Annotated in this window: 55 protein-coding genes and 1 pseudogene (1 of these 56 only partly in view); 28 read left to right on the forward strand and 28 right to left on the reverse strand. The window is 62.3% G+C overall.

Going from position 1 to position 55380, the window contains the following annotated elements; translation table 11 throughout:
• On the reverse strand, positions 1-1090 hold a 1090-nt coding region (locus AC3WLP_RS06455; protein ID WP_103340161.1), incomplete at its 3' end, for an MFS transporter.
• Positions 1091-1200: 110 nt separating this feature from the next.
• The gene (locus AC3WLP_RS06460; protein ID WP_003253510.1) at positions 1201-2694 is read right to left on the reverse strand and encodes an aldehyde dehydrogenase; all 1494 of its coding nucleotides are present in this window, start codon (positions 2692-2694) and stop codon (positions 1201-1203) included.
• Positions 2695-2890: 196 nt separating this feature from the next.
• On the opposite strand from AC3WLP_RS06460, the gene AC3WLP_RS06465 reads away from it, so the two are divergent.
• Together AC3WLP_RS06465 and AC3WLP_RS06470 are read left to right on the forward strand one after the other, a co-directional pair.
• Positions 2891-3250, forward strand: coding sequence for a cupin domain-containing protein (locus AC3WLP_RS06465; protein WP_088512615.1), 360 nt, complete (start codon positions 2891-2893; stop codon positions 3248-3250).
• Positions 3251-3333: 83 nt separating this feature from the next.
• Positions 3334-3537 carry a hypothetical protein gene (locus tag AC3WLP_RS06470; RefSeq protein WP_004575219.1) on the forward strand — a complete coding sequence of 68 codons (204 nt, stop codon included), beginning with the start codon at positions 3334-3336 and terminating at the stop codon, positions 3535-3537.
• Positions 3538-3604: 67 nt separating this feature from the next.
• On the opposite strand, the gene rpmG is transcribed toward AC3WLP_RS06470, so the two are convergent.
• Together rpmG and rpmB are read right to left on the reverse strand one after the other, a co-directional pair.
• A complete protein-coding gene (gene rpmG, locus AC3WLP_RS06475; protein ID WP_003253507.1) occupies positions 3605-3760 on the reverse strand; it encodes a 50S ribosomal protein L33 in 156 nt (51 codons plus the stop codon).
• A gap of 11 nt (positions 3761-3771) precedes the next feature.
• Entirely contained in the window at positions 3772-4008 is a 237-nt protein-coding gene (gene rpmB, locus AC3WLP_RS06480) for a 50S ribosomal protein L28 (protein WP_003253504.1), read from the reverse strand.
• Between the two features lie 361 nt (positions 4009-4369).
• On the opposite strand from rpmB, the gene AC3WLP_RS06485 reads away from it, so the two are divergent.
• Positions 4370-5959, forward strand: coding sequence for an ABC transporter substrate-binding protein (locus AC3WLP_RS06485; protein WP_088512616.1), 1590 nt, complete (start codon positions 4370-4372; stop codon positions 5957-5959).
• Positions 5960-6032: 73 nt separating this feature from the next.
• On the opposite strand, the gene radC is transcribed toward AC3WLP_RS06485, so the two are convergent.
• Positions 6033-6713 (reverse strand): RadC family protein, encoded by a 681-nt coding sequence (radC, locus tag AC3WLP_RS06490; protein WP_088512617.1) that lies wholly within the window; start codon positions 6711-6713, stop codon positions 6033-6035.
• A gap of 126 nt (positions 6714-6839) precedes the next feature.
• On the opposite strand from radC, the gene coaBC reads away from it, so the two are divergent.
• From coaBC to argB, 4 genes and pseudogenes are all read left to right on the forward strand, one after another.
• Entirely contained in the window at positions 6840-8051 is a 1212-nt protein-coding gene (coaBC, locus tag AC3WLP_RS06495; RefSeq protein WP_003253409.1) for a bifunctional phosphopantothenoylcysteine decarboxylase/phosphopantothenate--cysteine ligase CoaBC, read from the forward strand.
• Positions 8052-8056: 5 nt separating this feature from the next.
• Positions 8057-8512 carry a dUTP diphosphatase gene (gene dut / locus AC3WLP_RS06500; protein ID WP_003253408.1) on the forward strand — a complete coding sequence of 152 codons (456 nt, stop codon included), beginning with the start codon at positions 8057-8059 and terminating at the stop codon, positions 8510-8512.
• 144 nt (positions 8513-8656) lie between these two features.
• A pseudogene (locus AC3WLP_RS06505) lies at positions 8657-10024 on the forward strand (phosphomannomutase/phosphoglucomutase); the annotation flags it as partial.
• A gap of 30 nt (positions 10025-10054) precedes the next feature.
• Entirely contained in the window at positions 10055-10960 is a 906-nt protein-coding gene (argB, locus tag AC3WLP_RS06510) for an acetylglutamate kinase (RefSeq protein ID WP_004575216.1), read from the forward strand.
• Between the two features lie 159 nt (positions 10961-11119).
• On the opposite strand, the gene pyrE is transcribed toward argB, so the two are convergent.
• Positions 11120-11761 (reverse strand): orotate phosphoribosyltransferase, encoded by a 642-nt coding sequence (pyrE, locus tag AC3WLP_RS06515; RefSeq protein ID WP_003253405.1) that lies wholly within the window; start codon positions 11759-11761, stop codon positions 11120-11122.
• A gap of 80 nt (positions 11762-11841) precedes the next feature.
• Between pyrE and crc the strand changes: the two genes are divergently transcribed.
• Entirely contained in the window at positions 11842-12621 is a 780-nt protein-coding gene (crc, locus tag AC3WLP_RS06520) for a catabolite repression control protein Crc (RefSeq protein WP_003253401.1), read from the forward strand.
• Between the two features lie 33 nt (positions 12622-12654).
• Here the strand turns inward: crc and AC3WLP_RS06525 are convergent, their stop codons facing one another.
• Complete coding sequence (locus AC3WLP_RS06525) at positions 12655-13023, reverse strand: DUF4870 domain-containing protein (protein ID WP_003253399.1); 369 nt, start codon at positions 13021-13023, stop codon at positions 12655-12657.
• 23 nt (positions 13024-13046) lie between these two features.
• Positions 13047-13769, reverse strand: a complete 723-nt coding sequence (gene rph / locus AC3WLP_RS06530) for a ribonuclease PH (RefSeq protein WP_003253397.1) — start codon at positions 13767-13769, stop codon at positions 13047-13049.
• Between the two features lie 228 nt (positions 13770-13997).
• Here rph and AC3WLP_RS06535 point away from each other — a divergent pair, with 228 nt between their 5' ends.
• Entirely contained in the window at positions 13998-14861 is an 864-nt protein-coding gene (locus AC3WLP_RS06535; protein ID WP_003253395.1) for a YicC/YloC family endoribonuclease, read from the forward strand.
• Positions 14862-14874: 13 nt separating this feature from the next.
• The gene (gene gmk / locus AC3WLP_RS06540) at positions 14875-15495 is read left to right on the forward strand and encodes a guanylate kinase (RefSeq protein ID WP_004575215.1); all 621 of its coding nucleotides are present in this window, start codon (positions 14875-14877) and stop codon (positions 15493-15495) included.
• A gap of 528 nt (positions 15496-16023) precedes the next feature.
• On the opposite strand, the gene AC3WLP_RS06545 is transcribed toward gmk, so the two are convergent.
• From AC3WLP_RS06545 to AC3WLP_RS06555, 3 genes are all read right to left on the reverse strand, one after another.
• On the reverse strand, positions 16024-17565 hold the full coding sequence (locus AC3WLP_RS06545) for an APC family permease (protein ID WP_003253391.1): 1542 nt from the start codon (positions 17563-17565) through the stop codon (positions 16024-16026).
• Positions 17566-17684: 119 nt separating this feature from the next.
• Positions 17685-18452, reverse strand: coding sequence for a gamma-glutamyl-gamma-aminobutyrate hydrolase family protein (locus tag AC3WLP_RS06550; protein WP_012054103.1), 768 nt, complete (start codon positions 18450-18452; stop codon positions 17685-17687).
• 4 nt (positions 18453-18456) lie between these two features.
• Positions 18457-19839: a glutamine synthetase family protein gene (locus AC3WLP_RS06555; RefSeq protein WP_003253387.1), complete on the reverse strand. Its 1383-nt coding sequence runs from the start codon at positions 19837-19839 to the stop codon at positions 18457-18459.
• A 205-nt stretch (positions 19840-20044) separates the two neighbouring features.
• On the opposite strand from AC3WLP_RS06555, the gene AC3WLP_RS06560 reads away from it, so the two are divergent.
• From AC3WLP_RS06560 to AC3WLP_RS06580, 5 genes are all read left to right on the forward strand, one after another.
• Positions 20045-20917 (forward strand): LysR family transcriptional regulator, encoded by an 873-nt coding sequence (locus AC3WLP_RS06560; protein WP_003253385.1) that lies wholly within the window; start codon positions 20045-20047, stop codon positions 20915-20917.
• Positions 20918-21157: 240 nt separating this feature from the next.
• Positions 21158-21421 carry a DNA-directed RNA polymerase subunit omega gene (gene rpoZ / locus AC3WLP_RS06565; RefSeq protein ID WP_003253383.1) on the forward strand — a complete coding sequence of 88 codons (264 nt, stop codon included), beginning with the start codon at positions 21158-21160 and terminating at the stop codon, positions 21419-21421.
• Positions 21422-21480: 59 nt separating this feature from the next.
• The gene (gene spoT / locus AC3WLP_RS06570) at positions 21481-23589 is read left to right on the forward strand and encodes a bifunctional GTP diphosphokinase/guanosine-3',5'-bis pyrophosphate 3'-pyrophosphohydrolase (RefSeq protein WP_003253381.1); all 2109 of its coding nucleotides are present in this window, start codon (positions 21481-21483) and stop codon (positions 23587-23589) included.
• Positions 23590-23612: 23 nt separating this feature from the next.
• Entirely contained in the window at positions 23613-23993 is a 381-nt protein-coding gene (locus AC3WLP_RS06575; RefSeq protein ID WP_009684531.1) for a RidA family protein, read from the forward strand.
• A gap of 56 nt (positions 23994-24049) precedes the next feature.
• The gene (locus AC3WLP_RS06580; RefSeq protein WP_012054105.1) at positions 24050-24781 is read left to right on the forward strand and encodes a hypothetical protein; all 732 of its coding nucleotides are present in this window, start codon (positions 24050-24052) and stop codon (positions 24779-24781) included.
• 169 nt (positions 24782-24950) lie between these two features.
• On the opposite strand, the gene AC3WLP_RS06585 is transcribed toward AC3WLP_RS06580, so the two are convergent.
• Positions 24951-25808, reverse strand: a complete 858-nt coding sequence (locus AC3WLP_RS06585; RefSeq protein WP_019752798.1) for an SDR family oxidoreductase — start codon at positions 25806-25808, stop codon at positions 24951-24953.
• 189 nt (positions 25809-25997) lie between these two features.
• Between AC3WLP_RS06585 and exbB the strand changes: the two genes are divergently transcribed.
• The 6 genes from exbB (at position 25998) to AC3WLP_RS06615 (ending at position 32705) form a co-directional block, all read left to right on the forward strand.
• Complete coding sequence (gene exbB / locus AC3WLP_RS06590; protein ID WP_003253369.1) at positions 25998-26960, forward strand: tonB-system energizer ExbB; 963 nt, start codon at positions 25998-26000, stop codon at positions 26958-26960.
• A gap of 3 nt (positions 26961-26963) precedes the next feature.
• Entirely contained in the window at positions 26964-27392 is a 429-nt protein-coding gene (exbD, locus tag AC3WLP_RS06595; RefSeq protein ID WP_003253367.1) for a TonB system transport protein ExbD, read from the forward strand.
• Positions 27389-28120 carry an energy transducer TonB gene (locus AC3WLP_RS06600; RefSeq protein WP_010955804.1) on the forward strand — a complete coding sequence of 244 codons (732 nt, stop codon included), beginning with the start codon at positions 27389-27391 and terminating at the stop codon, positions 28118-28120. Before exbD ends, AC3WLP_RS06600 begins: the two co-directional genes overlap by 4 nt.
• Positions 28121-28214: 94 nt before the next feature.
• Positions 28215-29141 carry a hydrogen peroxide-inducible genes activator gene (locus AC3WLP_RS06605; protein ID WP_003253362.1) on the forward strand — a complete coding sequence of 309 codons (927 nt, stop codon included), beginning with the start codon at positions 28215-28217 and terminating at the stop codon, positions 29139-29141.
• Positions 29142-29144: 3 nt separating this feature from the next.
• A complete protein-coding gene (gene recG / locus AC3WLP_RS06610) occupies positions 29145-31223 on the forward strand; it encodes an ATP-dependent DNA helicase RecG (protein WP_014861179.1) in 2079 nt (692 codons plus the stop codon).
• 78 nt (positions 31224-31301) lie between these two features.
• Positions 31302-32705: an aminoacyl-tRNA deacylase and HDOD domain-containing protein gene (locus tag AC3WLP_RS06615; protein WP_003253359.1), complete on the forward strand. Its 1404-nt coding sequence runs from the start codon at positions 31302-31304 to the stop codon at positions 32703-32705.
• A 180-nt stretch (positions 32706-32885) separates the two neighbouring features.
• On the opposite strand, the gene AC3WLP_RS06620 is transcribed toward AC3WLP_RS06615, so the two are convergent.
• From AC3WLP_RS06620 to AC3WLP_RS06635, 4 genes are all read right to left on the reverse strand, one after another.
• Positions 32886-33260, reverse strand: a complete 375-nt coding sequence (locus AC3WLP_RS06620) for a helicase (protein WP_014861178.1) — start codon at positions 33258-33260, stop codon at positions 32886-32888.
• Between the two features lie 148 nt (positions 33261-33408).
• On the reverse strand, positions 33409-33708 hold the full coding sequence (locus AC3WLP_RS06625; RefSeq protein ID WP_003253355.1) for an HU family DNA-binding protein: 300 nt from the start codon (positions 33706-33708) through the stop codon (positions 33409-33411).
• 187 nt (positions 33709-33895) lie between these two features.
• Positions 33896-35044, reverse strand: a complete 1149-nt coding sequence (locus AC3WLP_RS06630) for an NAD(P)/FAD-dependent oxidoreductase (RefSeq protein WP_088512619.1) — start codon at positions 35042-35044, stop codon at positions 33896-33898.
• Positions 35045-35060: 16 nt separating this feature from the next.
• A complete protein-coding gene (locus tag AC3WLP_RS06635) occupies positions 35061-35228 on the reverse strand; it encodes a rubredoxin (RefSeq protein ID WP_003253349.1) in 168 nt (55 codons plus the stop codon).
• Between the two features lie 225 nt (positions 35229-35453).
• Between AC3WLP_RS06635 and AC3WLP_RS06640 the strand changes: the two genes are divergently transcribed.
• Both AC3WLP_RS06640 and ubiA read left to right on the forward strand, forming a co-directional pair.
• The gene (locus tag AC3WLP_RS06640) at positions 35454-36011 is read left to right on the forward strand and encodes a chorismate--pyruvate lyase family protein (RefSeq protein ID WP_012054112.1); all 558 of its coding nucleotides are present in this window, start codon (positions 35454-35456) and stop codon (positions 36009-36011) included.
• Positions 36011-36901 (forward strand): 4-hydroxybenzoate octaprenyltransferase, encoded by an 891-nt coding sequence (gene ubiA, locus AC3WLP_RS06645; protein ID WP_004575206.1) that lies wholly within the window; start codon positions 36011-36013, stop codon positions 36899-36901. Before AC3WLP_RS06640 ends, ubiA begins: the two co-directional genes overlap by 1 nt.
• Positions 36902-37019: 118 nt before the next feature.
• Here ubiA and AC3WLP_RS06650 read toward each other — a convergent pair whose 3' ends face one another.
• Positions 37020-37391 carry a COG4315 family predicted lipoprotein gene (locus tag AC3WLP_RS06650; RefSeq protein ID WP_012054113.1) on the reverse strand — a complete coding sequence of 124 codons (372 nt, stop codon included), beginning with the start codon at positions 37389-37391 and terminating at the stop codon, positions 37020-37022.
• 173 nt (positions 37392-37564) lie between these two features.
• Here AC3WLP_RS06650 and phoB point away from each other — a divergent pair, with 173 nt between their 5' ends.
• The 3 genes from phoB to AC3WLP_RS06665 all read left to right on the forward strand — a co-directional run bounded on the left by phoB (position 37565) and on the right by AC3WLP_RS06665 (position 41124).
• The gene (gene phoB, locus AC3WLP_RS06655; protein WP_003253341.1) at positions 37565-38254 is read left to right on the forward strand and encodes a phosphate regulon transcriptional regulator PhoB; all 690 of its coding nucleotides are present in this window, start codon (positions 37565-37567) and stop codon (positions 38252-38254) included.
• Between the two features lie 48 nt (positions 38255-38302).
• Positions 38303-39610, forward strand: coding sequence for a phosphate regulon sensor histidine kinase PhoR (phoR, locus tag AC3WLP_RS06660; RefSeq protein ID WP_003253338.1), 1308 nt, complete (start codon positions 38303-38305; stop codon positions 39608-39610).
• Between the two features lie 173 nt (positions 39611-39783).
• Positions 39784-41124, forward strand: coding sequence for a hemolysin family protein (locus tag AC3WLP_RS06665; protein ID WP_003253336.1), 1341 nt, complete (start codon positions 39784-39786; stop codon positions 41122-41124).
• A 120-nt stretch (positions 41125-41244) separates the two neighbouring features.
• Here AC3WLP_RS06665 and AC3WLP_RS06670 read toward each other — a convergent pair whose 3' ends face one another.
• The 8 genes from AC3WLP_RS06670 to AC3WLP_RS06705 all read right to left on the reverse strand — a co-directional run bounded on the left by AC3WLP_RS06670 (position 41245) and on the right by AC3WLP_RS06705 (position 51753).
• Positions 41245-42141 (reverse strand): peptidoglycan DD-metalloendopeptidase family protein, encoded by an 897-nt coding sequence (locus AC3WLP_RS06670; RefSeq protein ID WP_012054114.1) that lies wholly within the window; start codon positions 42139-42141, stop codon positions 41245-41247.
• A gap of 146 nt (positions 42142-42287) precedes the next feature.
• Positions 42288-43172 carry a response regulator gene (locus AC3WLP_RS06675; protein ID WP_012054115.1) on the reverse strand — a complete coding sequence of 295 codons (885 nt, stop codon included), beginning with the start codon at positions 43170-43172 and terminating at the stop codon, positions 42288-42290.
• A 163-nt stretch (positions 43173-43335) separates the two neighbouring features.
• Positions 43336-44106 carry a phosphate signaling complex protein PhoU gene (phoU, locus tag AC3WLP_RS06680; RefSeq protein WP_003253329.1) on the reverse strand — a complete coding sequence of 257 codons (771 nt, stop codon included), beginning with the start codon at positions 44104-44106 and terminating at the stop codon, positions 43336-43338.
• Positions 44107-44207: 101 nt separating this feature from the next.
• The gene (pstB, locus tag AC3WLP_RS06685; protein WP_003253327.1) at positions 44208-45041 is read right to left on the reverse strand and encodes a phosphate ABC transporter ATP-binding protein PstB; all 834 of its coding nucleotides are present in this window, start codon (positions 45039-45041) and stop codon (positions 44208-44210) included.
• Between the two features lie 72 nt (positions 45042-45113).
• Positions 45114-46730 (reverse strand): phosphate ABC transporter permease PstA, encoded by a 1617-nt coding sequence (gene pstA, locus AC3WLP_RS06690; protein WP_178085893.1) that lies wholly within the window; start codon positions 46728-46730, stop codon positions 45114-45116.
• Positions 46731-46801: 71 nt separating this feature from the next.
• Positions 46802-49090 (reverse strand): ABC transporter permease subunit, encoded by a 2289-nt coding sequence (locus AC3WLP_RS06695; RefSeq protein WP_088512621.1) that lies wholly within the window; start codon positions 49088-49090, stop codon positions 46802-46804.
• A 138-nt stretch (positions 49091-49228) separates the two neighbouring features.
• Complete coding sequence (locus AC3WLP_RS06700) at positions 49229-50227, reverse strand: phosphate ABC transporter substrate-binding protein PstS (RefSeq protein WP_012054118.1); 999 nt, start codon at positions 50225-50227, stop codon at positions 49229-49231.
• 236 nt (positions 50228-50463) lie between these two features.
• The gene (locus tag AC3WLP_RS06705) at positions 50464-51753 is read right to left on the reverse strand and encodes an MFS transporter (protein ID WP_003253318.1); all 1290 of its coding nucleotides are present in this window, start codon (positions 51751-51753) and stop codon (positions 50464-50466) included.
• A gap of 361 nt (positions 51754-52114) precedes the next feature.
• Here AC3WLP_RS06705 and AC3WLP_RS06710 point away from each other — a divergent pair, with 361 nt between their 5' ends.
• Both AC3WLP_RS06710 and AC3WLP_RS06715 read left to right on the forward strand, forming a co-directional pair.
• Positions 52115-52513 carry an acyl-CoA thioesterase gene (locus AC3WLP_RS06710; RefSeq protein ID WP_003253317.1) on the forward strand — a complete coding sequence of 133 codons (399 nt, stop codon included), beginning with the start codon at positions 52115-52117 and terminating at the stop codon, positions 52511-52513.
• A 71-nt stretch (positions 52514-52584) separates the two neighbouring features.
• On the forward strand, positions 52585-53481 hold the full coding sequence (locus AC3WLP_RS06715) for a D-hexose-6-phosphate mutarotase (protein WP_088512622.1): 897 nt from the start codon (positions 52585-52587) through the stop codon (positions 53479-53481).
• Positions 53482-53603: 122 nt separating this feature from the next.
• Here the strand turns inward: AC3WLP_RS06715 and AC3WLP_RS06720 are convergent, their stop codons facing one another.
• The 3 genes from AC3WLP_RS06720 to AC3WLP_RS06730 all read right to left on the reverse strand — a co-directional run.
• Entirely contained in the window at positions 53604-54137 is a 534-nt protein-coding gene (locus tag AC3WLP_RS06720; RefSeq protein WP_012054120.1) for a DUF3299 domain-containing protein, read from the reverse strand.
• Positions 54138-54185: 48 nt separating this feature from the next.
• On the reverse strand, positions 54186-54431 hold the full coding sequence (locus tag AC3WLP_RS06725) for a GlsB/YeaQ/YmgE family stress response membrane protein (protein WP_003253308.1): 246 nt from the start codon (positions 54429-54431) through the stop codon (positions 54186-54188).
• A 108-nt stretch (positions 54432-54539) separates the two neighbouring features.
• Positions 54540-55380 carry the 3' portion of a 5-(carboxyamino)imidazole ribonucleotide synthase gene (locus AC3WLP_RS06730; protein WP_010955825.1) on the reverse strand. Its footprint extends 242 nt past the window's final position, so 841 of the gene's 1083 nt are visible here — the last part of the coding sequence; its start codon lies off the right edge, out of view; its stop codon occupies positions 54540-54542.

The raw sequence follows: 55380 nt of genomic DNA on the forward strand, positions 1-55380 counted from the left end.
ACCCCGCAGCCCCGGCCGCCATCAGGAACAGCAACGCATGCCCGCTGATCCACTGGCTCCCCGCCCCCGCCAACAATGGCCCGAGCAAACAGCCAATACCCCACAGCTGAGCCACGTGGGCATTGGCCCGTACCAACTCATCATCGCGGTAGCGCTCACCGATCAGCACCAGCGACAAGGTGAACAGGCCGCCGGCACTGGCGCCGAACAACACCCACAATGGCCAGATAACCGGTGTGTGCAACAGCAGCGGGATCGCCAGGCTGGACACCAGCAGGGTCACCGCACAGCCAGTAAACAAGGTACGTCGCGACATATGGTCGGCCAGCGCGCCGATGGGCAACTGCAGCACCGCATCACCCACCACCACGGTACTCACCATGAACAAGGCGATTTCGGTGCTGAAACCCTGCTGCAGGCAATACACCGGCAGCAACGTGAGGATCATCGCCTCGAACGAGGCGAACAGGGCAATGGCCCAGGCAATTACCGGTAAGCGTCGGCAGAAGGCGAACAGGTCGCCAAAGGTGACACTGCAGGCTTCCGTGCTCGGCGCCCCACCACGCCCCAGCAGAACCAGCGGCGCGGCCAGCAGCAGACCGGTCGCCGCCCAGAAGCCGAAGTCGTCATCAGAGCCGAGGAAACCCAGCACCAACGGCCCGGCCAACTGGCTCAGGGCGTAGCTGCTGCCATACAGCGCCACCAACCGGCCACGCCACTGTTCGACCACCAGTTGGTTGATCCAGCTTTCGCCGAGGATGAACACCACGGTCAGGGACATGCCGATCATCAGCCGCAGCAGCAGCCATAACGGGTAACTAGGCAGCAACGCGAGCAGGCCAATCGACAGCGCCCCGCCCCACAGGCACAGGCGCATCGCCGACGGTACGCCAACCCACCCTGCCAGGCGGCTGGCCAGGCTGGCGCCGGCCAGTACGCCCAACGCCGGCATTGCCGCCATCACGCCGATGGCGAAGCTGCCGTAGCCCCAAGCCTCCAGGCGCAAGGACACCAGCGGCATGCTCACGCCGAGCGCCAGCCCGACACTGAGCACCGATGCCAGTACGGCGAAGTAGGTACCCCAACGCATTGCAGCCTCCCAGCCAATATTTCCAGGGGCCCATTTGCGGGCAAGCCCGCTCCTGCATCGGTCGCGAAGACCTGCAGGAGCGGGCTTGCCCGCGAAAAGGACCTACCGGGTTACAGCTTGATCCAGGTCGCCTTCAGCTCGGTGTACTTCTCCAGTGCGTGCAGCGACTTGTCACGGCCGTTGCCCGACTGTTTGAAGCCACCGAACGGCGCGGTCATGTCGCCACCATCGTACTGGTTGACCCAGACGCTGCCCGCACGCACGGCACGGGCGGTTTTGTGGGCCTTGGAAATGTCCGAGGTCCAGATACCCGCTGCCAGGCCATACGGGGTGTCGTTGGCAATGGCCACGGCTTCTTCGGCGGTGTCGAAGGCAATCACCGACAGCACCGGGCCGAAGATTTCTTCCTGGGCAATGCGCATGGCATTAGTCACGCCGTCGAAGATGGTCGGCTCGACGTAGGTGCCGCCGGTCTCTTCCAGGGTGCGCTTGCCGCCGGCCAGCAGCTTGGCGCCGTCCTTGTGGCCAGCCTCGATGTACGACAGTACGGTGTTCATCTGCTGGGTATCGACCAAGGCACCGACAGTGGTCTGCGGGTCCAGCGGGTTGCCTGGCTTCCAGCCTTTCAGGGCTTCTACCACCATCGGCAGGAACTTGTCCTTGATCGAACGCTCGACCAGCAGTCGGGAACCTGCAGTGCACACTTCGCCCTGGTTGAAGGCGATGGCGCTGGCGGCGGCTTCGGCGGCAGCTTGCAGGTCCGGGGCGTCGGCAAAGACGATGTTCGGGCTCTTGCCACCGGCTTCCAGCCAGATGCGCTTCATGTTCGACTCGCCCGCGTAAACCATCAGCTGCTTGGCGATCTTGGTCGAACCGGTGAACACCAGGGTATCGACGTCCATGTGCAGGGCCAGTGCCTTGCCCACGGTGTGGCCATAGCCTGGCAGCACGTTCAGCACGCCAGCCGGGATACCGGCTTCGATCGCCAGTTGGGCGATGCGGATGGCAGTCAGCGGCGATTTTTCGGACGGCTTGAGCACGACCGAGTTACCGGTGGCCAACGCCGGGCCGAGCTTCCAGCAGGCCATCAGCAGCGGGAAGTTCCAAGGTACGATGGCACCGACCACACCTACCGGCTCGCGGGTAACCAGGCCAAGCTGATCATGCGGGGTCGGGGCAACTTCGTCGTAGACCTTGTCGATGGCTTCGGCAGTCCAGTGGATGGCTTGGGCCGCACCTGGGATGTCGATACTGGAGGAGTCGCCAATCGGCTTGCCCATGTCCAGCGTTTCCAGCAGCGCCAGCTCTTCGACGTTCTTGCGCAGCAGGTCGGCGAAACGGATCAGCTTGGCCTTGCGCTTGGCCGGGGCCAGCTGCGACCACACGCCGGAGTTGAAGGTGGCACGGGCGTTTTCAACAGCGCGGTTGGCATCGGCCAGGTCGCAGCTGGCAACCTTGGCCAGGAAGCGTCCGTCGACCGGGCTCAGGCACTCGAAGGTTTCACCGGATGCGGCATCGGTGTATTCGCCGTTGATGAAGGCACGGCCTTCGATCTTCAGTTGCTGGGCACGTTGTTCCCAGTCCGCACGGGTCAGGGTGGTCATACGAAACTCCTCCTCTTGTTTAGGTGCAACGCCGCACTGAGGACTCACAGGCGTTGTCAGAATTCTGGCCGGGCGCCAAGCGCACACTGGCAAGCGATACCCTAAACCAGCCGGTGTAAACTATCAATATATTTGACACGAGAGGCTCAAAAGCCTACTGATGTTCATTTTATTAAACAACAACAGGAGCCGAACCATGAGTATCGATAGCATCATCGACTTCGCGCAGGTCCTCACCGAAGCCGAACGCTACCGCCCGGCTGCAGAGAAAGTTCTCAAGGGCGAACCGGACCAGGCGGTCTACAACCATTATTCCAGCCCGTGTGGGCAGTTTGCCGCTGGCGTATGGGAAGGTGAGGTGGGCCAGTGGACAGTGAACTACACGGAGCACGAATACTGCGAGATCGTCCAGGGCGTTTCGGTGCTGCGCGATCAGGACGGCGGGGCTAAAACCCTGCGTGCCGGCGATCGGTTTGTCATCCCCGCCGGCTTCAAAGGCACTTGGGAGGTGCTGGAGCCGTGCCGCAAGATCTATGTGATGTTCGAGCAGAAATAATTATGTAGCGCAGGGATTTTGCAGGCATGCGTGAGGATGACCCTGCCCGTTTCGGGCCATTCAGCCTCACAAGGAAAATCAGCATGACCAACGAAGAAGTTCTGCAAACCCTCGCTCACCTGGTCGGCACCCGCTACGTGCCGGAGCTGAAAGGCACCATTTGCGCCCTCACCGGGCGCACTCGCGTGGTTGGCCCCAACGAGATGTCCACCCGCGACTACGACGCCGCGCGCATCCAGATCAAGGCCGACGCCGACCTGATGATCCAGAGCTTCGCCTTCAACTGACCCTGCTGCAGCCCAAAAAAAACCCGCGTCCTTTCGGATGCGGGTTTTTTTTCAGGTCGCCGATCAATTACTTGATCTTGGCTTCCTTGTACACCACGTGCTTGCGAACAACCGGATCATATTTCTTGATCTCGATTTTGTCCGGGGTGGTGCGCTTGTTCTTGTCGGTGGTGTAGAAGTGGCCGGTACCGGCACTCGAAACCAGACGGATCAATTCACGCATGATGCTCTCCCTTAAACCTTGGCGCCAGCTTTACGGATGTCAACCAGAACGGCGTCGATGCCGCGCTTGTCGATGATACGCATGCCTTTGGCGGAAACGCGCAGACGCACGAAACGCTTCTCGGATTCAACCCAGAAACGGTGGTGCTGCAGGTTCGGCAGGAAACGACGACGGGTTTTGTTGTTTGCGTGGGAAATGTTGTTCCCGGTTACTGGACCCTTACCAGTAACTTGACAGACTCTCGACATGACTCAGCCCTCTAAAACCACATGCCCAACCCGGCATGGGTTGGCCGCTTAATCTCTCAGTCTTTGGCGCCTGAGCGCCGTGATTCTGGAGGCCTTATCGACCGGATCCGCTGATGCGACAGGCCGAGCCCCTAGAAAAGAGCGCTGCTTTATACCAGAAAGACTTGGCTGCAACAACAGTAGATGCACATTACCGCTAGCCAGAACGCGCCGGGCCAGCATAGCGGCAGGCCCCGCCAGTCGTCGACCGCTCGTCGCAAGATTTGCAAAAAAGGGTGTGGTCATTTGCCGGCGGGCGCACTAGGGTAAGCCTTTTCCAGACTGCACTGGCAGATGGGCCACTGACAGCCAAGGAGCCACCATGCGTGCCGCCGCACTTTCCTTATTGTTCACCTCCCTGTTCGCCGCCGGCGTTGCCCAGGCCGCTCCGCTGAGCGTTTGCAGCGAGGCCAGCCCCGAAGGTTTCGACGTGGTGCAGTACAATTCGCTCACCACCACCAACGCCACCGCCGACGTGCTGATGAACCGCCTGGTGGAGTTCGATGCGGCGCAAGGCAAGGTGGTGCCGAGCCTGGCGACCAGCTGGACGGTATCGGCCGACGGCCTGGTGTATGACTTCACCCTGCGCGATGACGTCAAGTTTCACAGCACCCCCTACTTCAAGCCAAGCCGCAAGCTGAATGCCGACGACGTGCTGTTCAGCTTCCAGCGCATGCTCTACCCGGCCCATGCCTGGCACAAGACTGCGCCGGGCGGCTACCCGCATGCCCAATCGCTGCAGCTGGGCAGCCTGATCAAAGCGATCGAGGCACCGTCGCCGAACACCGTGCGCTTCACCCTCAGCCACCCGGACGCCACCTTCCTGGCCACCCTGAGCATGGGCTTCGCCTCGATCTACTCCGCCGAATACGCCGACAAGCTGCTCAAGGCAGGTACGCCGGAGAAGCTCAACAACCAACCGATCGGCACCGGGCCGTTCGTGTTCCAGCGTTTCCAGAAAGACGCCGTGGTGCGCTACCGCGCCAACCCGGACTACTTCGCCGGCAAGCCGGCGGTCGACCCGCTGATCTTCGCCATCACCACCGATGCCAACGTGCGCCTGCAGAAGCTCAAGCGTGGCGAGTGCCAGGTTGCCCTGTCGCCCAAGCCGTTGGACATTGCCGAAGCGGGCAAGGACGGTAACCTCAAGGTGGCCACCACCCCGGCATTCATGACTGCCTTCGTCGCCATCAACAGCCAGCACCCGCCGCTGGACAAGCCGGAAGTGCGCCAGGCGATCAACCTGGCCTTCGACAGGCAGGCCTACCTCAAGGCCGTGTTCGAAGACTCTGCGGTGGCTGCCAACGGCCCCTACCCCCCTAACACCTGGAGCTACGCCAAGGACCTGCCCGGCTACCCGCTGGACCTGAAGAAAGCCAAAGCCCTGCTGGCCAAGGCCGGGCTGGCCGAAGGCTTCAGTACCACCATCTGGACCCGGCCCTCGGGTAGCCTGCTCAACCCCAACCCCAGCCTTGGCGCGCAGATGCTGCAAGCCGACCTGGCGAAGATTGGCGTGAAAGCGGAGATCCGCGTGATCGAGTGGGGCGAACTGATACGCCGCGCCAAGGCCGGCGAGCATGACTTGCTGTTCATGGGCTGGGCGGGCGACAACGGCGACCCGGACAACTTCCTCAGCCCGCAGTTTTCCTGTGCGGCGGTAGAGTCAGGGACCAACTTCGCACGCTTCTGCGACAGCCGCCTCGACCAGCTGATCAGCGCCGGGCGCACCACCAATGACCAGAGCGTGCGCAGCCGGCTGTACCAACAGGCGCAGACACTGATCCAGCAGCAGGCGCTGTGGGTGCCACTGGCGCACCCGACGGCGGCGACCTTGCTGCGCCAAGGCGTCGAGGGGTACCAGGTGAGCCCGTTCGGGCGGCTGGATTTCAGCAAGGTGACGGTGACCAAGTAAGCCTGTACCGGCCTCTTCGCGGGTTTACCCGCGAAAGGGCCCGTACTGACCCTATAAGGCTCTCAGTAGTCCCTCAGGCCACAATCCACCCATGCTCGACCATCGACAACGGCTCCCCATCACCAATGATGATGTGATCCAGCACCCGCACATCAATCAACGCCAGCCCCCGCTTCAACGACAGGGTCAAATGCACATCGTCCTGACTCGGTTCACTGATCCCTGAAGGATGGTTGTGGCACAGGATCAATGCCGCAGCGTTGTGCACCAACGCCCGCCGCACCACCTCTCGCGGATAGACACTCGCCCGATCTATCGTGCCCCTGAACAGGATCTCGAATGCCAGTGGCCGGTGCTTGGTATCGAGAAACAGACACCCGAACACCTCGCTGGCCTCATGCCTGAGCATGGCTTTCAAGTAGCGTCGCACCGCTGCCGGGCTGTCCATGGCAGACTCCCGCTCAATCGACGTTGCAAGGTGCCTGCGGCCGATCTCAAGCAGTGCCTGCAGCTGGCTGTACCTCACCGGGCCCAACCCGAGCTCGCCGACGAAGGCCTCGCGGTCGGCCTCCAGCAACCGGCGCAAGCTGCCGAACTTCACCAACAAGCCTCGCGATAGCTCCACGACATTGCGCCCACGTATGCCTGAGCCGAGAAAAACGGCCAGCAGCTCCGTATCTGTCAGGCTCCCTGCCCCGCGCTGCAACAACTTCTCCCTAGGCCGTTCTTCCGCCGGCCACTCCCTGATGTTCATTCCGCCCCTGCCTTTGCTGCGGCCCATTTCGGCCCTGTGTTAATCTATTTCGCCTCGTACATGCGACGTTCCGCCGCAGGCATTTTCAAACGTCGCCGCCCGCTCTCACTGGAAAAAGGCAAGCCTATGCAGCGGCTGTATCGCAAGCGCATCGTTCTCGGCGTGGGTGGCGGCATTGCCGCCTACAAAAGCGCCGAGCTGATTCGCCGTCTCCTCGAGCACGGCGCGCAGGTGCGCGTCGTCATGACACGGGGTGGTGCCGAATTCATCACCCCGCTGACCCTGCAGGCGCTGTCGGGCCACCCCGTGCACATGGACCTGCTCGACCCGGCCGCCGAAGCAGCCATGGGCCATATCGAACTGGCCAAGTGGGCGGATCTGGTGTTGATCGCCCCTGCCACCGCCGACCTCATGGCACGCATGGCCCAAGGCATGGCAGACGACCTGCTGACCACGCTGGTGCTGGCCACTGACGCCACCGTCGCCGTGGCGCCGGCGATGAACCAGGCCATGTGGCGCGACCCGGCCACCCAGGCCAACCTCGAGCTGCTCAAGAGCCGTGGCATTCAGGTGTTCGGCCCGGCATCCGGCAGCCAGGCCTGTGGCGACGTCGGCCTGGGGCGCATGCTAGAAGCCACCGACCTGGCCTGGTGCGCCGCGGAAAGCTTCAAGCGCCAGGCACTGACCGGCAAGCACGTGCTGATCACCGCCGGGCCGACCCAGGAAAACATCGACCCGGTGCGCTACATCACCAATCATAGCTCCGGCAAGATGGGCTTCGCCCTGGCCGAAGCGGCCGCCGAAGCAGGGGCTCGGGTGACCCTCGTCACGGGCCCTGTGCACTTGCCAACCCCTGACCGGGTCAGCCGCATCGACGTCGTCAGCGCGCGAGACATGCTCGCGGCCTGTGAAGCGGCCATGCCGTGCGACCTGTTCATTGCCTCGGCAGCGGTTGCGGACTACCGCCCCGAAGTCGTTGCCACACAAAAACTGAAGAAAGATCCTACGACCGGCGACGGCATGCTGCTGCAGATGGTGCGTAATCCCGATATCCTTGCCACCATTGCTGGCCGCGCCGACCGCCCGTTCAGCGTCGGCTTTGCCGCCGAAACCGAGCACCTGCTCGATTACGCCACGCGCAAGCTCAAGGACAAGAACCTCGACCTGATCGTCGCCAATGATGTGGCCAACCCCAGCATCGGCTTCAACAGCGAAGAAAATGCCTTGACCGTGATCGACCGCCAGCAGCACCAGACCCTCTTCGCGCAGACCAGCAAGGGCAAGATTGCCCGGCAACTGGTCGCCTTCATCGCCGAACGGCTTAACCAGGTTCAATAAGTTACATGCACGCTCTTCAAGCCAAGATCCTCGACCCACGCCTGGGCAGCGAATTCCCGCTACCCGCGTACGCCACCCCCGGCTCCGCCGGCCTCGACCTGCGCGCCCTGCTCAAGGAAGACACCCTCCTCGAACCGGGCCAGACCATCCTGATTCCTACCGGCCTGTCGATCTACATCGGCGACCCGGGCCTGGCGGCAGTCATCCTGCCGCGCTCGGGCCTGGGCCATAAGCACGGCATCGTGCTGGGCAACCTGGTCGGCCTGATCGATTCGGACTACCAGGGCGAGCTGATGGTGTCGTGCTGGAACCGCGGCAACACGCCGTTCACCATCGCGGTTGGCGAGCGTATCGCCCAGCTGGTGCTGGTACCGGTGGTGCAGGCTCACTTCGACATCGTCGAAGCGTTCGACGAAAGCCAGCGTGGCGCTGGCGGCTTCGGCCACTCCGGCAGCCACTGAGCCGGCAAATGACCGTTCAGGCCAAGGATGGCGAACTCTCTGGCGAAACCACCGTCCAAGCGTTCAGTTTGCGCCTGCCCAGAAAGCCTTTGACTAATGGAGCTTCCAGAGATGAACGACATGGCCCACCTGGTCCCCGCCGCATTGCCCGACAGCATTTTCCGCGCATATGACATACGCGGCGTGGTCGGCAAGACCCTTCACGCCGAAACCGCCTACTGGATCGGCCGCGCCATCGGCGCGCAAAGCCTGGCCCAGGGCGAACCGCAGGTTTCGGTAGGGCGCGATGGCCGCCTGTCGGGCCCGATGCTGGTGGAACAGCTGATCAAGGGCCTGGTCGATGCGGGCTGCCACGTCAGCGACGTCGGCCTGGTGCCTACCCCGGCGCTGTACTACGCAGCCAACGTGCTGGCCGGCAAGTCCGGTGTGATGCTGACCGGCAGCCACAACCCTTCGGACTACAACGGTTTCAAGATCGTCATCGCCGGTGACACCTTGGCCAACGAACAGATCCAGGCCCTGCTGACCCGCCTGAAAACCAACGACCTGACCCTGGCCCAAGGCCGCGTGGAGAAGGTCGAGATCCTCGACCGCTACTTCCAGCAGATCGTCGGCGACGTAAAGCTGGCGAAAAAGCTCAAGGTGGTGGTGGACTGCGGCAACGGCGCCGCTGGCGTGGTTGCACCGCAATTGATCGAAGCCCTGGGCTGCGAAGTGATCCCGCTGTTCTGCGAGGTCGACGGCAACTTCCCCAACCACCACCCGGACCCGGGCAAGCCGGAGAACCTCGAAGACCTGATCGCCAAGGTCAAGGAAACCGGTGCCGATATCGGCCTGGCCTTCGACGGTGACGGCGACCGCGTCGGCGTGGTGACCAACACCGGCAGCATCGTCTACCCCGACCGCCTGCTGATGCTGTTTGCCCAGGACGTGCTGTCGCGCAACCCGGGCGCCGAGATCATCTTCGATGTCAAATGCACCCGCCGCCTGACCCCGCTGATCGAACAGCACGGTGGCAGCGCCTTGATGTGGAAAACCGGCCATTCGCTGATCAAGAAGAAGATGAAGCAGACCGGTTCGCTGCTGGCAGGCGAGATGAGCGGTCACATCTTCATCAAGGAACGTTGGTACGGTTTTGACGACGGTATCTACAGCGCCGCGCGCCTGTTGGAGATCCTCAGCAAGACCCAGCAGAGCGCCGAAAACCTGTTTGCCGCCTTCCCGAACGATATTTCCACGCCGGAAATCAATATTGATGTGACCGACGAGGGTAAATTCAGCATCATTGATGCACTGCAACGCGACGCCGACTGGGGCGAAGCCCACCTGACCACCATTGACGGTGTGCGGGTCGACTACGCCAATGGCTGGGGCCTGGTTCGCGCCTCCAACACCACCCCGGTGCTGGTGCTGCGCTTCGAGGCCGACAGCGACGCCGAGTTGCAACGTATCAAGGATGTTTTCCGCACCCAGTTGCTGCGGGTAGAGCCTGAGCTGCAACTGCCGTTCTGACCGACTATCTGTTCCTTATAGGAGCCCTGCATGACCCTCGATCGCGATGCCGCTTCCCATGTAGCCGAGGTTTTGTCCGAAGCACTGCCTTACATCCGCCGCTTTGTCGGCAAGACCCTGGTGATCAAGTACGGCGGCAACGCGATGGAGAGCGAGGAGCTCAAGACGGGCTTCGCCCGTGACATCGTGCTGATGAAGGCTGTGGGCATCAACCCGGTGGTGGTCCACGGCGGTGGCCCGCAGATCGGCGACCTGCTCAAGCGCTTGTCGATCGAGAGCCACTTCATCGACGGCATGCGCGTCACCGACTCGGCGACCATGGACGTGGTGGAGATGGTGCTGGGTGGCCAGGTCAACAAAGACATCGTCAACCTGATCAACCGCCACGGCGGCAGCGCCATCGGCCTGACCGGCAAGGACGCCGAGCTGATCCGCGCCCGCAAGCTGACCGTCAGCCGCCAGACACCAGAGATGACCACCCCGGAAATCATCGACATCGGTCACGTCGGTGAAGTGGTGAGCGTGAACACCGACCTGTTGAACATGCTGGTGAAGGGCGACTTCATCCCGGTCATCGCGCCAATCGGCGTGGGTGCCAACGGTGAGTCGTACAACATCAACGCCGACCTGGTGGCGGGCAAGGTGGCCGAGGCGCTGAAGGCCGAGAAGCTGATGCTGCTGACCAACATCGCCGGCCTGATGGACAAGCAGGGTCAGGTGTTGACGGGCCTGACCACCGAGCAGGTCAACGAACTGATCGCTGACGGCACCATTTATGGCGGCATGCTGCCGAAGATCAAGTGCGCGCTGGATGCGGTACAGGGCGGCGTGAACAGCTCGCACATCATTGATGGCCGCGTGCCGAATGCAGTGCTGCTGGAGATTTTCACCGACAGCGGCGTGGGCACCCTGATTACCAACCGCAAGCCGCGCTGATTGATCGGTTAGCTTGCACTGGCCTCTTCGCGGGTAAACCCGCTCCTACAAAGGAAATCCCCGTGTAGGAGCGGGATTACCCGCGAAAGGGCCAGATCAGGCGGCACAAAAAAAGGCGACCCTCTGAAGAAGGTCGCCTTTTTCATTCCTGGGCCAGGATCAGATCCCGTACTGCGCCCGATAGGCCTCCACAGCCGGCAGGTGCTGCTTCAACTGTGGATCGTCAGCCAGGAACTCCAGCACCTGGGTCAGCGAAACAATGCTGACCACCGGGATACCGAAGTCGCGTTCCACTTCCTGGATCGCCGACAGTTCGCCATTGCCGCGCTCTTCCCGGTTCAGCGCGATCAGTACACCAGCGGCCTTGGCCTGCTGGGCGTTGATGATCTGCATGACCTCACGAATGGCGGTACCGGCAGTAATCACGTCGTCGATGATCAGCACGTCACCGGCCAGCGGCGCGCCGACCAGGCTGCCACCTTCGCCATGGTCCTTGGCTTCCTTGCGGTTGAAGCACCATGGCACGTCCAGCTGATGCTGGTCGGCAAGGGCCACGGCGGTAGTCGCCGCCAAAGGGATACCCTTGTAGGCCGGGCCGAACAGCACATCGAACGGGATCTTGCTGTCGACGATGGCGGCGGCGTAGCAACGGCCCAGTTCAGCCAGGGCGGAACCGGTGTTGAACAGGCCGGCATTGAAGAAATACGGGCTGGTACGCCCCGATTTCAGGGTGAATTCACCGAAACGCAGTACCCCGCGATCGATGGCAAAACGGATAAAGTCGCGCTGATACGGCTGCATGAATAGTCCCGGACACCACGGATTTAGCTAAATGGGTTGAGCTCGGGTATCATACACGCACGAGATTTATGGGGCCATTTATGCGGATCATCAGTGTGAACGTAAATGGCATTCAGGCTGCGGCCGAGCGTGGTTTGCTCAGCTGGCTGCAAGCCCAGAATGCCGACGTCATCTGCCTTCAGGATACCCGCGCCTCGGCCTTTGAACTCGACGACCCAGCTTTCCAGCTCGATGGCTATTTCCTTTATGCCTGCGACGCGGAGGTGCCTGCCCAAGGTGGTGTGGCCCTTTACTCGCGCATGCAGCCCAAGGCAGTCATCACCGGCCTGGGCTTCGAGACAGCCGACCGCTACGGGCGTTACCTGCAAGCAGATTTCGACAAAGTCAGTATTGCCAGCCTGCTGCTGCCTTCGGGCATGAACGGCGACGAAGACTTGAACCAGAAGTTCAAGTTGATGGACGACTTCGCCAAGTACCTGGACAAGCAGCGTCGCAAGCGTCGCGAATACATCTACTGCGGCTCGTTCTACGTGGCGCAGCAGAAGCTCGACATCAAAAACTGGCGTGACAGCCAGCAGTCGCCAGGCTTCCTGGCGCCAGAACGCGCCTGGATGGATGCAATCACTGGCGAGATGGGGTATGTCGATGCCTTGCGCGAAGTCAGCCGTGAAGGCGACCAGTACAGCTGGTGGCCAGACAACGAGCAGGCCGAGATGCTCAACCTGGGCTACCGGTTCGACTACCAGATTCTCACCCCGGGCCTGCGCCGCTTCGTACGCAACGCTCGCCTGCCGCGTCAGCCACGCTTCTCCCAGCATGCGCCGCTGATCGTCGACTATGACTGGACGCTGACCATCTAAAAGGCCATTGGGGCTGCGTTGCAGCCCCAATGGCTATTTGATCGGCCGCCAGATCATCGGGTAGCGATAAGGCTTGCCCTCATTCGCCCGCACCGCCGCAATGATGATCAATATCATCACTGCCACCGTGAGCATGGCAAACAGCACCAGCCCGATAAACACGAACATCAGCAGAAAGCAGATGAACCCGGCAATGGTCACGCTGATTTGAAAGTTCAGCGCCTCTTTGCCCTGGGCGTCGATAAAAGGGTCTTGCTCGCGCTTGAGGTGCCATAGCACCAGCGGGCCCAGCAGGTGCCCGAGCGGCACTACCAGGCCCAACAGCGCGGAGAGGTGGCAGAACATCGCCCATTGCCGGATTTCGGCATTGGGCGGGGTGATCGACAGGTTCGAATCGCTCATGCCCCGCACCTCCGTGGCTGGCTTCAGTCAGCCAGTGCTGCCTGCTGCAGCTCGAAAATCTCGTTCATGCCCTTCTGCGCCAGAGCGAGCATGGCGTTGAAATCTTCCGGCTGGAACGGTGCGCCTTCGGCAGTACCCTGCACTTCGATGAAGCCACCAGCGCTGGTCATGACCACATTCAGGTCGGTTTCGGCTGCGGAGTCTTCCAGGTAGTCCAGATCAAGCACGGCTTCGCCCTGGTACATGCCTACCGACACGGCAGCGATCATGTGCTTGAGCGGGTTGCCGCCCTTGAGGCCGCCGCGCTTCTTGATCACTGCCAAAGCGTCGCACAAGGCAACCATGGCGCCGGTGATGGACGCGGTACGGGTACCGCCATCGGCCTGGATCACGTCGCAATCGACGTACAGGGTGATGTCACCGAGCTTGCTCATGTCCAGCGCGGCGCGCAGCGAACGGCCGATCAGGCGCTGGATTTCCAGGGTGCGGCCACCCTGCTTGCCACGGCTGGCCTCACGCTGGTTACGTTCGCCGGTGGAGCGCGGCAGCATGCCATACTCGGCGGTCAGCCAGCCTTGGCCCTGGCCTTTGAGGAAGCGCGGTACACCGTTTTCAACGCTGACCGTGCAGATGACTTTGGTGTCACCGAACTCGACCAGTACCGACCCTTCGGCGTGCTTGGTGTAGTTGCGGGTGATGCGGATCGAGCGGAGCTGATCGGCAACGCGACCACTTGGACGTTTCATCTGGGATACCTGTACTGGGACTTTGAATCTGCCGAGCATTATAGAGCCCGCAGCCCGGGGAAGACATGCCTATTGTCGCGCCCGGCACAGCCCGTCGCCTTTTCCTACCGCAGTAGCCACCCGTCGGTAACATAGGCGGATTGGGCGCCACGGCGACACTGCGCTACAATCCTGCGCCTTGCAGCCGAGAGGCTCCCACCGTTCATTCATCTACGCGAGGTACTCCCCATGGTGCACAGCATGACCGCTTTTGCTCGTGTCGAGCGCGCCGGCAGCCAAGGCACCCTGGTCTGGGAGCTGCGTTCGGTCAACCACCGTTACCTGGAGCCGCACCTGCGCCTGCCCGAGGCCCTGCGCGACCTCGAAGGCGGTGTACGTGAAGGCCTGCGCCAGGGCCTGTCACGCGGCAAGGTGGAATGCACCTTGCGCCTCAACGAAGACAGTAATGGCAAACCGCTGAAAGTGGACCATGAGCGCGCCAAGCAACTGGTTGCCGCCGCCGAAGAAGTGGCGGGCCTGATCAAGCAGCCTGCCCCCCTGAACCCGCTGGAAGTGCTGTCATGGCCAGGCGTGCTGGTGGCCGACACCAGCGACCCACAGGCACTGAACGCCGAAGCCATGGCGCTGTTCGACGAAGCGTTGGCCGAACTCAAGGCCGGGCGCCAGCGCGAAGGCCAGGAACTGGCGCGGCTGATCAACGAACGCCTGGACAACATGGCCAGCGAAGTCACGACCCTGCGCGCCCTGGTGCCGCAGATGCTGGCGGCGCAGCGGCAGAAGATTCTCGACCGCTTCGGCGACATGCAAGCCGAGCTGGACCCACAGCGCCTGGAGCAAGAGATGGTACTGCTGGCCCAGAAAAGCGACGTGGCAGAGGAGCTCGACCGCCTCAGCACCCACGTCACCGAAGTGCGCCGCGTGCTCAAGGGTGGCGGCGCCGCTGGCCGGCGCCTGGACTTCCTGATGCAGGAGCTCAACCGCGAGGCCAACACCCTTGGCTCCAAGGCCTTCGACCCACGCAGCACGCAAGCGGCGGTCAACCTGAAGGTACTGATCGAACAGATGCGTGAACAAGTACAGAACATCGAGTAAGGCCACCCCGACCATGAACCACAGCAGCGGCACCCTCTACATCGTTTCGGCCCCCTCGGGTGCCGGCAAGACCAGCCTGGTCACCGCCCTGACCAAAGACGACCAGCAGATTCGCGTCTCGGTCTCGCACACTACCCGCGCCATGCGCCCGGGCGAGCAGCACGGGGTGAACTATCACTTCGTCGTCCACGAGGAGTTCAAGACGCTGATCGCGCAAGGAGACTTTCTGGAGCATGCCGAAGTGTTCGGCAACTTCTACGGTACTTCGCGCAGCGCGCTGCAGCACACCCTGGACCAAGGCTACGACCTGATCCTGGAAATCGACTGGCAAGGTGCCCAGCAGGTGCGCAAGCTGATGCCAGAGGCGCTGTCGGTGTTCATCCTGCCTCCAAGTCAGGAGGCGCTTCGCCACCGCCTGGACGGACGCGGGCAGGACAGCGAAGAGATCATTGCCGGGCGCATGAAGGAAGCGGTCAGCGAGATGGTGCACTACGACGAGTATGACTACGTGATCATCAATGATGATTTCGACGCGGCGCTGGCAGACTTGAAAGCGGTGTTCCGCTCGAATCGGCTGCTGTTGAAGAAGCAGCAGCAGCGTCATGCGGCGCTGCTGAAGCAAATGATCGGCTAAAGATCGATGGGGGCTGCATTGCAGCCCTTCGCGGGCACGCCCGCTCCCACGGGTTAATCACTGCCTTGAGGCTTGTGCCGCACCTTTGGGAGCAACTGTCTTGCTCAATTTCTAAAAGCTGGCGCGATCCGAGTGGGAGCGGCCTTGTGTCGCGAAAGGGCCGCGAAGCGGCCCCAGCATTATTTGCATCGACGCTGAAATCCCGGGGCTGCTGTGCAGCCTTTTCGCGACACAAGGCCGCTCCCGCAAGGACTGCGCCAGGCTTTAGATGTGGACGGCGACTTTTAGGGCTTCCAGCGCCGGTTCGACCTTGATGCCCAGCACTGCCGCCAGTCCATTACCCGTGCCAGGTCCTGCTGCCCCACCATGACCATCTGCAGTTCATACCTGTAGGACACAACGGCGATCCTAGGGTTGATGGGTGGGTTTGCGGTGATGATGTTTCTCGATACCGCGCTGGGCTGAGGCTGAGCACCGGCCTGTGGGAGCGGGCGTGCCCGCGAAGGGCCGCAGAGCGGCCCCATTGGTTTATTCCTGCAGTGGCAAGGTAGCCTGCTGACGCAGGGTAGCCCCGAGGAAGTACGCCGGCGCACGCATGCGCGACAGCATCATCAGGCCGATACCAAGCACCGAGATGATCGCGGCAATCACGAACACCAGCCCCAGACCGCCCACATGCGAGCCGCTGCCAAAGTCCGGCGACGCACTGTCAATGGCGGTACGCACGAAGATCACCGACAAGATCACCCCACCCACCAGCGGGCACAGGCCGCGCATGATGAAGTGGCGCAGGCTGTCGAACAGGCTGCCGCGGAAATACCAGACGCAGGCAAACGCGGTCAGCGAATAGTAGAAGCAGATCATCATGCCCAATGCCGTGATGGTATCTGCCAGCACGTTCTCGCTCAGCGTACGCATGGTCACGTAGAACAGGCCTGCGGCCAGGCCGGCGCAGATGGTGGCATAGCGCGGCGTTTGCGAGCGCGGGCAGACGCTGGCGAACTTCTGCGGCACCGCGCCGTAATAACCCATGGCCAACAGGGTGCGCGCCGGCGCCACGAAGGTGGACTGCAGCGACGCCGCCGTACTGGCCAGCACAGCGATGGACATCAGGATCGCCAGCGGCCCCATGACCGGGCCGGCCAGGTGGGCAAAGACGTTCTCCTGGATGCGCGGGTTGTTCAGGCCCAGACCCGTTTCACTGATACCGGCAAACTGCAGGGTCGCGATGGCGGTGAACAGGTACAGGCCGAGAATCAACATCACGGTCCAGGTAGCGGCCTTGCCCGGCACCTCTTCGCTACCCACCGATTCTTCACTGACGGTCAAGCAAGTGTCCCAGCCCCAGAAGATGAAGATCGACAGTGACAGGCCAGCGGCAAAGGCCGAGAACGACTCGACACCGAACGGGTTGAACCAGGCGAAATCGAACGCCAGCGGTGGCGGCGCGGTGGTGCCGCCGAAAGCGGCGAAAGCAAAGCCGATCAACACCAGCAACTGCAGGGCCACCAAGCCGTACTGCACAGTCATTGTGGTGGCGATACCCCGACAGCAGATCCACACTGCCAAACCAATGAACACGCAACAGGTAACGATGTTGATCAACAGGTTGTCGGCCAACGCTGCCAGCTCATGCTTGCCGGTGATCTGGCCAAGGAACAGGTAGAAGAAGTCCACCGCCACACCTGCCAGGTTCGACAGCACGATCGTGGTGGCAACCACCAGTCCCCAGCCGCCGATCCAGCCGATCATCGGGCCGAATGCACGCGCCGACCAGGTAAACGAAGTCCCGCTGTCCGGCTCCGCCGAGTTCAGCTCGCGATAGCCCAGGGCAACCAGCAGCATCGGCAGGAAGCCCACGATGAACACGGCCGGCAGGTGGGCGCCCACCTCACGCACGGTCGGGCCAAGGGCCCCGGTCAGGGTATAGACCGGGGCGATGGTGGAAATGCCCAGCACCACGCTGGCCAGCAGGCCCAAGCGGCCCTTGGCCAGGCCTTTGCTGCGCTGAGTGTTGCCCGCGTCGGCCGCCACATCGGGTGGGCGGCCGGCTTCTGTGTAATTGCTCATGAGTATTTGCCGTAAATTTTGGAATTGTTTTAACAAGCCTTGGGTACAAGGCTCGCTTTCACTCATTGAAAGCTTGCTATCGGGGACGAGTCATCCGAGACCTTCGGCTGACGCCAGAATCATTCCTGCCGTGAGCCCTCCCGTGCTGCGTAGGCATTGCAGGCCTCGCGAAACGCCTGAAACAGACGCAGCGAAACCGGGTTTTCGTTGAAGCGCCACTCCGGGTGCCACTGCACCCCGAGCACAAAGCCCGGTGCCGCAGGCATGGACACCGCCTCGATCAGGCCATCCGGGGCCCGTGCCTCGACGCGCAGGCCTGGGGCCAGACGGTCGATGCCCTGGCTGTGCAGCGAATTGACCTCGAACTGCGCCGCCAGGCCCAGGCGCTCGAACAACCCGCCAGGCTCGATACTGACCGAGTGACGAGGGCTGTATTGCACCTCCAGGGGGGCATCCTCGGGTTCGCGGTGGTCAAGGTAGCCTGGCAGCTCCTGCACACGCTGGTGCAGGCTGCCGCCAAGGGCCACGTTCAGCTCCTGGTAGCCTCGGCAGATGCAGAATACGGGCACACCGACGGCAATGGCTGCCTGCAGCAGCGGCAGGGTCAGGCGATCACGCGCCAGATCATGCCGGGTACCCGCCACACTGGGGGCGCCATTGTAATGATGCGGCTCGATATTTGAAGGCGAGCCGGTAAAAACAATGCCGTGCAAGCGGGCCAGCAGCGCTTGCGTGTCGCTGCCGCCATCACGGGCCGGCAAGATCAGTGGCAAGCCGGCAAAGCCGGCGGCCTCGACATACTTGTCGCCGACCGTGTGCGAGGAGTTTTTCCCTACCTGCTGACGGCAGGCGCTGACACCGATCAAAGGGACCGCATTTGCGCTCATGGGCTTACACCGTGTGCAGGTACCAGTTGTACTCGAGGTCGGAAATCGACACTTCGAACTCGGCCAGTTCGCTTTCCTTGCAGGCCACGAAGATATCGATGTAGTCCGGGCTGATGTATTGGTTGAGGACTTCGCTGTCATCCAGCGCGCGCAGGGCATCGCGCAGGTTGTTCGGCAGGCTTTGCTCCAGCTGCTCGTAGGAGTTGCCTTCGATCGGCGCCTCGGGCTCGACCTTGTTGGTCAGGCCATGGTGAACGCCGGCAAGGATCGCCGCGAGCATCAGGTACGGGTTGGCATCGGCGCCGGCTACACGGTGCTCAAGGCGCACATTGTCGCTGCTGTCGGTGGGCACGCGTACGGCCACGGTGCGGTTGTCCAAGCCCCAGCTCGGCGCATTGGGCACGTAGAACTGCGCACCGAAGCGGCGGTAGGAGTTGATGTTGGGGCACAGGAAGGCCATCGACGCCGGCATGGTTTCCAGCACGCCACCAATGGCGTGGCGCAGCGTATCGCTTTGCAGCGGATCGTCACTGGCGAAGATGTTCTTGCCGGTTTTCTTGTCCAGCAATGAAATGTGCACATGCAGGCCGTTGCCTGCCTGGCCCGGGTAGGGCTTGGCCATGAAGGTGGTGTCCATTTCATGGTCGTAGGCGACGTTCTTGATCAGGCGCTTGAGCAGGATCGCATAGTCGCAGGCCTTCAGCGGATCCGCCACGTGGTGCAAGTTGACCTCGAACTGCGCTGGGGCGCTTTCCTTGACGATGGCGTCGGCAGGCAGGCCCTGTTCCTTGGCTGCTTCGAGCATGTCCTGCAAGCAGTCGGCGTACTCGTCGAGGTCGTCGATCAGGTACACCTGGGTCGACTGCGGGCGCTTGCCGGAGATCGGCGAGCGCGGCGGCTGCGGGCGGCCGTTGAGGTTGTCCTGGTCGATCAGGTAGAACTCCAGCTCGAACGCGGCGCAAATATCCAGGCCCAGGTCGTCGAACTTGCTCACCACCTGGCGCAGCACTTCACGCGGGTCGGCGAAGAACGGCTGGCCATCCAGCTCGTGCATGGTCATCAGCAGCTGGGCGGTGGGGCGCTTCTGCCACGGCTCGTCCGACAGCGTGCCGGGGATCGGGAAGCAGATACGGTCGGCGTCGCCGATGTCCAGGCCAAGGCCGGTGCTTTCGACAGTGGAACCGTTGATATCAAGGGCGAACAGCGATGCGGGCAGGTTGATGCCCTTCTCGTACACCTTGTGCAGGCTGGCCCGCTCGATGCGCTTGCCACGTACCACGCCATTCATGTCGGAGATCAGCAGGTCTACGTACTGCGTGTCCGGATGGGCCTGGAGGAAGTCATTCATCTCGCTGGAAGAACTGGCGCACGGGGTTACCGACGTCATGGTGTACATCCTTTGATGTGCTGCGGCGATGTGGGGATACGGCTGGCGCCTCACGGGCGACGATGGTTGCAGCTGTTGTTCTTTTCACTTTCCCATCGTGGGGACTGGTTACCCGACCGGGCGCATTGATTCCGGGGGGCCGTTTCACTATAAAATGGCCCAGACGCAACAGACATTGGCAATTTGGCAAGCAGAGCGTGCATCAATGCAATATCAGATAACCCACGCAGACCTCTCTCTGGTCCTGGCACTGGAACGTGGCCGCTCGCTGGCCAAAGCCGCCGAACTGCTCAAAGTCGACGTTTCGACCGTATTCCGCTCGATCCGCCGATTGGAGTCAGCGCTGGGCACTGCTTTGTTCGTCAAGAGCCGAAAGGGCTATCTGCCGACTGACACCGCACAGGCCTTGGCCGAGCAGGCCGAACGTGCCGAGCAGGCGCTGGAAGCGGCGCGCATTGCCATGACCAGTGGCGAGCAGGTGGTCAGCGGCACGGTGCGCCTGACCTGCACAGAGGCGGTGATGCACAGCCTGTTGCTGCCGGCGCTGGCCGAGTTCATGTCCAACTACCCGGCTTTGTCGCTGGAGATGGGCACCTCCAATACCTTCGCCAACCTCAGCCGGCGCGACGCCGACATCGCCCTGCGCCTGACCAACACACCTCCGGAGCACCTGGTTGGCCGCAACCTGGGTTCGACCTCCTATGTAGTCTGCGGCCAGCCACAGTGGCGCGAGCGCCTGAGCGAGTCCCCCGCCAGCGTGCCGTGGATCGCACCAGACGACTCGATGCAGGACCACCCTACGGTGGTCTGGCGCAACCAACAACACCCGGGCCTGAGCCCGCGCTACCAGTGCAGCAGCATGTCGACCATCGCCCAGTTGGTAATGGCCGGCCTGGGCGTGGCAGCACTGCCGGACTACATGGTGCATGCGCTGCCTGGGGTGGATGCTCTCAGCGGTCCCCTGCCCGGCTGCGACACTCAGCTGTGGTTGCTGACCCGGCCGGATTGCCGGGCGTTGCGCTCGGTGCAGACCTTGTTCGAAGAGCTGACCCCGCGGTTGCGTGACGCGATGCTCTGAGGTTATCGTCAAGCTCATGCACTGAGGGTGTCTGTTCCGGCCCTTTCGCGGGTAAACCCGCCGCGACAAGCTACGCGGTCCCTGTAGGAGCGGGTTCACCCGCGAAGAAGGCATCGCAGGGTTTGCAGGTACCGCCCGGCAAAACAGCGCTTCCCTATTGGCTGGTGAATTTTTATACTATCGAGTCCGCCTGCCCATTAATGGGCTGCACGCCCACCGCAATTGCTACTGAGGAAGACCATGGCCCGCGTAACTGTTGAAGACTGCCTGGAACACGTGGATAACCGCTTTGAGCTGGTCATGCTCTCGACCAAGCGCGCTCGCCAGCTGGCGACCGGCGGCAAAGAGCCACGCGTTGCGTGGGAAAACGACAAGCCAACCGTTGTTGCCCTGCGTGAAATTGCCGAAGGCATCGTCACCAACGAGTTCATCGCCGCTGAAGAGATCGTCACCGAGGATCCGGTGTTCGCCGCGTTCGAGGACGAGAACAACGAGGCTGTCTGATTGATGCCAGGTCGACGTCGTACGGCGCAAGGCCCTCTTCCTCGGCAGGAGGTGAACCCATGCCGGGTATAGAAGCCTTGGCCGAACGGCTGTCGACCTATCTTGGCCCCGAACAGGTCAACCTGGTTCGGCGTGCCTATTTCTACGCCGAACAGGCTCACGATGGGCAACGCCGCCGCAGTGGCGAGCCCTACGTGACCCACCCGCTGGCCGTGGCCAGCATCCTCGCCGACATGCACATGGACCATCAGAGCCTGATGGCGGCCATGCTGCACGATGTGATCGAAGACACCGGCATCGCCAAGGAAGCCCTCAGCCAGCAGTTTGGCGAGACCGTGGCCGAACTGGTCGATGGGGTCAGCAAGCTGACCCAGATGAATTTCGAGACCAAGGCCGAGGCACAGGCGGAAAACTTCCAGAAGATGGCCATGGCCATGGCCCGCGATATCCGCGTGATCCTGGTCAAGTTGGCCGACCGCCTGCACAACATGCGCACCCTGGAAGTGCTGTCTGGCGAAAAACGCCGGCGCATCGCCAAGGAAACCCTCGAGATCTACGCCCCCATCGCCAACCGCCTGGGGATGCACACCGTGCGCGTGGAGTTCGAAGACCTTGGCTTCAAGGCCATGCACCCAATGCGCTCGTCGCTGATTCATCGTGCAGTGAAGAGCGCACGCGGCAACCGCAAAGAAATCGTCGCCAAGATCGAGCACTCGCTGGCCAACTGCCTGTCCGCCGACGGCATCGAGGGCGAGGTCAGCGGTCGGCAGAAACACCTCTATGGCATCTACAAGAAGATGCGCGGCAAGCGCCGTGCCTTCAACGAGATCATGGACGTGTATGCCTTCCGCATCATTGTCGACAAGGTTGACACCTGCTACCGCGTGCTCGGCGCCGTGCACAACCTGTACAAGCCGCTGCCTGGACGCTTCAAGGATTACATCGCGATCCCCAAGGCCAACGGCTACCAGTCGTTGCACACGACCCTGTTCGGCATGCACGGCGTGCCCATCGAAATCCAGATCCGCACCCGCGAAATGGAAGAGATGGCCAACAACGGCATCGCCGCGCACTGGCTGTACAAGTCAAACGACGACGAGCAGCCCAAGGGCAGCCACGCGCGTGCCCGCCAGTGGGTCAAGGGTATCCTCGAACTGCAGCAACGTGCCGGCAACTCCCTGGAATTCATCGAGAGCGTGAAGATCGACCTGTTCCCGGACGAGGTCTACGTGTTCACGCCCAAAGGCCGGATCATGGAGTTGCCCAAAGGCTCCACGGCCGTCGACTTCGCCTACGCGGTGCACACCGACGTTGGCAACAGTTGCATCGCGTGCCGCATCAACCGCCGCCTGGCGCCGCTGTCCGAACCGCTGCAAAGCGGCTCGACAGTGGAAATCGTCAGCGCCCCGGGCGCTCGGCCCAACCCGGCCTGGCTCAACTTTGTGGTCTCAGGCAAGGCACGCACGAATATCCGCCACGCGCTCAAGCAACAGCGCCGTTCCGAATCCATCAGCCTGGGCGAGCGCCTGCTGAACAAGGTGCTCACTGGCTTTGACAGCAGCCTAGAGAAAATCCCCCAGGAACGCATCGAGTCTATTCTCGCCGAGTACCGCCTGGAGCTGATAGAAGACCTGCTCGAAGACATCGGCCTGGGCAACCGCATGGCCTACGTGGTCGCGCGCCGCCTGCTGTCGGCCGAAGGGGAACAGTTGCCGGCGCCAGAAGGCCCGCTGGCGATCCGCGGTACCGAAGGCCTGGTGCTGAGCTACGCCAAGTGCTGCACGCCGATCCCGGGTGACCCGATTGTCGGCCACCTGTCGGCCGGCAAAGGCATGGTCGTGCACCTGGAAAACTGCCGCAACATCAGTGAAATCCGCCACAACCCCGAAAAGTGCGTGCAACTCTCCTGGGCCAAGGACATCACTGGCGAGTTCAATGTCGAACTGCGTGTCGAACTGGAACACCAGCGGGGGCTGATCGCCCTGCTGGCCAGCAGCGTCAACGCCGCCGACGGCAACATTGAGAAGATCAGCATGGACGAACGCGACGGCCGTATCAGCGTGGTCCAACTGGTGGTCAGCGTGCACGACCGCGTGCACCTGGCGCGTGTGATCAAGAAGCTGCGTACCCTGACCGGTGTGGTCCGCATCACCCGCATGCGTACGTAGTCCGCCAACCGCAAGGAGTCATCATGAGCAAAACCGTCATCAACAGCGACAAGGCCCCTGCCGCCATCGGCACCTACTCGCAGGCGATCAAGGCCGGCAACACCGTGTACATGTCGGGCCAAATCCCTCTGGACCCGAAGACCATGGAACTGGTCGAAGGCTTCGAAGCCCAGACCGTGCAGGTGTTCGAGAACCTCAAGGCCGTGGCTGAAGCTGCTGGCGGTTCGTTCAAGGACATCGTGAAACTGAACATCTTCCTCACAGACCTGAGCCACTTCGCCAAGGTAAATGAGGTGATGGGCCGCTACTTCGAACAGCCCTACCCGGCCCGCGCCGCCATCGGCGTTGCCGCGCTGCCGAAAGGCGCCCAGGTCGAAATGGACGCCATCCTGGTCATCGAATGATGCCCTGGTGACGGGCCCTGCCCGTCACCCTCCTTCCTCTGCAAGGTTACCCCGTCATGCGTCAAGCACTGCCCTTCGCGCTGGCAGCCCTGCTACTGGGCGGCTGCACCAGCCACAAACCCGAAGATTTCAACGGCATCTGGATCAACCAGGAAGCCATCACTGCGGCGGTCAAAGCCGGCAGCCTGCGCCAGGCGCTGAATGAGCACGGCCCAGTGTTCGAGTGGAAGCTCGACGTGGCCAATCAGCAAGCTAGCTATAGCAATGGTTTCGAGGCCGCTGACGGCCAGCTGAGCGCCAATGAAAAGCAATGGCAGGCCCGTTTCCAAGGCGGCCAGACCGAGCAGCTTTCGCTCGATGGCGACGAGCTGCTGGCCGTCGACCAGAACGGCACCAAGCAAACCTTCGTGCGCGCCAAGACACCGGCGGCAGCCAATGCACCACTGGGCAGCAGCTTCGAGAAGGCGCTTTACCAGGCCTACCTGGGTGGTGACTGGAAGATCGTCGACGGCCAAGGCAAAGGTGCCAGTGTACGCTTCAGCGATACCGGCAACGTCACCGGCCTACCGGGGCCGGACCGCTTCGCCCTGTGCCTGGCAGGTGATTGCGCGACCATGGGTGGCAACAATGACAGCCTGTGGCTGGAGCGCAACCAGCGTGGCGCACCGTTCATCATCAAGCGCGATGGTGACAAGCTGGAGATTTTCCAGGCAGTGAACCGTGCCCAGCCGGATGAAATGCCAGAGCTGGCAGCGGGCAAGCGTCAATGGGCGCTGGAGCGCAGCTGAGATGATGCGCGGTTCCTGTAGGAGCGGGGTTACCCGCGAAGAAGACACCGCGGTGGATGGCACGGGCTTCGCCCGTGTTCGCGGGCAAGCCCGCTCCCACAGGGATCGCGCCAGCTTTTAGAAATTGAGCAAGACAGTTGCTCCCACAAGGGACCGCGCCACCTGCCAGCTAGGCTTTTCCTGCCAGAATCGCGGCGTAGCCTTCCTTGTAGCTCGGATACTCAGGCGCCCAGCCGAGCGCCCGCGCCCGGGCATTGCTGCAGCGCTTGCTGCCAGTACGCCGCACCCGCTGCTCATCGGACCATTCGGTAACGCCCATATACGCCCGCAGCCAGGCCACCACATCGGCCAGTGGCGCCGGGTCGTCATCAACGCCAATGTAGCAGTCGTCCAGAGCCTTGCCATCAGCATCGGCCTGCAGCAGAAACGCCAGCAGGCTGGCGGCATCTTCGGCATGAATGCGGTTGCCATACAGCGGTGGCTCCTCGGCAACGCGGTAACCCTGACGCACCTGGCTCAGCAACCACTCACGCCCAGGGCCATAGATACCGGTCAGGCGGACCACGCTCGCCGGGATGCCGCTGGCCAGTGCCAACCGTTCAGCCTCCAGCATCACACGCCCGGAATAGCCCTCAGGCTCGGTGGCAGCGCCCTCCTCTATCCACTCGCCGCCTTTCTGCGCATACACACTGCTGCTTGAGATGAACAGCAGGCGACGCGGGCGCTGGCCACGCTCGGCCAACCAGGCCAACACATGGCGCAAACCATCGACATAGGCTGCTTGGTAACCCGCCTCATCGTGCTGGCTGGCCGCCACGCAGTACACCAGGTAGTCCAGCGGGCCCTGTGGCCAGGCCTGCGGTATCGACGGTTCGGCCAAATCTGCGGCAACCGGCTGAACCCCTGCGGGCAGCTGACCAACAGAACGGCGCAGGCCGCTCACCTGCCAGCCTTTAGCCAACATCTGCTTGGCCAGACGCCCACCCACATCACCACAACCCACCACCATCACGGAAAGGTCTGACATCTCTAAACTCCCTAGACCAATTGATCAGCCTGGCCACGCTACACGATGGGCGGCTAGACCATAGGCGAAAAAAGCTACAATATTACTTTTGTTAACAAGAATTACTTGCAATAATGGCCGCCAAATTGTTCTCGGCCTACATCGAGGCCTTGGAGAACGTTCACTTTTTCTTCATCAGGTCCGGCCAGCATGACACGTACTCAACCTTCCGCTTCGCCAACCCCGTCGCGCGCCTGGCGCGCCATCGCCGCGCTGACACTCAGCCTGGTGCTGGCCCCGGTGGCCATGGCCGATGAGCCAACCACCAACGCAGCCACACCTGCGGCTGCTACTGCCCCGGCCGCATCCGCTGCTGCCCCGGTCGATGCGCCGGCGCCTGGTGCCACTGCCACCAACCCGGCAGATGCAGACCCAAGCGTTCAAGCCCTGGTCGAAGACACCTCGCTGGGCATGGCCCATGACCTGTCCCCATGGGGCATGTACAAGAACGCCGACATCGTGGTGAAGATCGTCATGATCGGCCTGGCCATCGCCTCCATCATCACCTGGACCATCTGGATTGCCAAAGGCTTCGAGCTGATGGGCGCCAAGCGCCGCCTGCGGGGTGAAATCGCCCAGCTGAAGAAGTCCACCACCCTGAAGGAAGCCAGCGAGGTTTCCAACAAGGAAGGCACCCTGGCCCATACCCTGGTCCACGATGCCCTCGAAGAGATGCGCCTTTCGACTAACGCCCGCGAAAAAGAAGGCATCAAGGAGCGCGTCAGCTTCCGTCTGGAGCGCCTGGTGCATGCCAGCGGCCGTACCATGAGCAGCGGCACCGGCGTCCTCGCAACCATCGGCTCCACTGCGCCGTTCGTTGGCCTGTTCGGTACCGTATGGGGCATCATGAACAGCTTCATCGGCATCGCCAAGACCCAGACCACCAACCTGGCCGTCGTTGCCCCAGGTATCGCCGAAGCGCTGCTGGCCACTGCTCTGGGCCTGGTCGCGGCAATCCCGGCCGTGGTCATCTACAACGTCTTCGCCCGCTCCATTGCCGGTTACAAGGCGCAGGTGTCCGATGCCTCCGCCCAGGTACTGCTGCTGGTAAGCCGTGATCTGGACCACCAGGGTAGCGAGCGCGCCGCCCCGCACATGGTGAAAGTGGGGTAAGCCATGGGCCTGCATCTCAACGAAGGTGGCGACGACCTCGCCGAAAACCACGAAATCAACGTTACGCCGTTCATCGACGTGATGCTGGTGCTGCTGATCATCTTCATGGTCGCCGCCCCCTTGGCCACGGTCGACATCAAGGTCGACCTGCCGGCCTCAACCGCCAAACCGGCGCCAAGGCCAGAGAAACCGGTGTTCGTCAGCGTCAAGGCCGACCAGAAGCTGTATGTCGGCGACGATCAGGTTGCTGCACCCGACCAGCTTGGCCCGATGCTCGACGCCAAGACCAAGGGTGACAAGGAAACCACCATCTTCTTCCAGGCTGACAAAGGCGTGGATTACGGCGACCTGATGGAGGTGATGAACAACATGCGCGCGGCCGGCTACCTGAAAGTCGGTCTGGTAGGTCTCGAGACGGCAGCCAAGAAATGATGAAAACGCGCTCTAACATGGCGCGCTACGGTGGCAGCCTGGCGATCGTGCTGGGTGTGCACGTGGTCGCCGTGCTGCTGACGCTCAACTGGTCGGTACCACAGGCCATCGAACTGCCCCCGGCAGCGATGATGGTCGAACTGGCACCGTTGCCGGAGCCTGCGCCACCACCACCCCCAAAGGCAGCTCCGCAGCCACCGGCACCGGTCGAGGAACCACCGTTGCCGAAGCTGGCAGAAGCGCCCAAGCCCAAGATCGCCATCCCCAAGCCGCCCAAGCCAAAGGCCAAGCCCCAGCCGCCCAAGCCCGAGAAAAAGCCTGAGCCGCCGAAGGAAGCACCACCCACCGAGCAAACGGTGGACGCACCGCCCAGCAACTCGCCACCGCAGAAGTCCGCGGCACCGGCACCGAGCATTGCGTCCAACAGCAACGCCCTGCCAACCTGGCAGAGCGACCTGCTGCGCCACCTTGCCAAGTACAAGCGTTACCCAGAAGACGCGCGCCGTCGTGGCCTGCAAGGCATGAACCGCCTGCGCTTCGTGGTCGACGCCGAAGGCAAGGTCGTGTCGTACTCCATGGCCGGTGGCTCGGGCAGTGCCGCACTGGACCGGGCGACCCTGGAAATGATCCGTCGGGCCGGCACGGTACCCAAGCCGCCACCCGAGTTGCTGAACAATGGCACGATTGAAGTCGTGGCACCGTTCGTCTACTCACTGGACCGCCGCTAAGACTTTTGTTTCTGTCACAATTCGGCAAGTCTGATAACGTGCGTCTATCAATTGCAGCCGCTATGCTGGGCTCGCAACTTCATGGACGCACGTTATGACCCTCACAGAATTACGCTACATCGTCACACTCGCCCAGGAACAGCACTTCGGCCATGCCGCCGAGCGCTGTCATGTGAGCCAACCCACCCTGTCGGTCGGTGTGAAGAAGCTCGAGGACGAGCTTGGCGTTCTGATCTTCGAGCGCAGCAAAAGCGCAGTACGTCTGACCCCGGTCGGCGAAAACATCGTCGCCCAAGCGCAGAAGGTACTGGAGCAGGCCCAAGGCATTCGCGAGCTGGCCCAGGCCGGCAAAAATCAGCTGACCGCTCCGCTCAAGGTCGGCGCTATCTACACCGTCGGCCCCTACCTGTTCCCGCACCTGATCCCGCAGCTGCACCGCGTAGCGCCGCAAATGCCGCTGTACATCGAAGAAAACTTCACCCACGTACTGCGCGAAAAGCTGCGCAATGGTGAACTGGACGCGGTGATCATCGCCCTGCCGTTCAACGAAGCCGACGTGCTGACGCTACCGCTATACGACGAACCGTTCTGCGCCCTGATGCCTGCCGACCACCCATGGACGGCGAAGAAGACCATCGACACCGCCATGCTCAACGACAAGAGCCTGCTGCTGCTTGGTGAGGGCCACTGCTTCCGTGACCAGGTACTGGAAGCCTGCCCTACCCTGAACAAGGGGGGTGAAGGCTCACGGCACACCACGGTTGAGTCCAGCTCGCTGGAAACCATCCGTCACATGGTGGCTTCCGGCCTTGGCGTATCGATCCTGCCGCTGTCGGCAGTGCACAGCCATCACTATGCCCCCGGCGTCATCGAAGTGCGCCCGCTGACGGCACCGGCACCGTTCCGCACGGTCGCCATCGCCTGGCGCGCCAGCTTCCCGCGGCCAAAGGCCATCGAGATCCTCGCCGACTCGATCCGCCTGTGCTCGGTCGCCAAAAACCCTGCGGAACAACCGGCCTGAGTCATGAGTGAGCTGTCGAAGGTCCCGGTCACAGTACTGAAAGGCGTGGGCGAGGCTATGGCGGAGAAACTCGCCAAGGTCGGCCTGGAAAACCTGCAGGACGTGTTGTTCCACCTGCCCCTGCGCTACCAGGACCGTACGCGTGTGGTGCCAATCGGCCAACTGCGTCCCGGCCAGGACGCGGTTATCGAGGGCGTGGTCAGTGGTGCCGATGTGACCATGGGCAAGCGCCGCAGCCTGGTGGTGCGCCTGGGCGACGGCAGCGGTGTGCTGACATTGCGCTTCTACCACTTCAGCAACGCGCAGAAGGAGGGCCTGAAGCGGGGCACCCACCTGCGCTGCTACGGAGAAGCCCGCCCCGGCGCTTCGGGCCTGGAAATCTACCACCCGGAGTACCGTGCGCTGAACGGCAACGAGCCACCACCGCCGGTGGAGCAGACCCTGACGCCGATCTACCCGTCCACCGAAGGCCTTACCCAGCAACGCCTGCGCCTGTTGTGCCAGCAGAGCCTTGCGCTGCTTGGCCCGCGTAGCCTGCCCGACTGGCTGCCTGACGAGCTTGCCCGGGACTACCAGCTGGCACCCTTGGACGAAGCCATCCGCTACCTGCACAACCCGCCGGCCGACGCTGACCTCGACGAGCTCGCCGAAGGCCAGCACTGGGCTCAACACCGCCTGGCCTTCGAAGAGTTGCTGACCCATCAGCTGTCGCAGCAACGCCTGCGCGAAAGCCTGCGCAGCCTGCGTGCGCCGGTACTGCCCAAGGCCACGCGCCTGCAGGCGCAATACCTGGCTAACCTGGGCTTCCAGCCGACCGGCGCGCAGCAGCGGGTAGCCAACGAAATTGCCTACGACCTTAGCCAACACGAACCGATGATGCGCCTGGTGCAGGGCGACGTGGGTGCCGGCAAGACCGTGGTCGCAGCACTGGCGGCGCTGCAGGCGCTGGAGGCTGGCTACCAGGTGGCATTGATGGCACCCACCGAGATCCTCGCCGAGCAGCACTACATTACCTTCAAGCGCTGGCTGGAACCGCTGGGCATCGAAGTCGCCTGGCTAGCCGGCAAACTCAAGGGCAAGGCCCGGGCTGCTTCCCTGGAGCAGATCGCCAACGGTGCACCCATGGTGGTCGGCACCCACGCGCTGTTCCAGGAAGAGGTAAGGTTCAAGCACCTGGCCCTTGCGATCATCGACGAACAGCACCGGTTCGGCGTGCAGCAGCGCCTGGCCCTGCGCAAGAAGGGCGTGGCCGGCGAACTGTGCCCGCACCAGTTGATCATGACCGCCACACCTATTCCGCGCACGCTGGCCATGAGCGCCTACGCCGACCTGGACACCTCGGTGCTCGACGAATTGCCGCCAGGCCGTACGCCGGTGAACACCGTGCTGGTGGCCGACAGCCGCCGCTTCGAAGTGGTCGAGCGGGTACGCGCCGCCTGCGCCGAGGGGCGCCAGGCCTATTGGGTATGCACGCTGATCGAAGAGTCCGAAGAACTCACCTGCCAGGCCGCCGAAAGCACCTACGAGGAGCTTGGCAGCGCGCTAGGCGAGCTGAGGGTGGGGTTGATCCACGGGCGCATGAAACCGGCGGAAAAAGCCGAGATCATGGCCGAGTTCAAGGCTGGCAACCTGCAGCTTCTGGTCGCGACCACGGTCATCGAGGTGGGCGTGGACGTGCCCAACGCCAGCCTGATGATCATCGAGAACCCCGAGCGCCTGGGCCTTGCACAGTTGCACCAGCTGCGCGGCCGGGTAGGCCGAGGCAGTGCCGTGAGCCATTGCGTGCTGCTGTACCACCCGCCGCTGTCGCAGATCGGCCGCGAGCGCTTGGGGATCATGCGCGAGACCAACGACGGCTTCATCATCGCCGAAAAAGACCTTGAACTGCGTGGCCCGGGCGAGATGCTCGGCACCCGCCAGACCGGTCTACTGCAGTTCAAGGTCGCCGACCTGATGCGCGACGCCGACCTGCTGCCGGCCGTGCGCGACGCGGCCCAGGCCTTGGTATCACGCTGGCCGGAACACGTCAGCCCGCTGCTGGACCGCTGGCTGCGCCACGGCCAACAATATGGCCAAGTGTGACGCCAGTCCCAGAATGGATCCAGATTTGCTCGCAGGCTGGTTATACTTCGCGTTTAAAAGAAACAGTGGATACGGACCATGACTGAAGTTGCCCTGGACACCGCAACCCCACACGCCCCCTCCGTCATCAGGCTGCTGCTCGACAAGCTCGGCGTGCCCTACCGCCAGGTGGTCGAGCACTCGCACCTGCCTGCGGCTTCGCGGGTGCAGGCTGTCCTTCTCGACGACGAGGTCGGCGCCCTCATGGTGCTGTTCCCGCAGAGCCACCTGCTGGACCTCAACCGCCTGGCCGAGCTGACCGGGCGCAAGCTGACCGCGGTGTCGGTGCCGCGCCTGAAGCAGATGCTCGACAAGCACCACCTCAAGGCCCTGCCGGGCATCCCGGCACTGACCAGCTCGCCATGTCAGTACGAAAAGAGCCTGCTCGACGCCGAAACTGTCTTTATCCAGTCAGGCGAAGCCGGCCTGTTGCTGGAAATCGAACGCGCACACTTCAAGCGCATGCTGGCCAAGGCCAGCGCCAGCAGCTTTGGCCAGCAAGTCGAAGCGATCAGCCCCAATCTCGACCGCCCCGATGACGACACCCGGGAAATCACCGATGCGGTCCAGGCCTTCACTGCCCGACGCATTCAGAAACGCCTGGAAGAAACCATCGAAATTCCACCGCTCGCCGACACCGCGCAGAAGATCATCAAGCTGCGGGTAGATCCCAACGCCAGCATCGACGACATCACCGGCGTGGTCGAAACTGACCCGGCGCTGGCGGCACAGGTGGTGAGCTGGGCTGCATCGCCCTACTATGGATCACCGGGCAAGATCCGCTCGGTGGAAGACGCCATCGTGCGTGTGCTGGGTTTCGACCTGGTGATCAACCTGGCCTTGGGCCTGGCGCTGGGCAAGACCTTGAGCCTGCCCAAAGACCACCCGCAGCAAGCCACGCCCTACTGGCAACAATCGATCTACACCGCCGCGATCATCGAAGGCCTGACCCGCGCCATGCCGCGCGCAGAACGCCCCGAGGCCGGGCTGACTTACCTGGCCGGGCTACTGCACAACTTTGGCTACCTGCTGCTGGCGCACGTGTTCCCACCGCATTTTTCGCTGATTTGCCGCCACCTTGAGGTCAACCCGCATTTGAACCACACCTATGTGGAACAACACTTGCTGGGCATCAGCCGCGAACAGATCGGTGCCTGGCTGATGAAGCTGTGGGACATGCCAGAAGAGCTGTCGACTGCCTTGCGCTTTCAGCACGACCCAGCCTACGACGGCGAATATTTCGCGTTCCCCAACTTGGTGTGCCTGGCCACCCGCCTGCTGCGCTCGCGAGGTATAGGCTCAGGGCCGCAGGAAGAGATTCCTGACGAGCTGTTGGAACGCCTGAGCATTACCCGGGACAAGGCTGAGGATGTGGTGAACAAGGTGCTCGAAGCCGAGAACCTGCTGCGTGAGCTGGCTTCGCAGTTCCACACACCGCATTAAGCATTAACACATAGTCTGTGGCAGCAACTGTCTTGCTCAATTTCTAACAGCTGGCGCGATTTTGGACTGTGGGAGCGGGCTTGCCCGCGAACACCGGCGAAGCCGGTGCCATGCACCGCGTCGCTTGTTTCGCGGGCACGCCCGCTCCCACAGGTAAAGCGTCATCATCCCCGTCGGGCTTCAGCCTTTCTTCTTTGGTTTCAAGTATTTCATCAACCCCTGGAACCACATCACCAGCGCCGGATTGCCCTTGATCTGGATGTGCTTTTCCTGAATCCCCTGCATGAACGCCAGCTGCTTGTTACCCGCCTGCATGGTGGCGAAGCCATAAGCGGCGTCCCTGAATGCAATGGCGAACGCCGGCTGTGGGTGCGCGCCGCCCTTGCTGCTGATGCGCTCGTTGCTGACGATGAAGTGTCGGGCGACCTTGCCGTCCAAGGTCTGCATCTGGAACACCAAGTCCTTGCCCTTGAGCTGCTGCTGGAATGCGGGGTTATTACGGCTGGCCCTGACCATCAACAGCCCCATGGCCCAGAGAAGAAAGCGGAACTTCATCAACGCGCCTCGAATGAAAAGTGACTAAGGCGCGTAGTTTATCCTTTTCCAGAACTATTTATGCAGGTTCGAAACATTTTGCCTGCAGAAAGCACAACGGGCGCCTTGGGGCGCCCGCTTGGCCGACACTGGGGTTGTCAGGGAGCGATCACTTGCCTTTCTTGGCTGGCTTGGCGGGGGCGTTAACGCTGTCACGCAGGTTCTTGCCAGGCTTAAAGGCCACGGTATTGCTGGCCTTGATCTTGACCGGTTCCCCAGTTTGCGGGTTCTTGCCGGTACGCGCACCGCGATGACGTTTTTCGAAGGTGCCGAAACCGACCAGGGTCACGGTGTCCTTGTCCAGGGCACCGGTGATGCTGTCGAGAATCGCGTTCAAAACCTGATTGGCCTTTTCCTTGGTCAGATCAGCCTTATCGGCGATGACGGCGGCGAGTTCTGGTTTGCGCATAGTGAAGCCTCTTTGACGGAATTCTTGTTGTTATGCCGTGCTGCCTCTGGGAGCAGCGCTCAAGGCACCGCAGGCTCTAATCTGCGGCAGACGGGAGTGAGAATGGCACGAGCTCAGGGGCCGCGCCAGTATCTGGGCGGCCATTGTGCAGGCAACAACAGGATAAATCCGACAGAACAGCCGCTATTTACGCCATAACCGCTGGTAACTGACGATTCAGCGCCAGCTTATCCATCACCGCCGCTCCGGTCAGGGCGTAGCCCAGCAACTTGCCGTCGGCATCAAGGCAAAGCACCTTGAGGTCACTGCCCTGCCCCTCTACCTGCCAGGTGCCTTCGCAACCCTGTGGCGCTGGCGAGACGACCAGCGGACAGGCCGGGGTTTTCACGGTGATAGGCATCGGCCCGTAGGAAACTACCGTCGGCTTGCCGGCCAGGGTTTGCGCCAACGCCCGGGCACAGCTCATCAGCGGCATCACGTACAGCAGGTTGATGCCATCGACTTCGGCACAGTCGCCAAGGGCGAAGATGTTGGCGTGTGATGTACGTAGCTCGCGGTCTACGCTTACACCTCGATTGGTCTGCAGCCCAGCTGCGGCAGCCAGGTCGGTACGTGGGCGCAGGCCGATGGCCGAAACCACCAGGTCGCAGGCAATCACGCTGCCATCCGACAGGTGCGCCTCCAGGCCTTGGGTCACCTGCTGCAGGCGGGTCAGCACCGGCCCCAAGTGAAAGCGTACTCCCAGCCCCTCCAGCCCACCCTGTACAGCCGCCGCAGCGGCCGGGTGCAGCAGGGTCGGCATGACCTGTTCACACGGCGCCACAACGTCGACCTTGAAACCACCCAGGCTCATGTCGTTTGCGAATTCGCAGCCGATCAGGCCGGCGCCGAGGATCAGGACACGCTGCTTGCCCGCGGCGGCAGCACGGAAGCGCGCGTAGTCCTCCAGATCGTTGATCGGGAATACCAGATGGCCGCCATCACCCTCGATCGGCACCTGCACGGTCTGCGCCCCCCAGGCCAGCACCAGATCGCGGTATTCCACGGCTTCTTCGCCGATCCACAGCCGCTTGTGGCCCGGGTCGATGCCGCTGATGCGGGTATGGGTGCGGACCTCGGCGTTCAATTGCTCGGCCATGGCACCCGCCTCAGCCATGCACAGGCCGTCGGCGTCCTTCTGCTTGGCAAAGCCCATGGAAAGCATCGGCTTGGAGTACGAACGACCATCGTCGGCGGTGATCAGCAACAGCGGCGTCTGCGTATCGAGCTTGCGAAATTCACGGGCCAGGTTGTAGCCCGCAAGGCCGGTACCGATGATTACCACAGGGGACGTCATGTCGTGCTTTCCTCGATTAACCGATGGAGATCATTTCAAAGTCGCTTTTGCCGACGCCACAGTCGGGGCACAGCCAGTCCTCAGGCACATCCTCCCAACGGGTGCCGGGGGCGATGCCGTCGTCGGGCCAGCCTTCGGCTTCGTCGTAGATCAGGCCACAGACAATACATTGCCACTTTTTCATCAGGTCTATTTCCTCGGTTCAGGCTGGGGCTTGTGTTGCGGCTGATGGCCTCTTGGCGGGCAAGCCCGCGCCTACAGTGACCGCGCAGGCCGGGCGGGCTTGCCCGCGAATGGGGCCAGCGCGCAATGCGTGGGGGCTTTGTAGCGGCCCTGCCGGCAGTATGCAAGCAGTTGGGGCAATCATGCTAAGCTCGCCGCCTCTCTGGCTGTAACAAAGCATACCGACGTGTCGTACGAATCCCCGCAAGCAGCCGCTGTCGCGTGGCTGCCGTATTCACAGCTGGCGACCGACATCGACCAGCCCACCCTTGACTGGCTGTTCGACGAGGGCTCGCTGACCCGCCGCCTGACCCGTCTGTCCATCGATCACTTTTCCGTCACCCCGCTGTTCGAGGGCTGGCAGCCGCTGCGCGATGACGAATGCCAAGCGCTGGGCATCGCTGCTGGCGCCGAAGGCTGGGTGCGCGAAGTGTACCTGCGCGGCCATGGCCAACCTTGGGTATTCGCCCGCAGCGTGGCCAGCCGCAGCGCCCTGGAACGTGGCGGTCTGGACCTGGAATCCTTGGGCAGCCGCTCGCTGGGCGAGCTGCTGTTCTGCGACCAGGCGTTCATCCGTCATCCACTCGAAGTGTGCACTTATCCACAGGCCTGGCTGCCGTCCGAAGCTGCACATGCGGCGCTGTGGGGCCGCCGCTCGCGCTTCGAGCGCAACGGCCTGGACCTGCTGGTGGCAGAGGTGTTTCTGCCGGCATTGTGGCAAGCGGCCAAGGAGGAAAACCGCTGATGTACCTGCAACTGCTCAAGTCGCTCAACCGCCTGCATCCACGGGCCTGGGACTTCGTCCAGCTCAGCCGCATGGACCGGCCGATAGGCATCTACCTGCTGTTGTGGCCGACCCTGTCGGCAGTGTGGATTGCCGGCAATGGGTCACCCACCCTGGCCAATGTGCTCATCTTCGGCCTTGGTGTGGTGCTGATGCGCGCCGCCGGCTGCTGCATCAACGACTTTGCCGACCGCAAGGTTGACGGCCATGTCAAGCGGACCGCCGACCGCCCCCTGGCCAGTGGCCGGGTGCGGCCACGCGAGGCGCTGACACTGTTCGCGATTCTGGTCGGGGTGAGTTTCCTGCTGGTGCTGTGCACCAACAGCCGCACCGTCTGGCTGTCGTTCGGGGCGGTGGCCTTGGCGTTCTGCTACCCGTTCATGAAGCGCTACACCTACTACCCGCAGGTGGTGCTGGGGGCGGCGTATTCGTGGGGCATTCCCATGGCTTTCACAGCCGCTGGCGGTGAATTGCCGGCCGGCGCCTGGCTGCTGTATATCGCCAACCTGCTGTGGACGGTAGGCTACGACACCTACTACGCCATGGTCGACCGCGATGACGACCTGAAGATTGGCGTGAAGTCCACTGCGATCCTGTTCGGCGACGCTGATCGCAGCATCATCCTGACCCTGCAGTTGCTGTCGCTGGGCTGCCTGTTGCTGGCCGGTAGTCGCTTCGACCTGGGTGGCTGGTTCCACCTTGGGTTGCTGGGTGCGGCGGCGTGCTTTGCCTGGGAATACTGGTCAACGCGCAAGCTGGACCGGGAATCGTGCTTCAAGGCATTTCTGCACAACCACTGGGCGGGGATGCTGGTGTTTATCGGAGTTGTACTGGATTACGCGTTGCGCTGAGTAGTTTGGGGCTGCTGCGCAGCCCATCGCGATACAAGGCCCCACACATTGCTCGGCGTACGTCGAACCATGTGTGTGGCCTTGTGTCGCGATGGGCCGCACAGCGGCCCCGGCTATCTCAAGGCTTGGCAACGTGCCAGACGTCTTTCATGCCGTCACCGGTCATGTCACCGGCCTTCTTGTCCTTGATGAAGGTATACAGCGGCTTGCCGTCGTAAGCCCACTGCATCGAACCGTCGTCACGCTCTACATGGGTCCATTTATCCTTCGGTGCTTCGTCTTCTTTCTTGACCATCAACGGTGGCCAGTTCTTGGCGCACTCGCCATTGCACATCGACTTGCCACCCGCATCCTTGTCAAAGGTGTACAGGGTCATGCCGGCCTCATCGACCCACTTGCCATCCTTCTCCATGGCATGGTGGGCCAACGCCACCCCCGGGAGCGCCAACGCAGTGAAAAGGGCCATCCAGCTCAGCGTATGTCGTGTCATTGGATTCACCATTGTTTCGGGGGGAAATGAGTTCGGGTTGCCATTAAAGCGGCCCTCTGTAGCCTAGTTCAGTCACGGAATGTCGCCAGAACGGCCAACACCCTGTCACACAGCTGCAATAATTCCGTTATCTAATGCGGGCCAAGACACCGAATCCAGGAGAGGTTTTGAGCATGGTAGGCAGGAACATTCTGATCGTCGACGACGAAGCGCCCATTCGCGAGATGATCGCCGTTGCCCTGGAAATGGCCGGCTATGACTGCCTGGAAGCGGAAAACTCCCAACAGGCACACGCGATCATCGTCGACCGCAAACCGGACCTGATCCTGCTCGACTGGATGCTGCCGGGCACCTCCGGCATCGAGCTGGCCCGCCGCCTGAAGCGCGACGAACTGACCGGCGATATCCCGATCATCATGCTCACCGCCAAGGGTGAAGAGGACAACAAGATCCAGGGCCTGGAAGTGGGCGCCGACGACTACATCACCAAGCCGTTCTCGCCGCGTGAACTGGTAGCGCGACTGAAAGCCGTGCTGCGCCGCACGGGTCCGAGCGACAGCGAGGCGCCGATCGAGGTCGGCGGCCTGCTGCTCGACCCGATCAGCCACCGTGTGACCATCGACGGCAAGCCGGCCGAGATGGGCCCTACCGAATACCGCCTGCTGCAGTTTTTCATGACCCACCAGGAGCGCGCCTACACCCGAGGCCAATTGCTGGACCAGGTGTGGGGCGGCAACGTCTACGTCGAGGAACGTACCGTCGACGTGCACATCCGTCGCCTGCGCAAGGCGCTGGGTGAAGCTTACGAGAATCTGGTACAAACCGTCCGGGGCACTGGCTACCGCTTCTCGACCAAGAGCTGATCGAGCTCTGGAGCGCCAAGCTGCACATCGTTGTACAAGGATCGTCAATTGAACCAGAACTGGCATGCAACCCTGATTCGCCATCTGCTGTTGCTGATTACCGTCTGCCTGATCGGCGGGCTGGTCAGCGGCTACTATGGCTGGAGCCTGGCCATTGGCCTGGCGCTCTATCTGGGCTGGACCCTCAAGCAACTGCTGCGCTTGCACGACTGGCTGCGCAATCACCAACCCGACGAAGCACCGCCCGATGGCTACGGCCTGTGGGGCGAGGTATTCGATAGCATCTACCACCTGCAACGCCGCGACCAGCGCGTACGGGGCCGCCTGCAGGCAGTGATCGACCGGGTGCAGGAGTCCACTGCTGCGCTGCGTGACGCGGTGATCATGCTCGACAGCGACGGCAACCTGGAATGGTGGAACCGCGCCGCCGAGACCCTCCTGGGCTTCAAGACCCCACAGGACGGCGGCCAGCAAGTGACCAATCTGGTGCGCCATCCGCTCTTCAAAGAGTACTTCGAGGCAGAAAACTACCTCGAACCGCTGGAAATCCCGTCGCCAATCAATGACCGCATGCGTGTGCAGTTGCACATCACCCGCTACGGCAACAATGAACACCTGATGCTGGTGCGCGATGTCACCCGTATTCACCAGCTGGAACAGATGCGCAAGGACTTCGTCGCCAACGTGTCTCACGAGCTGCGCACGCCGCTGACGGTAATCACCGGCTACCTGGAAACCCTGCTGGACAACGTCGAGGACGTGAACCCGCGGTGGAGCCGCGCCCTGCAGCAAATGAGCCAGCAAGGCTCGCGCATGCAAACCCTGCTCAACGATTTGTTGCTACTGGCCAAACTGGAAGCCACCGATTACCCATCGGACAACCAGCCGGTGGCGGTCGATGCCCTGCTCGCCGCCATCAAGAACGACGCCCAGGCCCTGTCCGGGCCGCGCAACCAGCGCATCAGCCTGGAAGCTGCGCCTGGCGTCAAGCTGAAGGGCAGCGAGTCGGAATTGCGCAGTGCCTTTTCCAATCTGGTGTTCAATGCAGTCAAGTACACCCAGGACGAAGGCAGCATCCGCATCCGCTGGTGGGCCGATGCCCAGGGCGCACACCTGTCGGTGCAGGACTCGGGGGTGGGCATCGATGCCAAGCACTTGCCACGCCTGACCGAGCGCTTCTACCGGGTAGACTCCAGCCGTGCATCGAATACCGGCGGTACCGGGCTGGGGCTCGCAATCGTCAAGCATGTGCTGATGCGCCACCGGGGCAAGCTGGAAATCAGCAGTGTACCGGGGCATGGCAGCACCTTTACCTGTCACTTTGCGCCAGCACAATTGGCCAACGAAAAGGCTTGAGATTGAGGCTGCTGCGCGGGCCTTCGCGGGCATGCCTGCTCCCACAGGGACTGCAATGAGTCCGCTGCCCTTTGCTTTTACGGCCCCAGCCGCTACATTGGATCCCCTGTGCCAGCAAAAGCTGGCACTTTTTTTCTCTCTATCTCAAAGACGGACCCCGTAAAAACTCCATCATGGACCCTTCCTCTGGCATTAGCCTCACCTCGTTATTCGCCGACTTCGGCATGATCATCTTTGCCTTCCTGCTGGTGCTGCTCAACGGCTTCTTCGTTGCCGCGGAGTTCGCCATGGTCAAGCTGCGCGCTACACGCGTAGAGGCCATCGCCGAAAAGCACGGCTGGCGTGGCAACATCCTGCGCAAGGTTCACAACCAGCTCGACGCCTACCTGTCGGCCTGCCAATTGGGCATCACCCTCGCCTCGCTGGGCCTGGGCTGGGTGGGTGAGCCCGCCTTCGCCCACCTGCTGGAACCATTGCTGGCCTATTTCGGCGTGGACAGCGCCGAGCTGGTCAAGGCGATCTCGTTCTTCGTCGCCTTCTTCGTCATCTCGTACCTGCACATCGTGGTCGGCGAGCTGGCCCCCAAGTCCTGGGCTATCCGCAAGCCAGAGCTGCTGTCGCTGTGGACCGCCGTGCCGCTTTACCTGTTCTACTGGGCGATGTACCCGGCCATTTACCTGCTCAATGCCAGCGCCAACACCATCCTGCGCATTGCCGGCCAGGGCGAGCCTGGCCCGCACCACGAGCACCACTACAGCCGCGAAGAACTTAAGCTGATCCTGCACTCCAGCCGTGGCCAGGACCCAAGCGACCAAGGCATGCGCGTGCTGGCCTCGGCCGTGGAAATGGGCGAGCTGGAAGTGGTCGACTGGGCCAACTCGCGTGAGGACATGATCAGCATCGACGCCCATGCGCCTCTGAAGCAAATCCTGGCCCTGGTGCGCCGCCACAAGTTCAGCCGCTACCCGGTGTACGACGCCGAGCGCGAAGAATTCACCGGCCTGCTGCACATCAAGGACCTGCTGCTGGAGCTGGCTGAGCTGGAGCACTTGCCAGAGACCATCGACCTGGAGGACCTTGCCCGGCCACTCGAACGCGTGTCGCGGCACATGCCGTTGGCCCAGTTGCTGGAGCAGTTCCGTAAGGGCGGCGCGCACTTCGTGCTGGTAGAGGAAGCCGATGGCAAGGTGATCGGCTACCTGACCATGGAAGACGTGCTGGAAGTGCTGGTGGGCGACATCCAGGACGAGCACCGCAAGACCGAGCGTGGCATTCTCGCCTACCAGCCGGGCAAGCTGCTGGTGCGCGGCGACACCCCACTGTTCAAGGTCGAACGCCTGCTGGGTATCGACCTTGACCATATCGAGGCGGAAACCCTGGCCGGGTTGATCTACGAGACGCTCAAGCGCGTGCCTGAAGAAGAGGAAGTGCTGGAAGTCGAAGGGCTGCGCATCATCATCAAGAAGATGAAAGGGCCCAAGATCGTACTGGCCAAGGTGCTGAAGCTGGATTGATGGCCAAGGGGCTGCTGCGCAGCCCATCGCGACGCAAGGCCGCTCCCACAGCTACAGCACCTGCCTCTGGCTATGTGGGGCCTTGTGTCGCGAAAGGCCTGCGAAGCAGGCCCGGCAATCTCAAGGGTTGCCGGCAGTGAAATCCGGCATCCCGCTGATCGGCCTGTCGAAGCGGTATGGTATCGACTCCAGCGCCAACCCCACATTGCGCTGCACCACAAAATGCAGGTGCGGCCCAGTGCTGTTGCCGGTATTGCCCGACTTGGCCAGCATCTGGCCCTGCCGTACCCGTTGCCCCTCCGCCACCACCACCGAACCACGCATCAGGTGAAGGTAGACGCCCATGGTGCCATCCGGGTGCAAAATCCTGACAAAGTTACCCGAGGGGTTGGGGCCGCGCCCGCTCTGGCTGTTCTGCGTCTTCACCACCACCCCTTCCCGCGCCGCGATGATGGGTGTGCCTTCGGGCATGGCGATATCCATGGCGTAGCGCCCTCGGGGCCCAAAATGACTGACACGGCCATTGGGGCCCTGAGTGACGCGGAACGGCCCGCCAATCCACGGGAACGCATAGCGGAAGCCTAGCGGCCGTTTGCCCGGATCACCCATGGCCTGCAGCAGGGTCGAACGGTAGTTCAGCAACAGCCCGGGCCGCCCCCTGAGCACACTGAGCATCTGCGTGGTGCGCGGCGGCAGCAGCCGGCGCACGATACGCGGGGCATCACCGCCTTGTGCGTTGACCAGGTTGTCCAGCCGCAACTCTACCTCTACCGGCACATGCAGCTCGTTTCGTGCCGAAAAGCTCACGCCACCGTCGAAGGTTTTCGCGTTCAGCAGTACCTGGCCTTCGAGCGTTTCGACCATGGGCTCGAGCAACACCAAGGGCTTGGCGCCGGGGCCAGGGCGGTCGGAATAGGAGACGACACCGGAATCGTCAGTGATCTTGTAGAGCGTCACGCCCTGGCTCGACGCCGAGGCCATGAGCAATGCACAGAACAGCAGCAGGCGCGCGGGCATGATAGTGGCTTTTTGACAGTTATGATCTGTCGAAGCCTAGCAGCGGGTTTTACGGTAGGTATTGCAGTTGGTCGGATGGGGCAACTCGGGCTTGGGCAGGAGCACCCGTGTGCTGCTCCTGCCCAAAGCATGACGCGGGGCCGGGGTCAGGCACCGGGGGTGAAGTGCTTCTGCGCAGTGCCGCGGGCAATCAACCGAGACAGGTAGTCGAGCTTCTGGGCATCCTGGTCGACAAACTTGAACGTCAACTGCAACCAGTCGCTGTCAGGTTTTGGCTCCAGCGCCGCCACCGCATGCAGGTAGCCGTTCAGGCGAGCAACTTCGGCACTTTCGCCCTGCTCCAGGTCCAGCACCGCACCTTCCAGCACCTGTGGCAGCACTTCGCTGCGGCGTACCACCAGCAGTGCCTCTTTCAGGCTCAACGCCTTGATCACGCATGGCTGCATGCCACTGGCCAGGCGCAGCTGGCCCTGGCCACGGCCGCTCGGCGCGGGGGCAGCAGGTGCGGGTGCGGCGACCAAAGGCTTGGCCGGTACCGGCGCCGCCACCTTGACCGCTTCGGGCTTGCCCGCCGTCAGCGCGTTCAACGAATCGTTGGCAAACGCCGGGTTGGCTCGCGCCGGGCCGATGGCCATCAGGCTGTCGAGCTTACCGATCTTGGTCAGGGCTTTTTTTACCTTGGTCAGCAGTTGCTCGTTGGTGAACGGCTTGCCTACAAAATCGGAAACGCCCGCCTGGATCGCCTGAATGACGTTTTCCTTGTCGCCACGGCTGGTCACCATGATGAACTGCAGGTTCTTCAGTGCAGGCTGCTGACGGCACCAGGTCAGCAGTTCCAGGCCTGACATTTCCGGCATTTCCCAGTCGCAGAGGACCAGATCGAACGCTTCCTTGCCGAGCATGGCCATGGCCTTGCGACCGTTGACCGCGTCGTCGATGGCCATACCCGGGAAGGCGTTGCGCAGACACTTGCGGACCAGATCACGGATAAACGGGGCGTCATCCACGACCAGCACATTCACTTTACTCATCGATACTCCTTATGAATCCCGACTAGCCTACTGCCAAATGATGGCCATTTGCTACAACCTGGTCACGCCGGGACTTCTTCACATCGTTCGCGGGTGCCTGCCGGCTCTCGACCGCAAACGAAAACGCCCGGCCAAGGCCGGGCGTCGATGCTCGGGAGCAACCTTACTTATCGTCAGATTCACCCGGAACATTAGCCTTTTCGCCGTTGGCGACAGCAGTGCCCTGCACTTCTGCCGTCATGCGCTTGAGGCCCATGTGGCGCACGTCGGTACCGCGCACCAGGTAGATCACCAGTTCGGAGATGTTGCGCGCATGGTCGCCAATACGCTCCAGCGAGCGCAGCACCCAGATCACGCTCAGCACCCGCGAGATAGAGCGCGGGTCTTCCATCATGTAGGTCACCAGCTCACGCAGCGCGGTCTTGTATTCGCGGTCGATGGTCTTGTCGTACTGGGCCACCGACAGCGCCAGGTCGGCGTCGAAGCGGGCAAAGGCGTCCAGCGCATCCCGGACCATGTTGCGCACCTGGTCGCCAATGTGGCGCACCTCGACATAACCACGCGGCGACTCGCCCTCTTCGCACAGCTGGATGGCGCGGCGGGCGATCTTGGTCGACTCGTCACCGATGCGTTCCAGGTCGATCACCGACTTGGAAATGCTGATGATCAGGCGCAGGTCCGAGGCCGCTGGCTGACGGCGGGCGAGGATGCGCAAGCACTCCTCGTCGATGTTGCGCTCCATCTGGTTGATCTGCTCGTCAACCTCGCGCACCTGCTGGGCCAAACCAGAGTCGGCTTCGATCAGCGCGGTAACCGCGTCGTTGACCTGCTTTTCCACCAGCCCGCCCATGGCCAGCAGGTGGCTGCGCACCTCTTCCAGCTCGGCGTTGAACTGCTGGGAAATGTGATGGGTAAGGCTTTCTTTGTTGATCATCGTTTTGTCCTTTGGTAGCGCGGCCCTGTAGGAGCGGGTTCACCCGCAAACACCGGCAACGCCGGTGCCAGACACCGAGGTGCCTGTTTCGCGAGCGGCGCTTAGCCGTAGCGACCGGTGATGTAGTCTTCGGTCTGCTTCTTCGCCGGGTTGGTGAACAGGGTATCGGTATCCCCGAATTCGACCAGTTTGCCCATGTACATGAACGCGGTGTAATCCGAAACACGCGCCGCTTGCTGCATGTTGTGGGTCACGATGACGATGGTGTACTTGGATTTCAATTCATAGATCAGTTCTTCGACCTTCAAGGTCGAGATCGGGTCCAGCGCCGAGCACGGTTCGTCAAGCAGCAGCACCTCCGGCTCCACGGCAATGGTGCGGGCGATGACCAGACGCTGCTGCTGGCCACCGGACAGGCCCAGCGCCGACTCGTGCAGGCGGTCCTTGACCTCGTCCCACAAGGCCGCGCCCTTCAACGCCCACTCGACGGCTTCATCAAGCACGCGCTTCTTGTTGATGCCCTGGATGCGCAGGCCGTAGACCACGTTCTCGTAGATGGTCTTGGGGAACGGGTTCGGCTTCTGGAACACCATGCCCACACGCCGGCGCAGTTCGGCAACGTCTTCACCCTTGCGGTAGATGTTGTTGCCGTACAGGTTGATGGCACCTTCCACACGGCAACCGTCAACCAGGTCGTTCATCCGGTTGAAAGTGCGCAGCAGGGTCGACTTGCCGCAGCCGGATGGGCCGATGAAGGCGGTCACACGCTGCTTCGGGATGTTCATCTGCACGTCGAACAGCGCTTGCTTGTCGCCATAGAACAGGCTCAGGCCCGGCACTTCGATGGCCACGGTTTCTTCAGCCATTCGCAGGCTTTGCTTGTTGCGGCCCAGGGCAGACATGTCGATGCCATGGGTGTGGGAATCTTGCTGCATGGTCAACTCCATACGCTATCAAGTCGTTTCAAAGGGCCGCCCGGCTTAAGGGCGGCACGCTTGCAATCAGGGTCAGCCGTCCAGTGCCTTGTACTTCTCGCGCAGGTGGTTGCGAATCCACACGGCAGAGAGGTTGAGGGTCGCGATCACCAGCACCAGCAGCAGCGCAGTGGCATAAACCAGCGGCCGCGCAGCTTCGACGTTCGGGCTCTGGAAGCCGACGTCATAGATGTGGAAGCCCAGGTGCATGATCTTCTGGTCCAGGTGCAGGTACGGGTAGTTACCATCCACCGGCAGTGACGGCGCCAGCTTCACCACACCTACCAGCATCAGCGGCGCCACTTCGCCGGCGGCACGGGCCACGGCGAGGATCATGCCAGTCATCATGGCCGGGCTGGCCATGGGCAGGACGATTTTCCACAGGGTCTCGGCCTTGGTTGCGCCCAACGCCAGCGAGCCCTCACGCACGGTGCGCGGAATTCGCGCCAGGCCTTCTTCGGTGGCCACGATCACCACCGGTACCGCCAGCAATGCCAGGGTCAGCGATGCCCACAGCAGGCCCGGGGTACCCAAGGTCGGCGCCGGCAGCGCTTCGGGGAAGAACAGGCGGTCGATCGAGCCGCCCAGCACATAGACGAAGAAGCCCAGACCGAACACACCGTAGACGATCGCAGGAACACCGGCCAGGTTGTTCACCGCAATGCGGATAAGCCGGGTGACCGGGCCCTGCCTGGCGTATTCACGCAAGTACACGGCAGCCAGCACGCCAAACGGGGTAACGATCACGGCCATGATCAGGGTCATCATCACGGTACCGAAGATGGCCGGGAAGATACCGCCCTCGGTGTTGGCTTCACGCGGGTCGTCGCTGAGGAACTCCCAGACCTTGCCGAAGTAGGTGCCCAACTTGGTGAACGCCGACATGCCGTTCGGCTGGACAGCATGCACTACCTTACTCAGGTTGATTTCCACTTCACGGCCGTTGCCATCCCGGGCCACCAGGCTGTCGCGGGAAAAAGCCTGGTGCAGGCCGGTCAGGCGGTCTTCGATGGCCTTGTAGCGGCTGTTCAGTTCGGCACGGTCGGCGTCCATGTCGGCCTGGGCGGCGGCGTCCAGCTTGCCGTCCAGCTCCAGCTTGCGCGCTTGCAGGCGCAGGCGCTCAAGGCCATGGTTGATGGCACCGATGTCCTTCTTCTCCAACTGCTGCAGCTCGCTGTTGAGCTGGTTGGCACGCTTGAGGCGGGCCTGCAGTTCGCTCCAGGCAGTGGGGCCTTCGGCAACCACGCGGCCTTGTTCCTTGACGCTGACCAGGTAGCCATAGAAGTTGCCCCACTCGCGGCGCTCAAGGGCCATCAAGTCAGCCGGGCGCTGTTCGTCGACCAGCCAGTCGCCGACCACCCAGGTAAAGTCGCTGCCATTGAGGTCGCGGTTACCCACCTTGATCAGCTCGCGGGTCATGAACTCCGGCCCCTGGTCAGGCACTGGCAGGCCAGCCCCCTTCAGACGAGCACGGGGTACTTCCTCCTTCTGCACCACTTCGCCAATGACAACGTGATCGGCCTGGCCCGGCACCTTGTAGGTGGCCTGGACAAGATCGGCTGGCCAGAAGTGGCCCAGGCCGCGCACGGCGATCACCGCCAGCAGGCCGACGGTCATGATCACGGCCATGGCCACCGCGCCGCCGCTCATCCAGACGCCTGGGGCGCCGCTCTTGAACCAGCCTTTGAGGGAATCCTTTTTCACGGATCGCTACCTTTCTATCAAAGCGACGAGTATTTCTTGCGCAGACGCTGGCGAATCAGCTCGGCCAAGGTGTTCATGATGAAGGTGAACATCAGCAGCACCAGGGCGGCCAGGAACAGCACGCGATAGTGGCTGCCACCGACTTCCGATTCCGGCATTTCCACAGCCACGTTGGCGGCCAGGGTGCGCATGCCCTCGAACAGGTTCATCTCCATCACCGGCGTGTTGCCGGTAGCCATCAGCACGATCATGGTCTCGCCTACCGCACGGCCCAAGCCGATCATCAACGCCGAGAAGATGCCCGGGCTGGCAGTGAGGATGACCACGCGAGTCAGGGTCTGCCAAGGCGTCGCGCCCAGTGCCAGCGAGCCCAGGGTCAGACTGCGCGGCACACTGAACACGGCATCTTCGGCAATCGAGTAGATGTTCGGGATGACCGCGAAGCCCATGGCGATACCGACTACCAGGGCGTTGCGCTGGTCGTAGGTGATGCCTAAATCGTTAGTGATCCACAGGCGCATGTCGCCGCCGAAGAACCAGCTTTCCAGGTGCGGGCTCATGGTCAGGGCGAACCAGCCGGTGAACAGGATGACCGGAATCAGGATCGCCGCTTCCCAACCATCCGGTACACGCAGGCGGATCGACTCCGGCAGCCGGCTCCAGAAAAAGCCGGCCAGCAGGATACCGATCGGCATCAGCAGGAACAGGCTGAACACACCGGGCAGGTGGCCTTCCAGGTACGGGGCCAGGAACAGGCCGGCGAAGAAGCCGAGGATCACCGTCGGCATCGCTTCCATCAGCTCGATCACCGGCTTGACCTTGCGGCGCATGCGCGGGGCCATGAAGTAGGCGGTGTAGATGGCTGCGGCAATGGCCAGCGGGGCGGCCAGGATCATGGCGTAGAACGCGGCCTTCAGGGTTCCGAAGGTCAGCGGCGACAGGCTCAGTTTGGGCTCGAAGTCAGTGTTCGACGCGGTCGATTGCCAGACGTATTTCGGCTCGTCGTAGTTCTCGTACCACACCTTGCCCCACAGCGCGCTGAACGAAATTTCCGGGTGCGGGTTGCGCAGGCTCAACGGCAACAACTTGCCGCCTTCTTCGATGATGATGCGGTTGGCGCGTGGCGACAGGGCCAGCGTGCCAGGGCCTTCGGCAGCCGGCTCTACCAGCAGGGTTCGGTGTGCAGTGCTGTGGAACACGCCCAGTTTGCCTTCGGCGTCGAGGGCGATGAAGCCCTTGCGGCGCTCTTCGGCGTCGATCTGCACGATCGGCGCATTGCCCAATTGGAAGGTACGGATCTGCTTGAAGCGCGATTCGCCATCCGGGTCACGGGCCATGAACCACTGGGCCAGCCCGCCCTTGGAGTCACCGATGATCAGCGAAATGCCGCCAACCAGCTGGGCCGTGGCAGTAATTTCGGTGTCGGCCCTATCAGACAACTTGTAACGGCCGTTGAGGCTCTTGTCGCGCAGGCTGAACACGTCGGCCGTGGCGCGGCCGTTGATCACGTACAGCCAGTGCTGGCGCGGGTCGATGAAAATATTCTTCACCGTCTCGGTCATTTGCGGCAGTTCGATGCGGTTCTGCTCGGTGGTGACCTCTTCGGTCATCATGTTTTCCGTGCGGGTCAACTCGACCACCTGCAGGTGAGCACCGGTAGAGCCGGCCAGCAGCAGGGTGTCGCCGTTGACGTTGACGCTGACGTGGTCCAGCGCACGCCCCTGCTCGTCGAGCACGAACGATTGCTCGCCGTACGGGTAGTCGATGCCAGGGGTGATGGTTTTCTTGTTGTCCGGGTAGGTGATCTTGTAGGTGTGCTGGAAAACCAGCGCCTGGCCATTGGACAGGCCCAGCACCACCAGCGCGCTGCCCGGCTGGTCAGTACTGATGGACGTGACCTGGGTGCCTGCCGGCACGGGCAGTTCGACACGCTTGAGTTCGTTACCGGTCTTGGTATCGAAGAACAATGCCTGGCCCTTGTCCGAAACACGCATCCCCACCTGATTCTGCTCTTCAAGCGCGATCATCAGTGGCTTACCGGCATCCTGCTGCAGCCAGGTCGGCTCCAGGGCTTTCTTGCTGGTCAGCTCGGCGCCTTGGAACAGTGGCAATACCACATAAGCCAGGTAGAAGAAGATCAACGTGATTGCCGCCAATACGGCAAGCCCGCCTACCAGCACATACCAGCGGGTCAGGCGGTCCTTGAGCGCGCGCATGCGGCGCTTGCGTTGCAACTCGGGCGTATTGAAATCAATGCGCACGGGCTGGGAGTTTTGGGTCATGTTGGAATTGGCCAGATCATTCATGCGCACACCCTAGCGGTCCCGTGTGACAAAAACATTACAAAGTCGTGACGCGCGAAAGCCCGCCGCACAGGGAACCTGGCTTCGGACTGGAAATTCGTGGAAGAGGCCGGGCTGTGGCACCGGCCTCCTCTTAATTACTTACTTCTTTGCAACGTTACCGGCGTGCGACAGGCCCAGGTCAGCCAGGGTCTTGTCGACGACTTTGGCCGGCAGCGGGATGTAGCCATCCTTCACCACCACCTGCTGGCCCGCTTGCGACAGCACCAGCTTGACGAACTCGGCTTCCAGCGGGGCCAGAGGCTTGTTCGGCGCCTTGTTGACGTAGACGTACAGGAAGCGCGACAGCGGGTAGGTACCGTTCAGGGCGTTGGCTTCATTGTCTTCAACAAACTCGCCACCGTCTTTCTTGGCCAGGGGTACGGTCTTGACGCTGGCGGTCTTGTAACCAATACCCGAGTAGCCGATACCGTTCAGCGAGGAGCTGATCGACTGCACGACCGAAGCCGAGCCAGGCTGTTCGTTGACGTTAGGCTTGAAGTCGCCTTTGCACAGGGCTTCTTCCTTGAAGTAGCCGTAGGTGCCCGATACCGAGTTGCGGCCGAACAGCTGGATTGGCTTGTTGGCCAGGTCGCCGGTCACACCGACGTCGCCCCAGGTCTTGATCTCGGCCTTGCCACCGCACAGGCGAGTGGAAGAGAAGATGGCGTCAACCTGAGCCATGGTCAGGCCCTTGATTGGGTTGTCCTTGTGCACGAACACGGCCAGGGCGTCGACGGCGACCGGGATGGCGGTCGGCTTGTAGCCGTACTTCTGCTCGAAGGCTTGCAGCTCGACGTCCTTCATCTTGCGGCTCATCGGGCCGAGGTTGGCGGTACCTTCGGTCAGCGCGGGTGGCGCGGTAGAGGAGCCGGCAGCCTGGATCTGGATGTTTACGTTCGGATATTCCTTCTTGTAGGCCTCGGCCCACAGAGTCATGAGGTTCGCGAGGGTGTCGGAACCAACGCTGGAGAGGTTGCCCGAAACACCCGTGGTCTTGGTGTAGGTCGGGATCGCAGGATCGACAGCGGCTACCGCGTTGGCGGTTGCAACGCCAGCGGCGGCAAAGGTAAGGGCCGCCATCAAACGCTTCAGTTTCATGCCTTGCTCCTAGCAGGAATATTGGGGTGTTGGATGGAACGGGCCCAAGTATCGGCAGGCCGCATGAACACGATATGACTTCATTATGACAATTGGATGAAAGGCCATCACTGAAAGCAGGTGTGGCCTCTTCGCGGCTAAAGCCGCTCCTACAGGTTCGGTGTCGGCCTTGAGGCCTGTGCAAAACCCTGTAGGAGCGGCTTTAGCCGCGAAGAGGCCAGTAGCCGTAGCGCAGATCAGCGCTTGTTGGCGAGCAGGTACAGGCCCACGGCCAGACCGACGGCGCACAGGCCTGCCACGTAGTAGGCAGGCGCCATCGGGCTCACCTTCAGCAGTGCGGTCACCACCATCGGCGTCAGCCCGCCAAAGATGGCGTAGGCCACGTTGTACGAGAATGACAACCCGCTGAAACGCACCACCGCCGGGAACGCCTTGACCATTACATAAGGCACTGCGCCAATCACACCCACGCACAGGCCGGTCACGGCATACAGCGGGAACAGCAACTCGGGGCGGGTCGGCAGGCTGTGGTAGAAGGTCCAGGAGCTGGCCAGCAGCAGCAGGCTGCCGATCACGAACACGCGGCCTGCACCAAAGCGGTCGGCCAGGCTGCCGGCACCTATACAACCAAAGCTGAGCAACACGATGGCCAGGCTGTTGGCTTTGAGCGAGTCGGTCGGGCTGATGTGGTAGAAGCTCTGCAGCAGCGCCGGGGTCATCAGGATGACCACCACGATGCCGGCAGAAAGCATCCAGGTCAGCAGCATGGACAGGATGATCGGACCACGGTGATCGCGCAGCACAGCGCGCAGCGGCAGCTCCTCGGCCAGTGCCTTGCGTTGCTGCATTTCGGCGAACACCGGGGTTTCGTGCAGCCAACGGCGCAGGTACACCGAGAACAGGCCGAACACACCGCCAAGCAGGAACGGGATACGCCAGGCGTAGTCAGCCACTTCTTCCGCGCTGTACACGCTGTTGATCAAGGTCGCTACCAGCGAGCCCAGCAGAATGCCGGCAGTCAGGCCGGCGGTCAGGGTGCCGCAGGCATAGCCGGTGTTGCGAGCCGGCACGTGTTCAGAGACGAACACCCATGCGCCCGGTACTTCGCCGCCGATTGCCGCGCCCTGGATCACACGCATCAGCAACAGCAGGATCGGTGCCCACATGCCAATCTGCGCATATGTCGGCAGCAGGCCCATGATCAGGGTCGGCAGGGCCATCATGAAGATGCTCAGGGTGAACATCTTCTTGCGCCCGAGCAAGTCGCCGAAGTGGGCCATGATGATGCCGCCCAGCGGCCGCGCCAGGTAGCCGGCGGCGAAGATGCCGAACGTTTGCATCAGCCGCAGCCACTCGGGCATGTCGGCCGGGAAGAACAACTTGCCCACCACCGTCGCGAAGAACACGAAGATGATGAAATCGTAGAACTCCAGCGCGCCGCCCAGGGCGGACAGTGAGAGGGTCTTGTAGTCGCTGCGGGTCAGCGGCCGCGAGGGCTGCTCGATACTGCTGGGCACGGAAGTCATCGCTCGTTGTTCTCTTTATAGGGCATGCAGGCCGCTTGGCGCGCGGCTTCTGGATTGGAGACAGGCGAAGATAGCAAATTGCCGAGCTACGCCGAAAGCGATACAAAATCCACACAGATATTCGTGAATGCGCGGTCGTCGCTGGCCGTTATGCCCTATATACTGGCATTTCGTAGGATTATGTTGCTCCTAACGTGGGATGTTGTGCGAAAACGCCGGTCACTATTGTCAGGCGGTTTCGCAGAGTTTCCCTACGGCCGCCCAGTGAAACGAAATCGGCGTAGTATGTTTCAAGCTGAATCGTTTACCCGGCCTTTGCGCCACACCAACGAAAAGCGTCACGGGTCAGAGGCCCCATCGCATGATTGAGCTCGAACAAGAAGATCCAATCCCGCAAGGCGACCTGGCCTTGCAAATCACCGCATTGCCGCGAGAAACCAACGGTTTCGGCGATATTTTCGGCGGTTGGCTGGTTGCCCAGATGGACCTGGCAGGCACGGCCATGGCCAGCCGTGTCGCCGGCGGCCGCGTAGCCACCGTAGCCATCGACCGCATGGCCTTCCTGGTGCCCGTCGCGGTCGGCGCACAGCTGTCTTTCTATACCCAGACCTTGGAAATCGGCCGCAGCTCGATCCAGATGATGGTCGAAGTGTGGAGCGACGACCCGCTGTCCAGCGAATGGCGCAAGGTCACAGAAGCGGTATTCGTCTTCGTCGCCATCGACGGCAGTGGTCGTACCCGCTCGGTGCCTCGTCGCTGAGCCACGCTGGCGGTAAACTCATTGCATCTGCCCGGGTCCAAGGCCCACTGGCAATCAATGAGAAGAACGCAATGGCTACCTTTCAGGTCGTAACCGAGCAACATGGCGAACTCAACTGCTGGCGTATCAGCAGTGACCGTGCCGAACTCCTGATCGCCCAGCAGGGCGCACAGGTCCTCAGCTACCAGCAGGTGGGCGAACCGCCACTGCTGTGGCTGAGCGACCAGGCCATCTTCCGCCAGGGCAAGTCGGTACGCGCCGGGGTACCGGTGTGCTGGCCATGGTTTGGCAACCTGCAGCGCAACCCTGAGGCCGTCCAGGCCATGTACCAGGGAACACCGGCGCCTGCCCACGGGCTTGCGCGCACGCGTGACTGGAAATTGCTGGGTATCGAAGAAGTGGGCGAGGCCCTGCGGATCGAGTTCGAACTGCCTGAAGCGCGGGGCGACCTGCCCGGTTGGCCCCATGATGTCGAGCTGAAACTGGTGGTGGAGATGGGCGCAGACCTGACACTGAGCCTGACCAGCCGCAACATGGGCAATACCCCCGTGACCATCAGCCAGGCCCTGCATAGCTACTTCGCGGTCAGCGATGTGCGCCAGGCGCGGGTCGAGGGTGTCGACGGGCTGGGTTATATCGAAACCCTGGCGGGCTGGGAACAACGCCAGCAGCAGGGGGCACTGACGTTTGCCGGGGAGACGGACCGAATCTACCTGAACACCCCGCAGACCCTCAGCATCGTCGACCCGCATTGGAATCGGCGGATTACCTTGACCAGCAGCGGCTCGCGCTCGGCGGTGATCTGGAACCCGTGGACCGAGCGAGCCAAAGACTTGGCGGACATGGCTGATGATGGCTGGCAGCGGATGTTGTGCATCGAGACGGCGAATGTGTGGGATGACCTGGTGGAGTTGAAGCCTGGGGCGAGTCATTCGCTGGGCGTCCAGATCGGTTGTGAAAATATCTGAGCCCTGCTCTTTTATTACCGGCCTCTTCGCGGGCTTGCCCGCTCCCACAGGTTCTCCACAAGCCTCGAAATTGTGGGTTACCTGTGGGAGCGGGCAAGCCCGCGAAGAGGCCGGGGCAATTATCAAAGGTCTGCGTCTTCCACCACCCTCACCTTGTCTGCATCCAGCGCATAGGCCGCATCGGCCAGGTCATTGCTGACCTTCTCCACCTTCAGCTTGCCGCTGACCCACAGCGGGGTGTAGATGTCATCGATCTTAAGGCCTTTCGGGTAGCGCACCAGTACCAACTGGTTGGGCGGCGGTGGCGGCACATGGATGCACGCCCCCGGGTACGGCACCAGGAAGAACAACGTGCTGTTGCCCTTGGCGTCACTCTCCAGCGGCACAGGGTAGCCACCCAGGCGGATATCCTTGCCATTCATGGCCGCAACGGTCTTGGTCGAGTACATCACCGCTGGCAGGCCCTTGCTCTGCTTGAGGCCTCCCTTGGCGGTAAAGGTGCCCATGGCTTCCGGTGAGTTGTGGTCGATTTCAGGCATTTGTTCCAGCGCCTTCTGGTCCGACCTGGGCATCAGCTCCAGCCAGTCGGTTTCGGGCAGTTCGGCATGGGCCAGGGTACTGGCCAACAGCAAGGGGACAAGGAAAAAGGCACGCATGGAAATGCTCGGCAACTCGAATGAATTGCCGAGCATTCTAACCAGTAATCAGCGTTTCTTGATGAATCCGTAGATCACCAGCAGCACCACGGCACCGACCAGCGCGCCAAGGAAGCCCGCCGCTTGCCCAGCCTGGTATATACCCAGCGCCTGGCCGCCATAGGTAGCCAACAAGGAGCCGGCAATACCCAGCAGGATGGTCATGATCCAGCCCATGCTGTCATCGCCCGGTTTGATGAAGCGGGCCAGCAGGCCGACGATGAGGCCGATGAAGATGGTTCCAATGATACCCATGGCAATCCCTCTGCAGTGAAGTTGGAACAAGCCAAAGCCTAGACGGGCTTCGGCTTGTTGCCATATTCAGAGGGCATGCCGCTTGCGGAAGTTCGATTCGAAGCCCGATCAGTTACTGATCAGCGCCTCTACTTCGGCAATCTTGCGCTCGAGGGTGGCCATGTCAGGGCAGCGCAGGGTGGCGTGTCCTACCTTGCGGCCAACCTTGAAGGCCTTGCCGTAGTGGTGCAGGTGACAGTCGCCGATGGCAACAACCTTGTCCACGGCCGGCACTTCACCGATGAAGTTGAGCATCGCGCTCTCGCCCACCTTGGCGGTCGAGCCAAGTGGCAGGCCGGCAACGGCACGCAGATGGTTCTCGAACTGGCTGCACTCGGCGCCTTCGATGGTCCAGTGCCCGGAGTTGTGCACGCGCGGGGCGATTTCGTTGGCCTTCAAGCCACCGTCAACCTCGAAGAACTCGAAGGCCATCACGCCAACGTAATCCAGCTTCTGCAACACACGGCCGACGTAATCTTCGGCCAGAGCCTGCAGCGGGTGTGCCTGGCTGGCTACCGACAAGCGCAGGATGCCGCTCTCGTGGGTATTGTGCACCAGCGGGTAGAAGCGGGTTTCACCATCGCGGCCACGCACGGCGACCAGCGACACCTCGCCGGTGAACGGCACGAAGCCCTCCAGCAGGCATGGCACGCTGCCCAGCTCGGCGAAGGTACCCACCACGTCTTCTGGCGTGCGCAGCACCTTCTGGCCCTTGCCGTCGTAACCCAGCGTACGGGTTTTCAGCACGGCCGGCAGGCCGATGCTGGCCACCGCGGCGTCCAGATCTGCCTGCGAGAGGATGTCGGCGAAGGCCGGGGTGGGGATGCCCAGGTCGCGGAACATGCTCTTTTCGAACAGGCGGTCACGGGCGATGCGCAGCGATTCGGCGCTGGGGTACACGGGCACGAAC

Source organism: Pseudomonas sp. FW305-E2 (assembly GCF_058782925.1).

Excerpts from the sequence above, each read along its gene's own strand:
- AC3WLP_RS06625 (WP_003253355.1), bottom strand. The coding sequence starts at position 33,708 with ATGCGCAAACCAGAACTCGCCGCCGTCATCGCCGATAAGGCTGATCTG.
- radC (WP_088512617.1), bottom strand. The coding sequence starts at position 6,713 with ATGAACATCAGGGAGTGGCCGGCGGAAGAACGGCCTAGGGAGAAGTTG.
- AC3WLP_RS06575 (WP_009684531.1), top strand. The coding sequence starts at position 23,613 with ATGAGCAAAACCGTCATCAACAGCGACAAGGCCCCTGCCGCCATCGGC.
- AC3WLP_RS06665 (WP_003253336.1), top strand. The coding sequence starts at position 39,784 with ATGGACCCTTCCTCTGGCATTAGCCTCACCTCGTTATTCGCCGACTTC.
- phoU (WP_003253329.1), bottom strand. The coding sequence starts at position 44,106 with ATGATCAACAAAGAAAGCCTTACCCATCACATTTCCCAGCAGTTCAAC.
- AC3WLP_RS06605 (WP_003253362.1), top strand. The coding sequence starts at position 28,215 with ATGACCCTCACAGAATTACGCTACATCGTCACACTCGCCCAGGAACAG.
- AC3WLP_RS06710 (WP_003253317.1), top strand. The coding sequence starts at position 52,115 with ATGATTGAGCTCGAACAAGAAGATCCAATCCCGCAAGGCGACCTGGCC.
- ubiA (WP_004575206.1), top strand. The coding sequence starts at position 36,011 with ATGTACCTGCAACTGCTCAAGTCGCTCAACCGCCTGCATCCACGGGCC.
- spoT (WP_003253381.1), top strand. The coding sequence starts at position 21,481 with ATGCCGGGTATAGAAGCCTTGGCCGAACGGCTGTCGACCTATCTTGGC.
- recG (WP_014861179.1), top strand. The coding sequence starts at position 29,145 with ATGAGTGAGCTGTCGAAGGTCCCGGTCACAGTACTGAAAGGCGTGGGC.
- AC3WLP_RS06550 (WP_012054103.1), bottom strand. The coding sequence starts at position 18,452 with ATGAGCGCAAATGCGGTCCCTTTGATCGGTGTCAGCGCCTGCCGTCAG.
- AC3WLP_RS06460 (WP_003253510.1), bottom strand. The coding sequence starts at position 2,694 with ATGACCACCCTGACCCGTGCGGACTGGGAACAACGTGCCCAGCAACTG.
- AC3WLP_RS06545 (WP_003253391.1), bottom strand. The coding sequence starts at position 17,565 with ATGAGCAATTACACAGAAGCCGGCCGCCCACCCGATGTGGCGGCCGAC.
- rpoZ (WP_003253383.1), top strand. The coding sequence starts at position 21,158 with ATGGCCCGCGTAACTGTTGAAGACTGCCTGGAACACGTGGATAACCGC.
- pstB (WP_003253327.1), bottom strand. The coding sequence starts at position 45,041 with ATGCAGCAAGATTCCCACACCCATGGCATCGACATGTCTGCCCTGGGC.
- crc (WP_003253401.1), top strand. The coding sequence starts at position 11,842 with ATGCGGATCATCAGTGTGAACGTAAATGGCATTCAGGCTGCGGCCGAG.
- dut (WP_003253408.1), top strand. The coding sequence starts at position 8,057 with ATGCACGCTCTTCAAGCCAAGATCCTCGACCCACGCCTGGGCAGCGAA.
- AC3WLP_RS06725 (WP_003253308.1), bottom strand. The coding sequence starts at position 54,431 with ATGGGTATCATTGGAACCATCTTCATCGGCCTCATCGTCGGCCTGCTG.
- rph (WP_003253397.1), bottom strand. The coding sequence starts at position 13,769 with ATGAAACGTCCAAGTGGTCGCGTTGCCGATCAGCTCCGCTCGATCCGC.
- AC3WLP_RS06670 (WP_012054114.1), bottom strand. The coding sequence starts at position 42,141 with ATGCCCGCGCGCCTGCTGCTGTTCTGTGCATTGCTCATGGCCTCGGCG.
- AC3WLP_RS06525 (WP_003253399.1), bottom strand. The coding sequence starts at position 13,023 with ATGAGCGATTCGAACCTGTCGATCACCCCGCCCAATGCCGAAATCCGG.
- AC3WLP_RS06470 (WP_004575219.1), top strand. The coding sequence starts at position 3,334 with ATGACCAACGAAGAAGTTCTGCAAACCCTCGCTCACCTGGTCGGCACC.
- AC3WLP_RS06700 (WP_012054118.1), bottom strand. The coding sequence starts at position 50,227 with ATGAAACTGAAGCGTTTGATGGCGGCCCTTACCTTTGCCGCCGCTGGC.
- AC3WLP_RS06635 (WP_003253349.1), bottom strand. The coding sequence starts at position 35,228 with ATGAAAAAGTGGCAATGTATTGTCTGTGGCCTGATCTACGACGAAGCC.
- exbD (WP_003253367.1), top strand. The coding sequence starts at position 26,964 with ATGGGCCTGCATCTCAACGAAGGTGGCGACGACCTCGCCGAAAACCAC.
- AC3WLP_RS06620 (WP_014861178.1), bottom strand. The coding sequence starts at position 33,260 with ATGAAGTTCCGCTTTCTTCTCTGGGCCATGGGGCTGTTGATGGTCAGG.
- exbB (WP_003253369.1), top strand. The coding sequence starts at position 25,998 with ATGACACGTACTCAACCTTCCGCTTCGCCAACCCCGTCGCGCGCCTGG.
- AC3WLP_RS06720 (WP_012054120.1), bottom strand. The coding sequence starts at position 54,137 with ATGCGTGCCTTTTTCCTTGTCCCCTTGCTGTTGGCCAGTACCCTGGCC.
- pyrE (WP_003253405.1), bottom strand. The coding sequence starts at position 11,761 with ATGCAGCCGTATCAGCGCGACTTTATCCGTTTTGCCATCGATCGCGGG.
- rpmG (WP_003253507.1), bottom strand. The coding sequence starts at position 3,760 with ATGCGTGAATTGATCCGTCTGGTTTCGAGTGCCGGTACCGGCCACTTC.
- phoB (WP_003253341.1), top strand. The coding sequence starts at position 37,565 with ATGGTAGGCAGGAACATTCTGATCGTCGACGACGAAGCGCCCATTCGC.
- AC3WLP_RS06485 (WP_088512616.1), top strand. The coding sequence starts at position 4,370 with ATGCGTGCCGCCGCACTTTCCTTATTGTTCACCTCCCTGTTCGCCGCC.
- AC3WLP_RS06580 (WP_012054105.1), top strand. The coding sequence starts at position 24,050 with ATGCGTCAAGCACTGCCCTTCGCGCTGGCAGCCCTGCTACTGGGCGGC.
- AC3WLP_RS06555 (WP_003253387.1), bottom strand. The coding sequence starts at position 19,839 with ATGACGTCGGTAACCCCGTGCGCCAGTTCTTCCAGCGAGATGAATGAC.
- AC3WLP_RS06585 (WP_019752798.1), bottom strand. The coding sequence starts at position 25,808 with ATGTCAGACCTTTCCGTGATGGTGGTGGGTTGTGGTGATGTGGGTGGG.
- coaBC (WP_003253409.1), top strand. The coding sequence starts at position 6,840 with ATGCAGCGGCTGTATCGCAAGCGCATCGTTCTCGGCGTGGGTGGCGGC.
- gmk (WP_004575215.1), top strand. The coding sequence starts at position 14,875 with ATGAACCACAGCAGCGGCACCCTCTACATCGTTTCGGCCCCCTCGGGT.
- rpmB (WP_003253504.1), bottom strand. The coding sequence starts at position 4,008 with ATGTCGAGAGTCTGTCAAGTTACTGGTAAGGGTCCAGTAACCGGGAAC.
- AC3WLP_RS06535 (WP_003253395.1), top strand. The coding sequence starts at position 13,998 with ATGGTGCACAGCATGACCGCTTTTGCTCGTGTCGAGCGCGCCGGCAGC.
- AC3WLP_RS06560 (WP_003253385.1), top strand. The coding sequence starts at position 20,045 with ATGCAATATCAGATAACCCACGCAGACCTCTCTCTGGTCCTGGCACTG.
- AC3WLP_RS06650 (WP_012054113.1), bottom strand. The coding sequence starts at position 37,391 with ATGACACGACATACGCTGAGCTGGATGGCCCTTTTCACTGCGTTGGCG.
- AC3WLP_RS06630 (WP_088512619.1), bottom strand. The coding sequence starts at position 35,044 with ATGACGTCCCCTGTGGTAATCATCGGTACCGGCCTTGCGGGCTACAAC.
- AC3WLP_RS06600 (WP_010955804.1), top strand. The coding sequence starts at position 27,389 with ATGATGAAAACGCGCTCTAACATGGCGCGCTACGGTGGCAGCCTGGCG.
- AC3WLP_RS06705 (WP_003253318.1), bottom strand. The coding sequence starts at position 51,753 with ATGACTTCCGTGCCCAGCAGTATCGAGCAGCCCTCGCGGCCGCTGACC.
- AC3WLP_RS06465 (WP_088512615.1), top strand. The coding sequence starts at position 2,891 with ATGAGTATCGATAGCATCATCGACTTCGCGCAGGTCCTCACCGAAGCC.
- AC3WLP_RS06615 (WP_003253359.1), top strand. The coding sequence starts at position 31,302 with ATGACTGAAGTTGCCCTGGACACCGCAACCCCACACGCCCCCTCCGTC.
- AC3WLP_RS06695 (WP_088512621.1), bottom strand. The coding sequence starts at position 49,090 with ATGAATGATCTGGCCAATTCCAACATGACCCAAAACTCCCAGCCCGTG.
- AC3WLP_RS06675 (WP_012054115.1), bottom strand. The coding sequence starts at position 43,172 with ATGAGTAAAGTGAATGTGCTGGTCGTGGATGACGCCCCGTTTATCCGT.
- AC3WLP_RS06715 (WP_088512622.1), top strand. The coding sequence starts at position 52,585 with ATGGCTACCTTTCAGGTCGTAACCGAGCAACATGGCGAACTCAACTGC.
- pstA (WP_178085893.1), bottom strand. The coding sequence starts at position 46,730 with ATGAGCGGCGGCGCGGTGGCCATGGCCGTGATCATGACCGTCGGCCTG.
- argB (WP_004575216.1), top strand. The coding sequence starts at position 10,055 with ATGACCCTCGATCGCGATGCCGCTTCCCATGTAGCCGAGGTTTTGTCC.